General features: G+C 68.6%; 57 protein-coding genes and 4 pseudogenes (1 of these 61 running past the window's edge). 43 read left to right on the top strand and 18 right to left on the bottom strand.

Features of this window, described 5'->3' with window-relative positions:
• A protein-coding gene (locus tag BA062_RS25830) for an alpha/beta hydrolase (protein ID WP_146240072.1) crosses the window boundary here: on the bottom strand, positions 1-481 show its 5' end (the start). It extends 680 nt beyond the left edge of the window; 481 of the gene's 1,161 nt are visible here — the first part of the coding sequence; the start codon lies at positions 479-481; its stop codon lies off the left edge, out of view.
• A 228-nt stretch (positions 482-709) separates the two neighbouring features.
• On the opposite strand from BA062_RS25830, the gene BA062_RS25825 reads away from it, so the two are divergent.
• The 9 genes from BA062_RS25825 to BA062_RS25785 are packed head-to-tail and all read left to right on the top strand — an operon-like array spanning position 710 to position 7,476.
• Positions 710-1,627, top strand: coding sequence for a Phenylacetic acid catabolic protein (locus BA062_RS25825; protein WP_168214101.1), 918 nt, complete (start codon positions 710-712; stop codon positions 1,625-1,627).
• Positions 1,624-1,971, top strand: coding sequence for a hypothetical protein (locus tag BA062_RS25820; protein ID WP_110341137.1), 348 nt, complete (start codon positions 1,624-1,626; stop codon positions 1,969-1,971). Before BA062_RS25825 ends, BA062_RS25820 begins: the two co-directional genes overlap by 4 nt.
• A complete protein-coding gene (locus BA062_RS25815) occupies positions 1,968-2,696 on the top strand; it encodes a Phenylacetic acid catabolic protein (protein ID WP_110341135.1) in 729 nt (242 codons plus the stop codon). The genes BA062_RS25820 and BA062_RS25815 overlap by 4 nt, the downstream gene beginning before the upstream one ends.
• Complete coding sequence (locus BA062_RS25810; RefSeq protein WP_110341133.1) at positions 2,693-3,214, top strand: metal-sulfur cluster assembly factor; 522 nt, start codon at positions 2,693-2,695, stop codon at positions 3,212-3,214. The genes BA062_RS25815 and BA062_RS25810 overlap by 4 nt, the downstream gene beginning before the upstream one ends.
• On the top strand, positions 3,211-4,008 hold the full coding sequence (locus BA062_RS25805) for an enoyl-CoA hydratase-related protein (protein ID WP_110341131.1): 798 nt from the start codon (positions 3,211-3,213) through the stop codon (positions 4,006-4,008). The genes BA062_RS25810 and BA062_RS25805 overlap by 4 nt, the downstream gene beginning before the upstream one ends.
• A gap of 1 nt (position 4,009) precedes the next feature.
• A complete protein-coding gene (gene fdxA / locus BA062_RS25800; RefSeq protein WP_110341129.1) occupies positions 4,010-4,369 on the top strand; it encodes a ferredoxin in 360 nt (119 codons plus the stop codon).
• Positions 4,366-5,961: a thiolase C-terminal domain-containing protein gene (locus BA062_RS25795; protein ID WP_110341127.1), complete on the top strand. Its 1,596-nt coding sequence runs from the start codon at positions 4,366-4,368 to the stop codon at positions 5,959-5,961. Before fdxA ends, BA062_RS25795 begins: the two co-directional genes overlap by 4 nt.
• A 43-nt stretch (positions 5,962-6,004) precedes the next feature.
• Entirely contained in the window at positions 6,005-6,445 is a 441-nt protein-coding gene (locus BA062_RS25790; RefSeq protein ID WP_110341125.1) for a MaoC/PaaZ C-terminal domain-containing protein, read from the top strand.
• A 20-nt stretch (positions 6,446-6,465) separates the two neighbouring features.
• Positions 6,466-7,476, top strand: a complete 1,011-nt coding sequence (locus tag BA062_RS25785) for an NAD(P)/FAD-dependent oxidoreductase (protein ID WP_110341123.1) — start codon at positions 6,466-6,468, stop codon at positions 7,474-7,476.
• 15 nt (positions 7,477-7,491) lie between these two features.
• On the opposite strand, the gene BA062_RS25780 is transcribed toward BA062_RS25785, so the two are convergent.
• The 6 genes from BA062_RS25780 to BA062_RS25755 form a co-directional block, all read right to left on the bottom strand.
• Positions 7,492-8,253, bottom strand: coding sequence for an SDR family NAD(P)-dependent oxidoreductase (locus tag BA062_RS25780; protein WP_110341121.1), 762 nt, complete (start codon positions 8,251-8,253; stop codon positions 7,492-7,494).
• Positions 8,250-8,942, bottom strand: a complete 693-nt coding sequence (locus BA062_RS25775; protein WP_168214100.1) for a TetR/AcrR family transcriptional regulator — start codon at positions 8,940-8,942, stop codon at positions 8,250-8,252. The genes BA062_RS25780 and BA062_RS25775 overlap by 4 nt, the downstream gene beginning before the upstream one ends.
• A gap of 104 nt (positions 8,943-9,046) precedes the next feature.
• Positions 9,047-9,478 (bottom strand): acyl-CoA thioesterase, encoded by a 432-nt coding sequence (locus BA062_RS25770; protein WP_110341117.1) that lies wholly within the window; start codon positions 9,476-9,478, stop codon positions 9,047-9,049.
• Positions 9,475-9,897, bottom strand: coding sequence for a MaoC family dehydratase (locus tag BA062_RS25765; protein ID WP_110341115.1), 423 nt, complete (start codon positions 9,895-9,897; stop codon positions 9,475-9,477). The genes BA062_RS25770 and BA062_RS25765 overlap by 4 nt, the downstream gene beginning before the upstream one ends.
• Entirely contained in the window at positions 9,894-10,307 is a 414-nt protein-coding gene (locus tag BA062_RS25760; protein ID WP_110341113.1) for an FAS1-like dehydratase domain-containing protein, read from the bottom strand. The genes BA062_RS25765 and BA062_RS25760 overlap by 4 nt, the downstream gene beginning before the upstream one ends.
• A 113-nt stretch (positions 10,308-10,420) precedes the next feature.
• Positions 10,421-11,797: an aldehyde dehydrogenase family protein gene (locus BA062_RS25755; RefSeq protein WP_110341111.1), complete on the bottom strand. Its 1,377-nt coding sequence runs from the start codon at positions 11,795-11,797 to the stop codon at positions 10,421-10,423.
• Positions 11,798-11,823: 26 nt separating this feature from the next.
• Here BA062_RS25755 and BA062_RS25750 point away from each other — a divergent pair, with 26 nt between their 5' ends.
• The 5 genes and pseudogenes from BA062_RS25750 (at position 11,824) to cas6e (ending at position 15,937) form a co-directional block, all read left to right on the top strand.
• Positions 11,824-12,678, top strand: a complete 855-nt coding sequence (locus BA062_RS25750) for an amidohydrolase family protein (protein ID WP_110341109.1) — start codon at positions 11,824-11,826, stop codon at positions 12,676-12,678.
• 74 nt (positions 12,679-12,752) lie between these two features.
• A protein-coding gene (locus BA062_RS25745; RefSeq protein WP_110341548.1) for an IS3 family transposase occupies positions 12,753-13,942 on the top strand; the annotation gives its coding sequence in 2 pieces (ribosomal slippage) (positions 12,753-13,005 and positions 13,005-13,942; 1,191 coding nt in all).
• Positions 13,943-14,000: 58 nt separating this feature from the next.
• Positions 14,001-14,401 (top strand): annotated as a pseudogene (locus tag BA062_RS40610) (type I-E CRISPR-associated protein Cas7/Cse4/CasC).
• On the top strand, positions 14,401-15,180 hold the full coding sequence (cas5e, locus tag BA062_RS25735) for a type I-E CRISPR-associated protein Cas5/CasD (RefSeq protein WP_110341107.1): 780 nt from the start codon (positions 14,401-14,403) through the stop codon (positions 15,178-15,180). The pseudogene BA062_RS40610 and the gene cas5e overlap by 1 nt, the downstream one beginning before the upstream one ends.
• A 3-nt stretch (positions 15,181-15,183) precedes the next feature.
• Positions 15,184-15,937, top strand: a pseudogene (gene cas6e, locus BA062_RS40280) (type I-E CRISPR-associated protein Cas6/Cse3/CasE).
• Between the two features lie 108 nt (positions 15,938-16,045).
• On the opposite strand, the pseudogene BA062_RS41380 reads toward cas6e, so the two are convergent.
• Positions 16,046-16,252: pseudogene (locus BA062_RS41380) on the bottom strand (hypothetical protein); the annotation flags it as partial.
• A complete protein-coding gene (locus BA062_RS25720) occupies positions 16,165-16,842 on the bottom strand; it encodes a hypothetical protein (protein WP_168214094.1) in 678 nt (225 codons plus the stop codon). The gene BA062_RS25720 and the pseudogene BA062_RS41380, both read right to left, overlap by 88 nt.
• Between BA062_RS25720 and BA062_RS25715 the strand changes: the two genes are divergently transcribed.
• From BA062_RS25715 to BA062_RS25680, 8 genes are all read left to right on the top strand, one after another.
• The gene (locus BA062_RS25715; protein WP_245960007.1) at positions 16,786-17,241 is read left to right on the top strand and encodes a PEP-utilizing enzyme; all 456 of its coding nucleotides are present in this window, start codon (positions 16,786-16,788) and stop codon (positions 17,239-17,241) included. The genes BA062_RS25720 and BA062_RS25715 overlap by 57 nt on opposite strands.
• Positions 17,238-18,299: a PEP/pyruvate-binding domain-containing protein gene (locus BA062_RS25710; RefSeq protein ID WP_245960006.1), complete on the top strand. Its 1,062-nt coding sequence runs from the start codon at positions 17,238-17,240 to the stop codon at positions 18,297-18,299. Before BA062_RS25715 ends, BA062_RS25710 begins: the two co-directional genes overlap by 4 nt.
• Positions 18,300-18,489: 190 nt before the next feature.
• Positions 18,490-19,224, top strand: a complete 735-nt coding sequence (locus BA062_RS25705; protein WP_391353792.1) for a PDR/VanB family oxidoreductase — start codon at positions 18,490-18,492, stop codon at positions 19,222-19,224.
• Between the two features lie 27 nt (positions 19,225-19,251).
• Positions 19,252-20,424, top strand: coding sequence for an IclR family transcriptional regulator (locus BA062_RS25700; protein WP_146240071.1), 1,173 nt, complete (start codon positions 19,252-19,254; stop codon positions 20,422-20,424).
• 419 nt (positions 20,425-20,843) lie between these two features.
• Positions 20,844-22,094 carry a cytochrome P450 gene (locus BA062_RS25695; RefSeq protein ID WP_245960005.1) on the top strand — a complete coding sequence of 417 codons (1,251 nt, stop codon included), beginning with the start codon at positions 20,844-20,846 and terminating at the stop codon, positions 22,092-22,094.
• Positions 22,095-22,113: 19 nt separating this feature from the next.
• Positions 22,114-23,058 (top strand): PDR/VanB family oxidoreductase, encoded by a 945-nt coding sequence (locus tag BA062_RS25690; RefSeq protein ID WP_342768956.1) that lies wholly within the window; start codon positions 22,114-22,116, stop codon positions 23,056-23,058.
• Between the two features lie 128 nt (positions 23,059-23,186).
• A complete protein-coding gene (locus tag BA062_RS25685; protein WP_110341099.1) occupies positions 23,187-24,185 on the top strand; it encodes an AraC family transcriptional regulator in 999 nt (332 codons plus the stop codon).
• A 110-nt stretch (positions 24,186-24,295) separates the two neighbouring features.
• Positions 24,296-24,595 carry an EthD family reductase gene (locus BA062_RS25680; RefSeq protein ID WP_110341097.1) on the top strand — a complete coding sequence of 100 codons (300 nt, stop codon included), beginning with the start codon at positions 24,296-24,298 and terminating at the stop codon, positions 24,593-24,595.
• A gap of 125 nt (positions 24,596-24,720) precedes the next feature.
• On the opposite strand, the pseudogene BA062_RS25675 reads toward BA062_RS25680, so the two are convergent.
• The 9 genes and pseudogenes from BA062_RS25675 to BA062_RS25635 all read right to left on the bottom strand — a co-directional run bounded on the left by BA062_RS25675 (position 24,721) and on the right by BA062_RS25635 (position 35,439).
• A pseudogene (locus tag BA062_RS25675) lies at positions 24,721-25,883 on the bottom strand (acyl-CoA dehydrogenase family protein).
• Between the two features lie 28 nt (positions 25,884-25,911).
• Positions 25,912-26,994 (bottom strand): Zn-dependent alcohol dehydrogenase, encoded by a 1,083-nt coding sequence (locus BA062_RS25670; protein ID WP_110341540.1) that lies wholly within the window; start codon positions 26,992-26,994, stop codon positions 25,912-25,914.
• A gap of 19 nt (positions 26,995-27,013) precedes the next feature.
• A complete protein-coding gene (locus tag BA062_RS25665) occupies positions 27,014-28,420 on the bottom strand; it encodes an aldehyde dehydrogenase family protein (protein WP_110341095.1) in 1,407 nt (468 codons plus the stop codon).
• A complete protein-coding gene (locus BA062_RS25660) occupies positions 28,417-28,926 on the bottom strand; it encodes a flavin reductase family protein (protein ID WP_110341093.1) in 510 nt (169 codons plus the stop codon). Before BA062_RS25660 ends, BA062_RS25665 begins: the two co-directional genes overlap by 4 nt.
• On the bottom strand, positions 28,923-30,188 hold the full coding sequence (locus tag BA062_RS25655) for a bifunctional 3,4-dihydroxy-2-butanone-4-phosphate synthase/GTP cyclohydrolase II (protein ID WP_110341091.1): 1,266 nt from the start codon (positions 30,186-30,188) through the stop codon (positions 28,923-28,925). Before BA062_RS25655 ends, BA062_RS25660 begins: the two co-directional genes overlap by 4 nt.
• 62 nt (positions 30,189-30,250) lie before the next feature.
• A complete protein-coding gene (locus BA062_RS25650; RefSeq protein WP_210406994.1) occupies positions 30,251-32,095 on the bottom strand; it encodes a sigma-54-dependent Fis family transcriptional regulator in 1,845 nt (614 codons plus the stop codon).
• A gap of 168 nt (positions 32,096-32,263) precedes the next feature.
• Positions 32,264-33,448 carry an LLM class flavin-dependent oxidoreductase gene (locus BA062_RS25645; protein WP_110341089.1) on the bottom strand — a complete coding sequence of 395 codons (1,185 nt, stop codon included), beginning with the start codon at positions 33,446-33,448 and terminating at the stop codon, positions 32,264-32,266.
• Between the two features lie 37 nt (positions 33,449-33,485).
• Complete coding sequence (locus BA062_RS25640; protein ID WP_245960004.1) at positions 33,486-33,848, bottom strand: VOC family protein; 363 nt, start codon at positions 33,846-33,848, stop codon at positions 33,486-33,488.
• A 22-nt stretch (positions 33,849-33,870) separates the two neighbouring features.
• Positions 33,871-35,439: a long-chain fatty acid--CoA ligase gene (locus tag BA062_RS25635; protein WP_245960003.1), complete on the bottom strand. Its 1,569-nt coding sequence runs from the start codon at positions 35,437-35,439 to the stop codon at positions 33,871-33,873.
• A 208-nt stretch (positions 35,440-35,647) separates the two neighbouring features.
• On the opposite strand from BA062_RS25635, the gene BA062_RS25630 reads away from it, so the two are divergent.
• The 21 genes from BA062_RS25630 to BA062_RS25530 form a co-directional block, all read left to right on the top strand.
• On the top strand, positions 35,648-36,547 hold the full coding sequence (locus tag BA062_RS25630) for an SMP-30/gluconolactonase/LRE family protein (RefSeq protein ID WP_110341536.1): 900 nt from the start codon (positions 35,648-35,650) through the stop codon (positions 36,545-36,547).
• A 665-nt stretch (positions 36,548-37,212) separates the two neighbouring features.
• Positions 37,213-38,517, top strand: a complete 1,305-nt coding sequence (locus BA062_RS25625) for an aromatic ring-hydroxylating oxygenase subunit alpha (RefSeq protein ID WP_210406993.1) — start codon at positions 37,213-37,215, stop codon at positions 38,515-38,517.
• A complete protein-coding gene (locus tag BA062_RS25620; RefSeq protein ID WP_110341082.1) occupies positions 38,514-39,065 on the top strand; it encodes a 3-phenylpropionate/cinnamic acid dioxygenase subunit beta in 552 nt (183 codons plus the stop codon). Before BA062_RS25625 ends, BA062_RS25620 begins: the two co-directional genes overlap by 4 nt.
• A gap of 70 nt (positions 39,066-39,135) precedes the next feature.
• On the top strand, positions 39,136-40,272 hold the full coding sequence (gene hsaD / locus BA062_RS25615; RefSeq protein ID WP_245960002.1) for a 4,5:9,10-diseco-3-hydroxy-5,9,17-trioxoandrosta-1(10),2-diene-4-oate hydrolase: 1,137 nt from the start codon (positions 39,136-39,138) through the stop codon (positions 40,270-40,272).
• Positions 40,273-40,279: 7 nt separating this feature from the next.
• Positions 40,280-41,149, top strand: coding sequence for a VOC family protein (locus BA062_RS25610; protein WP_146240070.1), 870 nt, complete (start codon positions 40,280-40,282; stop codon positions 41,147-41,149).
• A 96-nt stretch (positions 41,150-41,245) separates the two neighbouring features.
• Positions 41,246-41,617: a bifunctional 3-phenylpropionate/cinnamic acid dioxygenase ferredoxin subunit gene (locus BA062_RS25605; protein WP_110341076.1), complete on the top strand. Its 372-nt coding sequence runs from the start codon at positions 41,246-41,248 to the stop codon at positions 41,615-41,617.
• The gene (locus tag BA062_RS25600; RefSeq protein ID WP_110341074.1) at positions 41,614-42,876 is read left to right on the top strand and encodes an NAD(P)/FAD-dependent oxidoreductase; all 1,263 of its coding nucleotides are present in this window, start codon (positions 41,614-41,616) and stop codon (positions 42,874-42,876) included. Before BA062_RS25605 ends, BA062_RS25600 begins: the two co-directional genes overlap by 4 nt.
• A gap of 45 nt (positions 42,877-42,921) precedes the next feature.
• Entirely contained in the window at positions 42,922-43,734 is an 813-nt protein-coding gene (gene hcaB, locus BA062_RS25595; protein ID WP_110341072.1) for a 3-(cis-5,6-dihydroxycyclohexa-1,3-dien-1-yl)propanoate dehydrogenase, read from the top strand.
• Between the two features lie 41 nt (positions 43,735-43,775).
• Positions 43,776-44,198, top strand: a complete 423-nt coding sequence (locus BA062_RS25590; protein WP_110341070.1) for a hypothetical protein — start codon at positions 43,776-43,778, stop codon at positions 44,196-44,198.
• A gap of 35 nt (positions 44,199-44,233) precedes the next feature.
• Positions 44,234-44,950, top strand: coding sequence for a sigma-70 family RNA polymerase sigma factor (locus tag BA062_RS25585; RefSeq protein ID WP_110341068.1), 717 nt, complete (start codon positions 44,234-44,236; stop codon positions 44,948-44,950).
• A gap of 4 nt (positions 44,951-44,954) precedes the next feature.
• On the top strand, positions 44,955-45,404 hold the full coding sequence (locus tag BA062_RS25580) for a hypothetical protein (protein ID WP_146240069.1): 450 nt from the start codon (positions 44,955-44,957) through the stop codon (positions 45,402-45,404).
• Between the two features lie 70 nt (positions 45,405-45,474).
• Entirely contained in the window at positions 45,475-46,248 is a 774-nt protein-coding gene (locus BA062_RS25575) for an MlaE family ABC transporter permease (RefSeq protein ID WP_245960001.1), read from the top strand.
• Positions 46,249-46,267: 19 nt separating this feature from the next.
• Positions 46,268-47,140, top strand: coding sequence for an ABC transporter permease (locus BA062_RS25570; RefSeq protein ID WP_110341064.1), 873 nt, complete (start codon positions 46,268-46,270; stop codon positions 47,138-47,140).
• 202 nt (positions 47,141-47,342) lie between these two features.
• On the top strand, positions 47,343-48,194 hold the full coding sequence (locus BA062_RS25565) for an ABC transporter ATP-binding protein (protein ID WP_110341532.1): 852 nt from the start codon (positions 47,343-47,345) through the stop codon (positions 48,192-48,194).
• Positions 48,195-48,198: 4 nt separating this feature from the next.
• Positions 48,199-49,428, top strand: coding sequence for an MlaD family protein (locus BA062_RS25560; protein ID WP_110341062.1), 1,230 nt, complete (start codon positions 48,199-48,201; stop codon positions 49,426-49,428).
• Positions 49,425-50,831 (top strand): MlaD family protein, encoded by a 1,407-nt coding sequence (locus BA062_RS25555; RefSeq protein ID WP_110341060.1) that lies wholly within the window; start codon positions 49,425-49,427, stop codon positions 50,829-50,831. The genes BA062_RS25560 and BA062_RS25555 overlap by 4 nt, the downstream gene beginning before the upstream one ends.
• Positions 50,831-52,114: an MlaD family protein gene (locus BA062_RS25550; protein WP_110341058.1), complete on the top strand. Its 1,284-nt coding sequence runs from the start codon at positions 50,831-50,833 to the stop codon at positions 52,112-52,114. Before BA062_RS25555 ends, BA062_RS25550 begins: the two co-directional genes overlap by 1 nt.
• 75 nt (positions 52,115-52,189) lie before the next feature.
• Complete coding sequence (locus BA062_RS25545; RefSeq protein WP_245960000.1) at positions 52,190-53,455, top strand: MlaD family protein; 1,266 nt, start codon at positions 52,190-52,192, stop codon at positions 53,453-53,455.
• On the top strand, positions 53,452-54,717 hold the full coding sequence (locus tag BA062_RS25540) for an MlaD family protein (protein WP_110341054.1): 1,266 nt from the start codon (positions 53,452-53,454) through the stop codon (positions 54,715-54,717). The genes BA062_RS25545 and BA062_RS25540 overlap by 4 nt, the downstream gene beginning before the upstream one ends.
• Positions 54,718-54,722: 5 nt before the next feature.
• On the top strand, positions 54,723-55,175 hold the full coding sequence (locus tag BA062_RS25535) for an MlaD family protein (RefSeq protein ID WP_110341052.1): 453 nt from the start codon (positions 54,723-54,725) through the stop codon (positions 55,173-55,175).
• A gap of 139 nt (positions 55,176-55,314) precedes the next feature.
• The coding region (locus BA062_RS25530; RefSeq protein ID WP_245960024.1) for an IS701 family transposase at positions 55,315-56,585 on the top strand (1,271 nt) is incomplete at its 3' end.

The raw sequence follows: 56,585 nt of genomic DNA, 5'->3' as shown, positions 1-56,585 counted from the left end.
CGAGCGAGTTCGGCCGGTCGCTGTAGCCGTAGCCGAGCCGGTCGAGGGTCAGGGTGACGAAGCCGGCTTCGGTCGCCGCCTTGACATAGGAGTAGTTCTCCGGTTGGAACGGCCAGTCCCAGTAGGTGTGGTTGTAGCTGCCGCCGTGCAGCAGCACCTGGACGGCCCGGTCGGTGAACGACGTCTTGCTGCACAGCCGTCCCCACACCCGGTAGACGGTGGGGTCGCCTTCGGACATGGTCACAGGGAAGTAGTAGTCGCCGCAGGCCGCTCCGCTGCCGGAGAAGTCGGTCGCGACCGAGGTCTGCTCGACCTGTCCGGCCATCCCCGTCACGGCCCGCGGCGCGGGTGCGGTCAGCGCGGGGGTCGCGGGTTGGGCGGTCGCCGCGCCGGCCGGCGCGACCAGTGGCGCCACGGCCACCACGGTTCCGACGGCGAGCGTCTGCATGAGACGCCGCCACGGTCGCCGTTTCACATCCACTTTCCAGCTCCTCTTCGTTGAGAAATCAGACAGGCAGATCGGGGACCGGTAAGCACGGCCACGGGTGCGACCGCGATTGATCGATTGATTGATTGCGGGATCGTGCCATGACGTCCGGGGGTCGTCAAGCCGGGTTCGCCCGGGGTGACCGGCCGCGCTTGACCCGACTCGGGGTGTCTGACTAATCTCTATTGATAGATCAATCGAAACATGTCGAGAGGAGTGGTGATGGCTGACCGTGCGCTGCCTCGAGACGAGCCGGACCCGCGGCTCGCCCGCAAGTTCGAGCTGTGGGACGACCTACCTGATGGGTATCGCGAGGAGGCCGCCCGCGTCTCGTCGTTCCAGGCGCTCGCCGAAATAGTCGGCGTGCTGCCGTTCGCCGAGTGGATTGACCGCGTGCCGGACTACGCGCGCAAGCAGATGCTGATCGCGAAGGTGCAGGACGAGGTCGGGCACGGCCAGGTCACCGCACGGGTCGCCGAGGACCTCGGTGTGAGCCGAGATCGGATCATCCTCGATTTCGTCGAGGGGCGGACCAAGCTGCTCAACGTCTTCCATTTCGGGTTCGACACCTGGGAGGAGGTCGGTCCGGCGGCGCTGCTGATGAACAGCGCCGCGATCGTCCAGTTCCAGGCGCTTGACCAGGGCACCTACCTGCCCTACGCGCGGGCGCTGCGCAAGATCGAGAAGGAGGAGAGCTTCCACTACCACCACGCCCTCGACCACACGCACCAGACGATGACGCTGGGCACCCCCGCGCAGCGTGCCCTGGTGCAGCAGGCCTTCGAGACCTGGCTGCCGCGGATCCTCGCCTACTTCGGCCCACCGGACACCGACACCTACCAGGGCAACCGGATGTACCAGTTCGGCATCAAGGTCTCGTCGAACGACGCGATGCGCCAGGAGTGGCTGGCGAAGATCATCCCGGTTTTCCGGAAGCTCGGGGTGCACGTCGACCCGGCGCTGACCCATGTCGACGAGGAGACCGGCAAGTGGTGGTTCGCCTCCCCGGACTGGGTTGCGGTCAAGAAGATGCTGCGCGAAGGCGGTCCGCGACACGAGGAGTGGCGGGCGAAGATCGCCGACAGCCTCGAACGCAACGCGCTCTACCGGGACGTCGCCCTGATGCGGAGCGCGGCATGAGGCCCGGCACAGAAGAAGACTCCTACGAGGTTTTCGCGCGGTACGGCAAGCAGTCCGAGCCGATCAGGTGGGTCGGCAGCGTCCGCGCCGCGGAACCGACGCTGGCCTGGCACGCGGCCAAGGAGATCTACACCCGGCGCGAGGAGTGCACGGTGCTGTGGATCGCGAAACGCTCGGGCATGGTGTTCAGCACCGCCGACGACCTCGAATCACTGAAGTCCGGCGGCCGGCTCGACTACCGCACCCCCGGCTTTCCCGGCCGCCACCGGCGTGACCGGGAGCGGGCCGCGCAGGGCACCCGGACCGGGCAGCCGTCCACCGAGTCGGCGGGGGCACCGTCATGAACGAACCAGAGATCTTCCTGCGGTACGCCGAGGACCAGTTCCTGCACGGCCACCTGCTGTCGTCGTGGATCGTGGACTACGTCGACCTCGAGGTGTCCCTTGCCGTCGGCTCCATCGCCCAGGAGGAGCTCGCGCACGCCGCGACGCTGCTCGGGCTGGCGGGCCAGGACAGGACCGACCGCGACCGGTTCGTCTACGAGCGCCCGCTGAGCGAGTGGTGGCCGTCCAGGCTCGTCGTGGCAGACGACCGCGACTGGCCGTCGACCGTGCTGCGCGGGTTGCTGGTCGCCTCGGCCGGGATGCTGCTGAGCCGGGGACTGACCGAACACAGCGACGAGCAGGTGCGCCAGGCGACCTCGACCATGCTGGCCGAGCAGGAGCTGCATCGAACGCACTGGACGAGCTGGGTCCGGCTGCTCGGCGGCGACGCCCGTACCCGGGACGACTTCGGCAAGCGGGGCGCCGACCTGCTGCCGCTGGCCGGTGATCTTTTCGGCGCGGCCCCCGGCATGCCGGCCGGGCCGGTGCGCCGGCGCCTGCACGAGTCCTGGCTCGCCGAGCTGGGCCCGCTGCTCGCCGCCGCCGACCTGGACGTCGCGCTGCTCGGTGCGGCGCCGCGACCGCGGGTGGCCGGGAGCGAGCAGGCCCAGCTCGGCCGCACCCTGGGCACCGTCCGGTCGCTGCGGGTCGGCCCGGACGACGGTGTCCGGGCGGTGTACCGATGAGCGCCACTACCGAGCTGGCCGCGGTGCGGGCCGCCATCGGCGAGGTCGAGGACCCGGAGGTCCCGGTGACACTGGTCGACCTGGGGGTGGTGCGGTCGGTGGAGGCCGACGGCGAGCAGATCAGCGTGGTGCTCCGGCCGACCAGGCTCGGCTGCCCGGCCAGGGACGAGATGGCTCGCCGGGTGCGCGAGGCCGCCGCGAGCGCGGCCCCGGGCGTGCCGCTCGACGTGCGCTGGGAGGCGTCGTCGTGGCACACCGGTGACGTGACCCCGCGGGGCAGCAAGGTGCTGGTGCAGATCGGGTATGCCGCGCCGGGAGCCGGTTCGGTGAGCTGCCCGTTCTGTGACTCGGCCGATGTGCGCAGTGCGGGGCCGTTCGGCGGGAGCGTGTGCAAGGTGCCGTTCTCGTGCCGCACCTGCGGCAGCACCTTTGACGCGCTCAAGAGTGGTGGCACCGTGCCCGGCCTCGCCCCGCGGAACCGGGCCGAAGCAGAAGACCGCGTGGAGGGCGGACAGTGACCGGCGAGATTCGCTACGAAGTGGATTCCGGGATCGCCCGGATCACGATCAACCGGCCAGAGCGGCTCAACGCCTTCACCATCGATGGCGCGACGCGGATGCTGGAGTGCTTCCGGTCCGCCGCCGACGACCGCGAGGTCGGTGTCGTCGTGCTGACCGGCGCGGGGGAGCGTGCCTTCTGCACCGGTGGGGACGTCGGCGATTTCGAGGCATTCACCGTCGAGGTGGACCGCGCGATGAACGCGCAGCTACTCCGGCTCGCGCACGAGATGCGCAACGGGGGCAAGCCGGTGATCGCGCGCGTCAACGGCTACTGCATCGGCGCGGGCAACGAGCTGAACATGCTGTGCGACCTGACCGTCGCGGCCGAGCACGCCCGCTTCGGGCACAGCGGCCCGCGCGTCGGCAGCGTGCCGAACTGGTGGGTGACCCAGATGCTGCCGCGATCGGTCGGGGAGAAACGCGCGCGGGAGATCGTCTACCTGTGCGAGCAGTATTCGGCGGCGGAAGCCGCCGAAATGGGCTGGGTCAACCGGGTCGTGCCGGCCGCCGAGCTCGACGCGGCTGTCGAGGAGTGGTGCCGGTCGCTGCTGGCGAAGAGCCCCACCGCGCTGCGCCTGGCGAAGATGGCCATCAACCAGGGCAGCGACCAGCTGACCGGCGCGGTCAGCCAGGGCATGGAGCTCATCACGTTCTTCCATGACACCGACGAATCCCGGGAGGGAATGCGGGCCTTCGTGGAGAAGCGCCCGCCGGCGTTCCGGCCGACCGACCCGGCAGCGGAAGGAGCCTGACTTGCCCTACGTGATCGCCGAAGCCTGCGTCGACATCACGGACATGTCCTGTGTGGAGGAATGCCCGGTCGACTGCATCTACGAGGGCGACCGCAAGCTCTACATCCATCCAGGCGAGTGCATCGACTGCGGTGCCTGCGAAGTGGTGTGCCCGGTCGAGGCCATCTCGATGAAACGAGCGCTTCCGGACGACCAGGCCCACCACGCCGAGGACAACGAGCGGTTCTTCACCCAGCCGCTGCCGGGCCGGGGCGAGCCCATCGGTTCGCCGGGCGGTGCGCGCAAGATCGGGCCGATCGGGGTGGACACCGAGATGGTGCACGGGCTGCCGGCCAGGTCGGCGGACGGTGTGCCGCGATGAGCGTGGACGCGCGACCGGGTACGGCGGATCGGGTGCTCGGCGCCGGTGACTGGTTCGATCCGGCAGACGGCCTGCTCGGCTCGCGATGCCCCGACTGCGGCGGCCACTCCTTCCCGTTCCGCGCCTACTGTGGACGGTGCGGTGCGGAGATGGTGCGCGTCGGCCTGCCGGCAACCGGACGGGTGGTGGCCCGTTCGCGCATCCACGTCTCGCCGCCCGGCTACCCCGACTCCTACCACGTCGGCGTCGTCCAGCTCTATCCCGAGCTACACGTCTTCGCCCGCTTCGCCGATGCCGCGCCGGAGCACGGAGCGCCGGTGCGGGTGGGCTGCGGGGTGGTGCGCGAGGACGACGGCCGGCCGGTCTTCGGGCCGGTGTTCAGCCCTTGTGACGAACTGCCGGCCGAGCGGCCGGGCGGCCCGGTCCCGGCCGAGCCGGAACTGCGGCCGACGCCCGCCCGGCTCGGCCTCACCATCGCCGGCGTGGCCACCACGCAGTTCGGGCGCCCCGACCTGCCGCCCGAGCAGCTCGCCGCGCGGGCGGCCCTCGCCGCGGTCGCCGATGCCGGGCTGCGGCCGGCCGAGGTCGACGCGGTGATCGTCGGCAGCGCCTTCTCGACCGCCGCGCTCGGGCAGCGCATGCTGCGGCACGTCCCGTGGGGTGGGCGCCGGCTCGTGAACGTCGAAAACGCCTGTGCCAGCGGGAGTACCGCGCTCGCCGAGGCCGTCGCGCTGGTGCGTGCGGGACTCGCCGACGCCGTTGTCGCGGTCGGCGCGGACACCCCGGTCCGCTCCGGCGGTGGGCTCATCCAGCTCGACCGGGACGATCCGGTCGCGGGCATCGGGGTGACGCTGCCCTCGCTCTACGCTCTCGTCTGCGACCGCTACCGCGCCCGCTACGACGTCGCCACGGACGCCTTCGCCGAAGTGGTGGTGCGCAGTCGGGCAGCGGCGGCGGCCAACCCCGACGCTTTCCGGCGAACCGCGGTGACCAGGGAGGACGTAGTAGGCTCTCGGCCCATCGCGGAGCCGTTGACGCTGTTCCAGTGCGCCCCGAACGCCGACGGCGCCGCCGCGGTGGTGGTCGTCGCCGACCGGCTGCGGGCGCGGCTGCCGCATCCGCCGGTCGAGCTCGCGGCGATGGGCCTGCATGCGGGGTTCGCGAAAGACCGGTTCTCCGGGGACAGCATCATTCACCGGTTCTCCCAGGCCGTCTACGCCGCCGCCGGGGTCACCCCGGCCGACATCGGGGTGGTCGAGCTGCACGACGCCTTCGCCCCCGGCGCGCTGACCAACCTCGAATACCTTGGCCTCGCCGAGCCCGGCACCGCGGCGGGCAGGCTGCTCGCCGGCGGTTTCCGCGGCGGGGGCGAGCCGGCGCTCAATCCCAGCGGCGGCCTGCTCTCCCGTGGCCACCCGCCGGGTGCGACCGGGCTGGCGCAGGTCGCCGAGCTCGTCCGCCAGCTGCGTGGTGCCGCCGGTGAGCGCCAGCTGTCCGATCCCGGCGTCGCCCTGCTGCACACCATGGGCGGCACGGTGCTGGAGCTGGAGACCAACGCCTGCACCGTCGGTGTACTCCGGCTGGCGATCTGAGGCGCCATCCATCCTTTTTGTCCATCCACAGTGGAGCATCCGGATGTTCTTCGAAGAGTTCGCCGTCGGTCAGGTCTACGAGACGAAATCGCACCTGCTGACCGCCGAGGACGTCACGGCGTTCGCGGCCGCCCACGACCCGCAGCCGATGCATCTCGACTCGGATTGGGCCGCGCGCACCGCGTTCGGCGGCGTGATCGCCTCCGGTTACCAGACCATGGCCATCGCGTGGCGGCTGTGGGTCGAGGCGGTGATGGCCGATCACGGGCGAGCGGGGGTCAGCCTCACCGACGCCCGCTGGCATCAGCCGGTCTACCCGGGGACCGAGATCCGGGCGAAGGTGACGATCGAGGAGACCCGCGTCACCCGGCGCGGCTTCGGCCTGATCACCATGGCGTTCGAGGTGTATGCCGGCGACGCCGACCTCGTGCTCACCTTCCGCACCACCGGCCTGCTGGCCCGCGCCGCCGAGCGGGCCGACTGACTCATCGTTCCATCGGATTCATGGGAGAGCACGTGTCTGCCCCTGCCACCGAAGTGTCCACTGTAGACATACTCATTGTCGGGGCGGGCCCTGCCGGGCTGTATGCCGCCTACTACGCGGGTTTCCGGGGACTGTCGATCGCCGTCGTCGACTCACTGCCGGAGCCGGGCGGGCAGATCAGCGCGCTGTACCCGGAGAAACTGCTCCACGACATCGCCGGGTTCTCTGCTGTCCGTGGCCGTGATCTGGTCGACGCGTTGGTCGGCCAGGCGGCGCAGTTCGCGCCGCGGTACTTCCTCGCCGAGCAGGCGGCCGAGCTCGAACACCTGCCTGCCGGTCTCGCGGTGACGACCGACGCCGGCAGGCGGATCGAGTGCCGTGCGGTGGTGCTCACCGGTGGCATCGGCACCTTCGCACCGCGGCCGCTTCCGGCCGGTGAGGAATTCCTCGGCCGCGGGCTGAGGTACTTCGTGCCGAAGCTGGACAGCCTCGCCGGCCAGGACGTTCTGGTCGTTGGGGGCGGCGACAGCGCCGTCGACTGGGCGCTGTCGCTGGAACCGATCGCCAGCTCGGTGACGCTCGTGCACCGCCGTGCGGCGTTCCGCGCGCATCGGCACTCGGTGGACCGGATGCACGCGTCCGGCGCGCGCGTGCTGACCGACCGGGAAGTGCGCCGGCTGGACGGCCGCGACCGGGTGGAGCGCGCCGAGATCGCGCACCGGGTCACCGGCGAGACGGAGACCGTCGACGTGCAGGCGGTGGTGGCGGCCCTGGGTTTCACCGCGGATCTCGGCCCGATCGCCGAGTGGGGTGTCGAGATCAAGGATCGCCGAATCGTCGTGGACAGTCGCATGTGGACAGGCGTGCCCGGGGTCTACGCCGCGGGAGACATCACCGAATACCCTGGCAAGGTGCGGCTGATCGCGGTCGGCTTCGGCGAATCGGCCACCGCGGTCAACAACGCCGCCATCCACATCGACCCCGGCGCGGACCTGTTCCCGGGCCACTCGACCGACGCACCCGCCGCCTGAGCGGCGGCCGGCGCGTCAGAGCATCGCGTAGCCGCCGTTGACGCTCAACGTCTGCCCGGTCACCCAGCTCGTCTCCGGGCTCGCGAAGTAGGCCACCGCGCCGGCCGCGTCCTCCGGGGTGCCGAGACGGCCGACCGGGTACCGCTTCGGCATTTTCGTGAGCTGGTCCGCGGTGAACGTGTCATGGGCGCCCGGCGTGACGGTGGTGGACAGCGAGATGCAGTTCACCGTGATCCCCTGTCCGGAGACCTCTTTCGCCAGCGAGCGGGAGAACGCCGCCACGCCGGCCTTCGCCGCCGCGTAGACGGCGACGTTCGGCTCGCCGACCCGACTGGAGTCGGAGACGACGTTCACGATCCGGCCGTAGCCACGGCCGAGCATGGCCGGCAGCGCGAGCTGGACCAGGTGCAGCGGGCCGACCAGGTTGATCCCGATGTCGGCATGCCAGCTGTCCACAGTGGAATCGATGAACGGCGAGATGGTCCACTTGCCCGCGTTGTTGACGACGATGTCGAGGCGTCCCCGTTCGGTGACGGCGGTCTCCACCAGTGCGGCGAGTGCCGCGCGGTCGCGGACGTCCCCGGCGACACACGACACGGCGCGGCCGGAGGCTTCCCGGATCTCCTCCGCCACCGTGGCCAGTGCCGCGGCGTCCATGTCGAACAGCACGAGGTCGGCGCCGCCGACGGCGAGGCGGTGCGCGATGGCGGTCCCCACGCCACGCCCGGCACCGGTCACCACGGCGACCTGGCCGTCGAAGGGCGCGATCGGGTTCATCGCCTCTCGCCGAGCCCGATCAGCCGGCAGTAGACGTCGGCGATCTCGGTCGCGGTCATCTGGCCCTCCGGCAGGTACCAGTGGTACATCCAGCTCGGCATGCTCAGGATGGCCCTGGCCATCACGGCCACCGGGCCGGGCGGGAGCACCTTCGACCGCTGCAGGCGGGCGACGATCTTGCCTACCCTGGTGATGAAATCGCGCTGATCTTCCCTGATCCGGTCCTGGATCTCCTGTGGCAGGGAGTGCCCTTCCTGCCAGAACACCGCGAACACGCGCCGGTCGCGGACGACCGCCGCGGTGTACTCCTCGATGATCCCGCGCAGCTGCTCCGCGGGATTGGTGGAGCGGGCGATGCCGGACTCCAGCGCGGCGAACAGGTCGCGGTCGACCTGGAGCGCGATCTCCCGCAGGAGGTCGGACTTCGAACCGACATAGTGATAGATCGCCGGCTGGCTCAGGCCGACTTCGGCCGCGATCTCCTTCGTGGTGCCTGCCACGAAGCCCCGCCGAGCGAATACCGCCGCCGCGCCTTCGAGGATCGCCCGCCGCTTGAGCTCGTGCTCGGTGATGTCCGCGGAAGCCCCGCCGGAATCGCCCGATGATGCTGGCCCCGTCTCGGCGGTGAGGGGACTTTTCCCGCGCTGCTGCTTCGCTGCTGAGGCCGCCCGGCCCGGGTGTGTCGACACAGCCAACCCTCCCTTGCCATTCACCGCAGCATGGTACCCAACGGTGATCGGGCGGAACCGGCGTGTATGGAATTGATCTATCCATCGATGTGACCTGGGTGGCATCAGCCCGACGTCCTCGCTGCCAGGCCGACGCGGCGGGCGTCCGAGTCGGCGGCGGCACGGATCAGGTCGGGCACCTCGACGGTTTCGAGGGTGCCGAGGTCGACGTAGGCGCGCACGATCCGGCCGCGCGCGACGACCAGGTCACCGCGGCGGAACTCGTGCTCGGTCATGACGCTGGACCGCTTGCCGGCCGCCATGACGATCTCGTGCGTCAGCTCGTCGCCGGCGCGTACCGGGGCGAGGTAGTCGCACTCGACGTGGACGGCGGGCCCGGCGAGGCGATCCCGGATCTGGCGGTGGATCGGGCTGCCGATCTCGTCGAAGAGCAGCTGGTCGCCCTCGCTCATGTAGTGGAAGTACGTCGCGAAGTAGATCAGGCCGGAGGCGTCGTCCTCGCCGACCAGGACCTTGCGCTTGCGCAGGACGCTCACGCCGCCGCCGGCTCTCGGAAGGCGGCCGTTCCGCGGGCCACGCGCGTCCCGTCGGCCTTCGTCGCGGACAGCTTCACCGAGACGACGGTGCCGCCGTCACCGGTCTCGACGCCGGTCACCGTCGCCTCGGTGCGCAGCACGTCGCCGGGAAAGACCGGCGCGACCAGGTCGACCCTGAACTGGGTGAGCGCGTCCACCCCGACGGCACGGCTGACCGCGGCGCCGAGATGGGACACCGCGAACGTCCCGTGCGCGATCACGCTCGGCAGGCCGGCCTTGGCGGCGTAGTCGTCCTCCAGATGCACCAGGTTGGGGTCGCGCATGGACACCGTCATGTAGGCGATCCGCATCCGGTCGATGGCCGGCGTGACGATCTCCGGCAGGGTGTCACCGATCTGGTAGCTCATCTGTGTCGTCATCCTCGCTGCACTATGGTGGACCGCTCCCGCACGGCGACCGTGCCGTCGCCGAGGAGGTACTCGGTGGTGACCTCGACGAAGGTCAGCCGCCCGGAGCCGCCGGATTTCTCGGTGATGTCACTGATCCGCGGCCGGACGGTGAGCCGGTCACCGAGGCGAACGGGGGCGAGGAACTCCTCGTCCACCCCGCCGAAAACGGTGCGTAGCAGGTCGAACTCGAGTGCGTCGTGCACCGGGTCCGCGCCGTAGGTCGTGACATACATCAGGAAACCCGGTGGTACCGGTGCGCCAATCTCGGCCCGGTAGCCGGGCTCCGGATCGACGCCGAGCGCGAAGACGAATTCCTCCACGCGAACCGGATCGACGTAGAACTCACGTTCTGGAAACCGGTGGCCGACAACGACCGCCATCCGCTCCTCCTCGCCTGGGGCGTCGCCCCGTTTCACTGAGGACAGGTCCGGTAGACGCTTCCCCAGTATCCATTGGTTCGGTCGATCAATCAAGCGACTGATTGACCGGATGATCAACCCCGGTAGATGAAGGTCCGGTCTTCGAGATAGGAGTCCAGTGCCTCGGTGCCGTGCTCGCGGCCGAAGCCGGAGTCCCGCACGCCGCCGAAGGGCAGCTCGTCGTACACCCGGCCGAGTGCGTTGATCCAGGTGTAGCCGGCCGGAATCCGGCGAGCGAGCCGGAATGCCCGGTCCTGGTCACCGCTCCACACCGACGCGCCGAGTCCGTAACGGGTCTCGTTGGCCACCGCGGCGGCCTCGTCCTCGTCACGGACCCGGATGACGGTCAGCACCGGTCCGAAGGTCTCCTCGGTCCGCACCCGCGCGCCGGCCGGGGGATCGACCACCAGTGCCGGGCGGGCGAACCAGCCGCGCTCGACGTCCTCGCCATCGGGACGTCCGCCGCCGACCAGGGTGGCCCCGCGGTCCGCGGCGTCGGCAACCTGGTCTTCGAGCAGGGTGCGGCCCTGTTCGGTGTGCAGCGGACCCATGGTGGCGGTCTCGGACAGCCCCGGGCCCGGAGTGATGCGCGCGAGCTTGCCGGACAGCAGCTCGATGGCCTCGTCGGCGACCCGCTCCGAGACGATCAGCCGCTTGGGCGCGACACACACCTGGCCGGCGTTGTAGAACCGGGTACCCACCAGCGACCGCACGGCCGCCGGCACATCGGCGTCCTCCAGCAGCACGAACGGGTCGCATCCGCCGAGTTCGAGGCTCACCCGTTTGAGCTCCTTGCCGGCGTGCGCCCCGATCCGGCGGCCGACGGCGGTCGAGCCGGTGAACGCGACCCGAGCGATGTCCGGATGCGCGATGAGCGCCTCCCCGACCTCGGCACCGCCGATCACCACGTCGAGCAGGCCCGTTGGCAGGAACCGCTTGGCGATCTCGGCGAGTTCGAGGGTGATCAGCGGGGTGGTATCCGCGGGTTTGATCAGGAATCCGCAGCCGGCGGCCAGTGCCGGTGCGAGCTTGCTGGCGAACAGCGATGCTGGGAAGTTCCACGGCACGATCGCGGCCACCACGCCGACCGGGACGCGCTCGACGAGCCCTTCGACCTCAGGGGCGAGCCGGGTGTGCCGGCCGCCGATCGCGGTCGCGAGGCCGGCGTACTGCAGGAACGGGCCGGCGTAGCGGTCCAGCTCCATCTTGGCTTCCTTGCGGGTCTTGCCCTGCTCGCGGGACAGCGCGTCGGCCAGTTCCGGGATGCGCTCACGGGTGGCGGCGCCGATGGCCAGCAACGCTTCCGCCCGATGCATCGGGCTGGCGGCCGCCCAGCTTGCCATCGCCTGCGCTGCGGCCGTGACCTTCGCGTCCACGCTCTTCGCGTCGTCAACGGGGGCACGGCCGATCTCCCGCAGATCATCCGGAGCGACGACGATCAGTTCGCTCATCTCACCAGCCTCGGTGTCGGCAACGTTTGATTGATCAGTCGAACGATAATGTACGCTGTCAAACCGTGATCGTCGATTGCCATCTTCACGTCGGCACGCGCGAGCAGTGGATCCCGGAGGGGCTGGCGCTCGCGGCGGACGTGGCCGACCCGGAGACGCTGGAGGTATTGGAGCGCAACGGTTCTGCCGGCCCGTCGATGCTGGACTACCTGCGCGCGCAGGAGGTCGATGTCGCCGTGGCGATTCCCTGCGGCCGCGAGTCCGTGCAGGAGTACACCCTGGACGAGGCGGAACGCAGCGGGGGGAGGCTGCTGCCGTTCGTGCAGTACGACCCGCGGGCCGAGCCGACCGCGTGCCGCCGGTTCGCCGACGCGATCGACCGGGGTGCCCGCGGACTGAAGGTGCACCCGTGCAGCACCCAGCTTCCGGCGAACGATCGTTCGCTGTACCCGCTCTATGCGGTAGCGGAGGAGCGGCGCATCCCGGTCACGATCCACGTCGGCTCGTCCGTCTTTCCCGGCGCCAAGCTGCGTTACTGCGACCCGCTGCTGGTGGACGAGGTGGCCTGTGACTTTCCCGACCTGACGCTGATCTGCGCGCACGCGGGGCGGGGTTTCTGGACCGATCAGGTGTTCAACCTGACCCGCATGCGGCCCACCGTGTGGATGGAGCTCTCCGGCCTGCCGGCCAAGCGCGTTCCGCAGTACTTTCCCGAACTCGACCGGGTCGCCGACCGGGTGCTGTTCGGCAGCGACTGGCCGTCATCGCCGCCGATCTCCCGGCTGGCCAAGGAGTTCCGCGCACTGCCGTACCCGTCGAGCATGATCGAGGACATCCTCTGGCGCAACGCCGCCCGCCTATTCTCCCTACCCACCGCGTGAGGCGGGAGTTGAGGTGCTGTTGATCTTCCGGACAGCGAACCCACTTGGGTTTTCGTCCGGAAGAGAGGGTGTACGTGTCGAAGAATCGTCGGTCGTTTACTCCTGAGTACAAGGAGGAAGCGGCGAAACTGGTAGTCGAGTCGAATCGTCCTGTCGCGTCGGTGGCGCGAGAGTTGCAGTTGAACGAGCAGACTCTCCGTAATTGGGTGAATGGCTACCGGGAACAGCATGCGGCGGACGAGCCGCCGTTGACAGTGTCGGAGCGCGCTCGGCTACGGGAACTGGAGAAAGAGGTCCGCGAGCTTCGGATGGAGAAGGAGTTCCTGGGAAAAGCCGCAGCCTTCTTCGCGAGCGAGTATCGGTGACCGAACTTTACGAGTTCATCGAGGCGAAGAAGAACGCGGTCGACGATTCGGGTGAGAAAATATTCACGATCGCGAAAATGTGCGCGTGGCTGAATGTTTCGAAATCGGGTTTCTACGAGTGGAAGTCCCGCCCAGAATCGGTGACCGCGCAGCGGCGTGCCTATCTCGCGGAGCTGATCACGAAGATCTTTGCGGATTCGGACGAGACCTACGGGCACCGCCGTGTCCACGCGCAGCTGGCGCGGCAGGGCGAGTGCTGCACCCCGGAGTTGGTCCGCAGTGTCATGCGCGAGCTGAGCCTGGAGCCGTGCCAGCCGCGACCCTGGCGGCTGGGGCTGACCGAAGGCTCGGCCAGCCTGCTGCCCGACCTGCTCGGCCGGGACTTCACCGCGACTGCCCCCTGCGAGAAAATGGTCGGTGACATTACCTACGTTCCGACCTGGGAGGGCTGGGTTCATCTCGCCACGGTCATTGATTGTCACACCAGAGTCGTCATCGGGTGGGCTATGGACGACAATTACCAGACCCAACTCATCGAGCAGGCGATCCGGATGGCGGTGCGCAACTATAATATCAAACCCGGTGCAATCTTCCACTCCGATCGTGGCAGTAATTACACTTCGTCCCGGTTTGCGGGCACGCTACGGTCGTTCGGCATTCGGCAATCAGTCGGGCGGACCGGGATTTGTTTCGATAATTCGATGGCTGAATCTTTCTTTGGCATGTTAAAGAACGAGCGAGTCCATCGCGTGATCTATCCCACCCGGAAAGCGGCCATGGCAGATATCGCCACCTACATAGAATTACGCTACAATAGCCAACGTCTCCATTCAGGACTCGGCTACAAGACCCCCAACGAGGTCTACAACGAGTACATGAACCGGCAGCAAGCGGCGTAGGTCAAACCACTAATCAGCTGTCCGGGAAGATCGGGGCCCCTCAGAGAACCTTGGCGAGGTGCGGGCGACCACCGAGGCGATCGAGCTGTTCGTCGACGCGTTCGCGCGCTCGATGCCCACCGGACACCAGAACTCCTTCGCGCACCGCACCTTGCCCTCGGCGGTGGTGGTCGCATTGCGGACCGATCAGCCGTCAATCTCGTCTCCGCGTTCGAGAAGCCGGTTCTGCCCGGTCACAGCGGCATGGTCGAGAAGTCGTTGGTGCGACTGGCCGAGGAGTTCACCACGGTCTCCGAGCTTTGGGGAGCGTCACCAGCGCTCACCGTTGCGGCCTACACCTCCGTCGAAACCGGGGCCGACAAGATAGTCGAAGCGCTGGGGGTCGCCACGACGTTTCCCGGGCTGGTCACGCGTACCCGGGAGGCCGTCGGCGGGTGGCTGAGCGGTGGGGAAGTGTGATGACCGACGATCCGGCCGTCCTGCTCTTGCGGCTGGCAGGCCCGCTGCAGTCGTGGGGCGGCGGAAGCGAGTTCAACCGTCGCGACACCCGCCCCGAACCGACCAAGTCCGGTGTGCTCGGATTGCTCGCCGCGGCTCAGGGCCGGGCGCGCCAGGACGACATCGCGGACCTGCTGCGGCTCCGTTTCGGCGTCCGGGTCGACCAGCCGGGCGTCCTGCTGCGTGACTACCACACGGTCAGCGACTACCGGGGCAGGTCGCTGCCCTCCGCCGCGGTGAACGCGAAAGGCGTGCAGAAACCCGCGAACAAGCGCACGCACATCACCCACCGGTTCTACCTGCAGGACGCCGTGTTCGTCGCCGGGGTCGAAGGGCCAGCGCCGATCATCGAAACCCTTCGTGATGCCGTGCGTGGCCCGGCCTTTCCGCTCGCGCTGGGGCGGCGATCCTGTGTGCCGGCCGGTCGCCTGGTCATCGGCTTCGACGGTCCTCGACTCGATGATGCGCTGCGCACGTTGCCGTGGCAGGCATCCGATCGTGGCAGGGACCTGTACGTGAGGCGAGTTGGAGCACGTCCGCGCGCCATCGACCTGCCGATCACCGTCGATGACGTCTCTGGCCCGGATACCGTGCTCGACGTACCGATGTCATTTGATCCGCTGGCCAGGGGCTTCACCGGGCGGACGGTCCGGCACGACTGGGTAACCGTCCCGACCGGGATCGAGAACCCGGACGAAGGTCCGCACGCACACGACCCATTCGCTTTGTTGGGGTGGTAGGACATGCCATTTCTCTCGAAGATCCGCATCAACCCGTTGCGCGAGAAGGGGCGCGCCATGATGTGCGACCCGCAGCTGGTCCATGGGATGGTGGCGCAGGCAATCCCCGGACCCCCGACCGGTGAGCGCACGTTGTGGCGAATGGATATCGCCGATGCCCGCCGGCCCGACCTGCTTGTGCTCACCGAAACCAAGCCCGACTGGTTCCATGTCGTCGAGCAAGCGGGCTGGCCACATGCCGGCGGCGAGCATTTCGTGATTCGTGACTACGGCACGCTCTTTCCTCATCTGGCGATCGGCCGCGAATTCGCGTTCCGGCTCACCGCGCACCCCGTCGAGAACACGATGACACCGAACAAGCTCACCGCCGCTCAGCAAGCGAGGCAGGAAGCGGGAAACCGGCGCGGTTTTCGGCTGAGTCACCGGACCGCGGCTCACCAGCTCGATTGGTTCGTGCGGCGAACGAGCAAGTGGGGTTTCTCGGTTCCCGAGGCGCGACGCGATGTGGCAGCGCCGGGATTCGACGACGGTGGCCAGCCGGCCCTGGACCTGCGGATCGCCGCGCGGAATGTGCAACGTTTCCGTAAGAATCGAGAGGGCCGGGAGGGTTATGCTCACCGCGGTGACATTCGAAGGACGTCTCGCGATCACCGATCCGGAGTTGTTGCGGGAGAAACTGCTTGCCGGCATTGGCCCGTCGAAGGCGTACGGCTGCGGACTGCTGACGCTCGCGCCGGTGGGTGAGCGTGGTGCCTGAACCTTGGTGGAAAGCCATTCCCCAGGTGTCGCGAAGGCGGCGCAGCAGGCCTTCCCGCACCCCCAGCGCGGTCTCCTCGGCCCGGTTGGTCGGCGCGTGCGGCAGCCGCACCACGGTGCCCGGCGTGAGCCCGGCGGCCAGCGCCGGGCCCTTGGCCAGCGCCTGCTCCCGGCCACGCTCGGTCAGGCCACGGTCGGCGGTGTAGGTCTGGGTCTCCCCGTGCCGGATCAGCCGGACGCCGACGAGCTCGGCGGGGTTCCACCGCGACCACAACGAGGGCGAGGGATCCTTGGCTGGAGCGGGATTCCCGGACATGACGCTCCCTTCGGCGGCGGTTGGTACCCGCTGGACGTTCGTGGTCTTCGTCCTTCTGCAGGAACGTCTTGATCATGCCGAGGGGCCGGCGTGGGGTCCTCCATCCAGGACGGCAGCGCGATGTCGCACGAGCCCTCCGTGCGCCAGCCGTAGACCTGCAGGAAGTCATCGAACTTGGTCAGCCATGCTGAGGCGGCGCCGCCCTGCGCGGCGACGGCGGACCGCACCTGGCCGGCGTCGTTGGCGGCGAACACCCCTTCGAGCCCGGCGAGGCGGGCCTGCCGGCTCAGCTCGCCGAGCGCCCGGTCGGTCTCCATGATCTTGGTGTCGTGCCCCCGGCGCTCGTACCAGTGGTCGAAGTACTGCCGCCTTGCCTCGACGATGCCGCGGAACTCGTCGTACTTGCGCTCGCCCTCGGCCACCTGGAGCAGCTCCGGCCAGAACAGGAAGATCGTGTCGTCGGCGGCGTCCGCGCCGACCGCCTCGGAGATCTGCTTGCAGGCCCAGCGAGCATGCCCAAGGTGCTCGGCACCGTGCCGGAGGCGGTCACCGACCCGATCCTGATCGAGATCTTCGGCCTCAACCAGCACTTCCTGCGTGCCGTGCAGGCCGCCGGCTCCGATGGCGAGGTGACCACGCTGACCGGGGTGCCCGCCGCGAAGGGCGTCGCGCGGGGCATCGCCCGCGTGCTGTCCAACGCCGACGAGCTGCACCGGGTCCAGCCGGGCGAGGTGCTGGTCTGCGAGTCGACATCACCGAACTGGACGCCGGCCTTCGCGAAGATCGCGGCCTGCGTGTGCGGCGGCGGCACGCTGTCCCACGCCGCGATCGTCGGCCGCGAGTACGGTGTGCCGACGGTGACCGCCGTCGGGCTGGCCACGGTCGCCATCTCCGACGGCGACGAGATCGAGGTCGACGGCACCAACGGCACCGTCACGGTGTTCCGGAAGGCGGACGCGCAGGCCAAGCCCGCGGAGGTGGGATCGTGACGAACTCCGTCGTGGCGCTGACCGAGCTCACCTCGACGAACGCACTGGCGGTCGGCGGTTCGAAGATCGGCCGGCTGGTGGAGATGCTGGCGGCCGGGGTCGCGGTGCCGCGCGGTTTCGTGCTCGGCGTGCAGGCCTACCGCGAGCACTGCGCGGAGTCCGGCCTCGACGTGGTCGTCGACGGTGTGCTCAACGAGCTGCCGGCGGCACCGTCGGAGGCCGAGGTCGAGACGGCCTCGGCGGAGATCCGCCGCGCCTTCGAGAGCGCGCCGATGACGCCGGCACTGGCCGCGGCGGTCACCGCGGCCTACGAGGACCTGTGCGCGCAGTGCGCGGACGTGAACGCGCCGGTGGCGGTGCGCAGCTCGGCCACCGGTGAGGACGGTTCGCAGGCGAGCTTCGCCGGCATCTTCGACACCTACCTCGGCATCTCCGGGGCGCAGCGGGTGCTCGACGCGGTCCGGCAGTGCTGGGGCAGCCTGTTCACCGCTCGGGCCCTGCGGTACCGGCACGAGAAGGGCATCTCGCACCACGACATGCCGATGGCCGTCGGGGTACTGGAGCTGATCCAGGCGCGCGCGTCCGGCGTCGCGTTCTCCGTGCACCCGGTCTCCGGCAAGGCCGACCGCGTCGTGATCGAGGGCTCGTGGGGGTGGGGCGAGGCCATCGTGCAGGGCCTGGTCACCCCGGACCGCGCCGAGGTGGGCAAGGCCGACCTGCGGGTGCTGCGTTACGACATCGGCAGCAAGAACGTGGTGTCGGCCTTCGACTTCGAGGTCGGCCGGGTGGTGGAGACCGAGATGCCGGAGCGGCTGCGGGAGGCGCGGGTCCTGGACGAGGAGGAGGTCACGGCGATCGCCGAGGCGGTGTGCCGCATCGAGCGGCAGTACGGGTACCCGGTCGACGTGGAGTGGGTCATCCACCGGCACCGTCGCGCCGGGGACCCGGTGTGCATCGTGCAGTCCCGCCCGGTCACCGTGCGGGTGAAGGAGCAGGCACCGGCCGGCTGGAACCCGGCTGCGTTCGCCAGTAAGTACGCGTTCCAGGGCAAACGATGAGCCGACTGCTCGTGCACACGATGACCTGGGAGGCCGAGGGGGTGCTGTCGATCGTCCTGCGGCACCCGCGGGTGAGCAGCTGCCGCCCTGGGAACCGGGCGCCCACCTGGACCTGGAGTTCGCCGACGGCCTGGTTCGCCAGTATTCGCTGTGCGGTGACCCGGCCGACCGCGCGAGCTATCGCGTCGCGGTGCTGCGGGAACCGCGGAGCCGGGGCGGCTCGGAGTATGTGCACGAGACGCTTCGTCCGGGGCAGCTCGTGGAGGTGCGCGGCCCGCGCAACCATTTCCGGCTGGAGCCGGCGGCCGGGTACCTGTTCATCGCGGGCGGCATCGGGGTCACCCCGATCGTCCCGATGGTTGCGGCCGCCGAACGGGCCGGGGCGCGGTGGCGGCTGCTCTACGGCGGCCGCCACCGCGCCAGCATGGCGTTCACCGCCGACCTGCGGCGTTACGGCGAGTGCGTCACGCTCGCGCCGCAGGACGAGTGCGGGTTGCTCGACCTGGACGCCGCGCTCGGAGCGGCCGGCGAGGACACCCTGGTCTACTGCTGCGGCCCGGCGCCGCTGATCGACGCGGTGCAGCAGCGCTGCCCGGCGGAGCGGCTGCGGGTGGAGCGGTTCGCCGCGCCGGAGCAGGCGGCCGAGGCGCCGCCCGGCGGGGTCATCGAGGTCGAGCTGGCGCGCAGCGGCAGGACCGTCCGGGTCGCGCCGGACCGTTCGATCCTGGAAGCGCTGCTCGACGAGGGCGTCGACGTGCCGAACGACTGCCGGGACGGGATCTGCGGCAGCTGCGAGACTGAGGTGCTCGACGGCGAGGCCGAGCACCGGGACTACGTGCTCACCGAGAAGGAACGCAGGGAGGGCGGCACGATGATGGTCTGCGTTTCGCGTGCCCGCGGCCAGCGGCTCGTGCTGGACCGCTAACCGGATTGCGTAAATAATGTCCGGATTGTGATCGCGGGACTGGACACCGGCCGGGCCGGCGGCTGTACTCGTCGCGTGGAACAGCATCGCCGAGCGGTCGTGAACGGGCAGGCACCGGCGCCGCCCGAACGGCCCTGTGGGGCGGACGGGCCGCTGCGGTCGGTCTCCATCGCCATGGACGTCCTGGAGTGCTTCACCAGCGTCAGCGAGAACGGGGCCTCGGAGATCGCGCGGCAGCTGGGCATCGCCAAGAGCACGGCGAGCCGGATGCTGGCCACGCTCGCGTCCGGCGGGCTGCTGGAGCGGCGGACGAACGGGCGGTACCGGCTCGGCCTGCGCCTGTTCGAGTACGGCCAGCTCGCCGCGGATCGCTTGCTGCTCAAGGAAATGGCGCTGCCGATCCTGGCGGACCTTCGGGACAGGGTCAGCGAGACGGTCCAGCTCCGTATCCCGCTCGGGGCCGAGGTGCTCTACGTCGACCGGCTAGAGGGCACCCACGGCCTGCGCTTCCACACCGAGACCTACCGCCGCGTGCCGGGGCACTCGTCGAGCTCCGGCAAGGCGATCGCCGCGTTCAACCCGTTCGTCGCCCAGGCCGTGCTCAACGCCGGCCTCGAACGGCGAACGCCCTACACGATCGTCGACCCGGCCAGGTACGTACCGCGCGACGCTCGGCGAGGTCAGGGAACGCGGCTGGTCCTGCTCGGAGGAGGAGTTCGAGGTCGGGCTGTCCTCGGTGGCCGCGCCGGTGCTGGTGCCAGCGCCGCACGACGATGCAGTCCGTCGCGGCGATCTCCATCGCCGGGCCCACCCAGCGCGTCCTCGCCGGGCGCCGGGACGCCGTGGTCGCCAACGTGCTCAAGGCGAGCCGGAAACTGTCCGCCGCGCTCTCCCGCGTCCGCTCGGAATCCTGACGTGCACGTGTTCGCGTCCTGCGCGCGCGTGCCCGCGTTTCGTGCACGTGTCCGCGTTCTGCGACCGTGCGTCAGCGTTCTGTGCGCGCATGTCCGCGTTCTGCGACCGCGTTCCGGCGCGTCCCGTGGCCGACGGCCGCGGCTTCGCACAGCGCTAGCCCAACGTCGCCGGTCGGTCTTCGTCACGAGTTCGGACTCGGCCACGTCATCGACGACCCGCTCGGCCACTCCCTCGCCCACAATTTGCCCGTACCAGAGCGTGAACGCCGTACCGGGTGTGGCGTAGATCGTCGCTTCGCCCGCCGGAAAACGAAGGCGGACCAGCGTCTCGGGGAGACCGGGCCCGCGCGCCTCACGCCGAGCACCGCTCCGACCGGCACCGGTTCGTCGTCATGCTCGACCCACGGCAAGCACAGCAGCGGCGAGCGCGTTCCCGTCGGCATCGGGTTTCTCCAGCACGCCGGAGCGCGGCCTCCCCTGGCGTCGACACCCGGAGCATCACCGAACGCGGCAAGAACCCCTATGACCGGGCTGAACAGCCGGAACCGCGGTGGCGAACCTGCCGCCACCTCCCCGCCGACGAGGCGGGGGAAATCCGTCGCGTAATGCGGATACCGGGCGCGCGGCGCGGATCGACCGATGTGTTCGCGGACACATAGCGTTGTCCACATCAGACGCACGCGATTGGTCAAGGAGGACCAGAAAGTGGACGTCCACGAGAGCACGGCAACCGCGACCGCGGGCGGGGCGCCCGACTTCAACCCGATGACCTCGCCGCACCGGGAGGACCCGCACCTGTTCTACGAATGGGCGCGCGCGGAACAACCGGTGTGCTACAGCGAGACCCTCGGCGCGTGGATGGTCACCCGGTACGACGATCTGATGACCATGGTGCACGATCCGGACACGTATTCGTCGAAGAACGCGCTGCCCTCGATCTGGGACAACCCGCCAGAGGTGGTGCGCGAGCTGGCGGGCTGCGTCGCCGAGGGATCGACCATCGTCAACGAGGACGAGCCGAAGCACCTGCCGTTGCGCAAGGTCCTCGACCACGCGTTCTCCGGCCGGCGCATCCGCGCCGTGTTGCCGCTGATGACCAAGCGCGCCAACGAACTCATCGATGCCTTCGAGCCGGACCGCAGCGCCGACCTGCTGGCGCAGTACAGCGACCCGTTCGTGCAGGCCATCGTCAGCGCTGTGTTCGGCATCCCGGACGAGGACGTCGCGAAGGTGCAGAGCTGGACCAACGACTACGTGCTCCTGTGGAACCCGCTCGCCCCGACGCCGGGGAAGATCGAGGCCGCGCGCAGGCTGGTCGAGTACGAGAAGTACATCGCCGAACTCATCGAGGACCGCAAGAAGCACCCGCGTGAGGACTTCATCTCCGACATGGTGCACGGCAACGGGGATGCGTTCCCGCCGATGAGCTACGCGGACATCCAGTACGTCTTCCGCGGTCTGCGGGTGGCCGGGTACGACACCACCAGGGACACCGTCACCAGCGCGATCCTGCTCATGCTGCAGCACCGCGAGCACTGGGACCGGGCCTGCCAGGACCCGAAGGCCATCCCGCGCCTGGTCGAGGAGACGCTGCGCCGCGACGCGCCGCACCGGGGCCTGATGCGGGTCACTACGAGGGAGACCGAGCTGGGCGGGGTGACGCTGCCCGCCGGATCGGCGCTGCTGCTGCTGTTCGGATCGGGCAACCGGGACGAGCGCAAGTTCCCCGATCCGGACGCGGTCGACCCGGATCGCGCCAACGTGCGGGAACACCTGGCGTTCGGCAACGGCATCCACCAGTGTCCCGGTAACAACCTGGCCAGGACGGAGGTTCGCGTCGCGCTGGAGACGCTGACGCGGCGGCTGCCCCAGATCGACCTGGCTCCGGACTACCGGCCGACCTACATCGCCAGCTACTTCTTCCGTGGCCTGGAATCGCTTCGCGTTGTCTGGTGATGACGGCAGGGAACGGATCGTGAACAGCATCGAACGCACGATGCGGGTGAGCGCGGTGACCGCCGTGGCCGATGGCGTCATCGCGCTCACCCTCGTCGACCCCGATGGCGGCCTCCTGCCGGAATGGCAGCCGGGGGCCCATCTCGACGTCGTCCTGCCGGGGCCGCTCGTCCGGCAGTACTCGCTGTGTGGCGCGACCAGTGACCGCACCCGCTACCGCATCGCGGTGTTGTTCGAGCGGGACGGGCGGGGCGGCTCCCGCTACCTGCACGAGCGGGTTCATGCCGGTGACGAGCTGAGAATTCGCGGGCCGCGTAACAACTTCCGGCTGGAGGAGGCCGAGTTCTACCAGTTCGTGGCCGGCGGCATCGGGATCACGCCGATCCTGCCGATGATCGCCGAGGTGCAGCGCGCCGGCCTCAGCTGGGCGCTGCTCTACGGCGGTCGCAGCCTGGACTCGATGGCGTTCCTCGACGAGCTCGAGGCCTATCCGGGCCAGGTGACCGTGGTACCGCAGGATCGGCTGGGACTGCCTGACCTCGATGCCCTGCTGGGTGACCTCAAACCCGGCACGAAGGTGTACTGCTGCGGGCCGGGGGGTCTCATCGATGCGGTGCGTGCGCGCTGCGACGAGGAAGTCCTCCGGTACGAGCTGTTCAGAGCGCCCGAGACCGATGACGTTGACTCCGCCGGCGACCACCCGTTCGAGGTGGTCCTCGCCTCGACCGGGAAGACCGTGCTCGTCCAGCCAGGTGAAAGTGTGCTGGCGAAGGTGCTCGACGCGGGGGCCGACGTGCTGCACGACTGCCGGGACGGCATCTGCGGCAGTTGCGAGACGGCCATCCTGGAAGGCGAGGCCGACCACCGCGACCATGTGCTCACCGCCGCAGAACAGCGGGAGAACTCGTGCATGATGATCTGCGTATCGAGGTGCCGCGGCGAAAGGTTGGTGCTCGATCTGTAGTCGCCGTTCGTTCGGCGGTGCCGAACGGCAGGCGTGCGCCGGCGCCTGGCCCGATCTACGCTGGACCGTCACGAAAAGGAACTTCCCCAGGTTCCCGGTCGGTCGACGTCCTGTCGGTGGTGAGCGAAATGCCCGGTCCCGCAAGCGGTTCGCCGATCCACCCGGCCGAGACCGTGCTGCGGACGACCAGCTGGGACGAGGCGTGCGCGGCGGCCAGCGCCGCGTACTTCCCGCACCGACTCAGCGGGCTACCCGGCGCGCGGTCGCTGGACATGGACATCCGCACCGTCACCATGGGTCCGCTCACCATCGGGCGCCTGCGCTACGGCGCGGACGTGCGCCTGGAGTGCGGCGAGCTCGGCATCGGCTACGAGGTGAACATCCCGACGTCCGGCCAGGTCGAGTCCGTCTGCGGGCGGGAGGAGGTCGCCTCCGGACCCGGCCGCGCGACGGTGTACCTGCCGGTGGGACGAACCTCGATCACCAGGTGGAGCGCGGACTGCGCGCAGTTCGGCATCAAGTTCGAGCGGACCTATCTGGAGACCGAGCTGGAACGTCTGCTGCAGCATCCCGCCCGGCTGCCGCTGCGGCTGGCGCCGAGCCTGGATGTCAGCCGCGGCACCGGGCTGAGCTGGCTCCGCCTGGTCCGCGCCCTCGTCGCGCAACTCGGGGACACCGACGCGCTGCTGCGCCACCGGCTGGTTGCCGGCCAGCTGTGCAGCGCGCTCACCGCCGGTTTCCTGCTGGCGACCAGCCACGACTACCACGCCGAGCTGGCCGCGGCGCCGCCGCCGGCTCGACCGAAAGCGGTCCGGCGTGCCATCGACGTGCTGGAGAGCCGGCCGGACGAGCCGTGGTCGGTGATCGACCTGGCCGCGACCGTTGGCAGCAGCGTGCGGCGGCTGCAGGAGGGTTTCCGGCAGTACGTCGGTATGTCGCCGATGACGTACCTGCGTGAGGTGCGGCTGCGGCGCGCCCACGAGGACCTCGGCCGGGCGGCGGAGGAGGGCCGCACGGTCGCCGATGTCGCGCACCGGTGGGGGTTCACCCACCTCGGCCGGTTCGCGGCCGCCTACCGGAAGAAGTACGGGGTGGCGCCCTCGCACACGCTGTCCCTCGATGGTTGAGCTGGAAATGGCCGCGTTTTCGGCACAACCGGCGCGCGATCCGGATCGGCCGGCGGGGTGAATTCGGTTAGCGTCAGATGATTCCGTCGCAGCTCAGCGAAAGGTCACCCATGTACCGGCTCACCATCTGTTATGGACACCCGGCCGACCCCACCGCCTTCGACGAGTACTACCGCACGGTGCATCGGGGTCTGGCGGAGCGGGTGCCCGGCATCCAGAAGTTCGTGGTCGGCCGGTGCGACTCGCTCGACAGGACCCCGCCGCCGTACTACCTCGTCGCGGAGCTCTCCTTTGCCACCAAGGAGGTCATGCAGGCCGCGCTGGCCTCGCCGGAGGGCGAGGCGGCGGCCGCCGACCTGGCGAACTTCGCCACCGGCGGCGCCACCCTGTTCGGCCAGGAGGACTGGTGACCCGCACCCGTGTCCGCGCCCGGTGACCGCGTGTCGGCGTTCTGCGCGCACGTGTCCGCGTTTCGGGTACGGGTGGGGGTGCTGGGCGAGCTGATCGTCCGTGGCCGAGCGGCGCCGACGCGGGCTCAGCGGAAGGCGGACAGGCCGGTGACCGCCTGGCCGATGGAGAGCGCGTGCATCTCCTCGGTGCCCTCGTAGGTCAGCACCGTCTCCAGGTTCGCCATGTGCCGCATCACCGGGTACTCCAGCGAGATGCCGTTGGCACCGAGCATCGAGCGGGCGGTCCGCGCCACATCCAGGGCCGCCCGCACGTTGGCGAGCTTGCCGAAGCTCACCTGTTGTGGTGCAGCTTCCCGGCGTCCTTGAGCCGGCCGATGCGCAGCGCGACCAGCCCGGCCCGGTTGACCTCGACCACCAGGTCGGCGAGCTTGCGCTGAGTGAGCTGGAAACCGGCGAGGGACTTGCCGAACTGTTCGCGGTTCAGCGTTGCCTGGTAGCAGGAGCGGGCCGCGCCGACCACGCCGAACAGGATCCCGTAGCGCGCCTCGTTCAGGCAGGACAGCGGGCCGCGCAGGCCGCGGACCTCGGGGAACGCGGCGTCGGCCGGGAGCCGGACACCGTCGAGCACCAGCTCCGCGGTCAGCGACGCGCGCAGCGAGAGCTTGTGCTTGACCTCGTTGGCGGTGAACCCTGGCGTGTCGGTGGGCACCACGAACCCGCGGATGCCCTCGTCGGTGCGTGCCCACACTACGGCCACGTCCGCGACGGTGCCGTTGGTGATCCACATCTTGGTGCCGTTGAGCACCCAGTCCGCGCCGTCGCGCACCGCGTGCGTGCGCATGCTGCCCGGGTCGCTGCCGGCGTCGGGCTCGGTCAGCCCGAAGCAGCCCAGCGCCTGCCCGGCCGCCATCCTCGGCAGCCACTCCCGGCGCTGCTCCTCCGACCCCCACCGGTGGATCGCGAACATCGCGAGCGAACCCTGCACCGACACGAAGCTGCGCAGCCCGGAGTCGACCGCCTCCAGCTCGCGGCACGCGATGCCGTAGGCCACCGCGCTGGTGCCCGCGCAGCCGTAGCCCTCCAGGTGCATGCCGAGCAGCCCCAGGCCACCGAAGCCCTTGGCGAGCTCGGCGGCCGGCAGCGACCCCGTCTCGTACCAGTCGGCCACGTACGGGGTCAGCTGCTCGGCCGCGAACGCGCGCACGGCGTCGCGGATGTCGCGTTCCTCGCCGCTGAGCTCGTCGTCGAGGTCGAGGAAGTCGTGGGGGTTCGGGGTGCTTGCGCTCATTCGGTCGCTCCTGCAGTGATGGGTTCGGTCAGTCGAAGAGAACCAGGGATCGTGCGCCCTCGCCACGACGCATCCGGTCGAAGGCCGCGGGCACGTCCGCCAGCGAGATCCGGTGGGTCACCAGCGCGCCAAGGTCGAGCGAGCCGTCCAGCGCGGCGGCGGCGATCAGCGGCACATCGCGGTCGGGGTCGGCCGAGCCGTAGACCGAGGAGGTCAGGGTCCGGGCGAAGTGGAAGATTTCCAGCGCGGAGAAGGACACCGCGTCGTCCCTGGCACCCATCCCGACCACGATGCAGTTGCCGCCGCGACGGGTGCTCTGCCAGGCCGCCCGGATGGTGGCGGCCCGACCGACGCATTCGAAGGCGTGGTCGGCCCCCCGGCCCCCGGTCAGCGACCTGATCGCCTTCGGCAGGGCCTTGTCGGAGAGCAGGAATTCGGTGGCGCCGGCGGCGCGCGCCAGCTCCTCCTTCTCCGGCGACAGGTCCACGGCGATGATCGGGTCGGCGCCGGCCAGCCGCGCGCCGGCCACCGTGGACAGCCCGACCCCGCCGAGGCCGAGCACCGCAACCGACTCGCCGGGCCGCACGCCGGCGGTGTTGCGCACCGCGCCGACCCCGGTGAGCACGGCGCAGCCGATCAGCGCGGCCTCGGCCACCGGGAGCCGCGGGGGCAGCGTGATCACCGCCTGCTCGCCGACCACGATCTCCTCGGCCAGCGCGCCGACGCCTAGCGTGACGTTGGCCTGGGTACCGTCGGCGAGGGTGCCCCGTGGCCGGCAGGCCACGCCCTCCGCGGTCACACACAGCCACGGCTCGCCGGCCTGGCAGAACCAGCACTGCCGGCAGGCAGGCGACCAGTTGACCACCACGTGGTCGCCATTGGCGACCCGGGTCACGCCCGGTCCGGTCGCGCTGACCACGCCGGCCGCCTCGTGCCCGAGGATCAGGGGGAACTCGGGTGTCACCGTCCCGTTGATCATCGACAGGTCCGAGTGGCAGACGCCCGCGGCGCGCACCTTGACCCGGACCTCGCCCGGCCCCGGCTCGGGCAGCTCGACGTCCTCGACCGCCAGGTCGGTGCCGGCCCCGCGGGCCACCAATGCCTTCACCATCACCACGTCACTCCCGTGCTCATCGCTGGATCGCCTTGGTCTGCAAGAACTCTTCGAGGCCGTAACGCCCGAGTTCGCGCCCGATACCGGACTGCTTGTAGCCCCCGAACGGCGCCTGGGGGTTGAACGCGGCGCCGTTGATGTCCACCGAACCGGTCTGCAACCGGTGGGCCACCGCCAGCGCGCGTTCCTCGTCGCCGGACCACACCGCCCCGGACAGCCCGTAGCGCGAGTTGTTCGCGATGCTCACCGCCTCATCGTCGTCGCCGAACGGGATGACCGCGAGCACCGGGCCGAAGATCTCCTCCTGCGCCACCACGTCGTCGGGTTTGACGTCGGCCAGCACCGTGGCGGGGACGTAGTGGCCGTGCGGCGGCACCTCGTCGCCGCCGGCGACCAGCCGTGCCCCCTGGGACAGGCCGGTTTCGATATGCGCGAGGACCGAGGAGCGCTGGCGCGCCGAGGACAGCGGCCCCAGCCGCGTGCCCTCCAGCATCGGGTTGCCGACGGGGTACTTTCCGGCCGCCGCGGCGGCCAGCTCTAGTGCCTGCTCGTACCGGCTGTGCGGCACCAGCATCCTGGTCCAGGCCATGCAGGTCTGCCCGGCGTTGAGCAGGGCGTTGCCAACCCCGACCTTCACCGCCGCGGTGAGGTCGGCGTCGTCGAGGATCACGTTGGCGGACTTGCCGCCGAGTTCGAGCGCGACCTTCTTGACGTTCTCGGCGGCCAGCACGGAGATCCGCTTGCCGACCTCGGTGGACCCGGTGAACGACACCATGTCGACACCGGGGTGCACGGCCAGCGCGGCACCGGCCACCGGTCCGGGCCCGCAGACCAGGTTGAACACGCCGGCCGGGAGCTCCGCCTCGTGCACGGCGTCGGCCAGCAGGTAGGCGACGAACGGGGTGAGCTCGGCGGGCTTGAGCACCACGGTGCAGCCGGCCAGCAGCGCCGGCGCCACCTTGGCGATCATCTGGTGCAGCGGGTAGTTCCACGGGGTGATCGCGGCGACCACCCCGATGGGTTCCTTGAGGATCAGGGAGTGGCCGATCCGCTCGGTGAACTCGTAGCTCTCCGCGAGGTCCGCGTAGCCCCGCAGCACGGTCAGCGGCAGCCCGGCCTGGATCGCGGTGGCGACCTTCAGCGGCGTGCCGAGCTCCATGGTGATGGTGCGCGCGATGTCGTCGCGGCGCCGGTGCAGGCCTTGCCAGAGCCGGTCGAGGTACTCGGCGCGCTGCCGGGGTGACATCCCGCTCCAGGCGGGGAAGGCGTCCCTGGCGGCGTGCACGGCGCGGTCGACGTCGGCGGCGCCCGCCGCGGGCACCACCCCGATGATCTGCTCGGTTGCCGGGTTTTCCACTTCGAGGACGTCGGAGCCGGTTGGCTGGACCCACTCGCCGCCGAGGTAGAGCTTCGTGCGTTTCATCGCCCTGCTTTCCGTTCGTGCCAGTCGGAATGGAAGCCGCGCCGGAAGTACAGCGCGGGTGGTTCCGCGCCGAGCTCCACGTCGCGTACCCGCCCGACGAGGATGGTGTGGTCGCCCCCGTCGTAGCGGGCGTACTCGGAACATTCCAGCAGCACCGGCACGCCGGGCAGCACCGGCAGGCCACTGGGGTTGGTGACGAACTCGCCGCCGCCGAACTTGTCCGCGCCCCTGGTGGCGAACCGGGTGGCCAGTTCGGTGTGGCCGGGGTGGATCACGTGGATCGCCCAGGACCTGGCCCGTTCGAACGGCGGGTGGCACTGCGCGGTCCTGGCCAGGCAGACCAGCACCAGTGGGGGATCGGCGGAGACGGAGCAGAACGCGGTGGCCGTGAAGCCCCACGGTGTGCCGTCCTCGGCCGTGGTTGTCACGATCGTCACACCGCTGGGGAACGAGGCCATCGCCTCGCGGAAACGCGCCGGCAGGTCCTGTGTCACCCCGGCGGTCATGACGCGTCCCGCTGCAGCGGTGCCGGTGCGTGCAGGGCCTGCGCCTCGTCCGCATGGCCGACGTCGAGCAGGTGGTGCAGCCGGTGCGCCTTGGTCCTCAGGTACGCGCGGTTGTGCTCGTTCGGCGGCACCCTGATCCCGACCCGCTCGGTGATCGTGATGCCGTACCCGAGCAATCCCTGGTACTTAGCCGGATTGTTCGTCATCAGCCGGATCGAGGTGACGCCGAGGTCGGCCAGGATCTGCGCGCCGATGCCGTACTCGCGGGTGTCTACCGGCAGGCCGAGCGCCAGGTTCGCGTCGACGGTGTCCAGGCCCTCGTCCTGGAGCTGGTACGCGCGGAGCTTGTGGCTCAGCCCGATCCCGCGGCCCTCGTGGCCGCGCAGATACACGATCACCCCACGCCCGGCGGCGGCGAGCTCGGCCATCGCGGCCCGCAGCTGCTCGCCACAGTCGCACCGCCGGGAGCCGAACACATCGCCGGTCAGGCATTCGGAGTGCACCCGAACCAGCACATCGTCCACATCGGACACATCGCCGAGTACGATCGCGACATGCTCGACGGGATCTGAATCGTCCACAGTGGACATATAGGTGATCGCGGTGAACTCGCCGTGCTCGGTGGGCACCCGGCCGGCCGCGACCCGCCGCACGAGCGACTCCGTGCGCAGCCGGTACCGCACGATGTCCGCGACGGTGATCATGGTGATGCCGTGCCGCCCGGCGAATTCGGTCAGGCTCGGCAGGCGGGCCATGGTGCCGTCGTCGTTGGTCACCTCGGCCAGCGCGCCGGCCGGCCGCAGCCCCGCCAGCCGACAGAGGTCCAACGCCGACTCGGTGTGCCCGGCCCGCTTGAGCACCCCGCCAGGTCGGGCCCGCAACGGGAAGATGTGCCCCGGCCTGGAAAACGCCGAAGCGGGCACGGTGCGGTCCGCGAGCGCCCGCACGGTCAGCGCGCGATCGGCCGCCGAGATCCCGGTCGAGGTGCCCTCCTTGAGGTCGACCGACACGGTGAACGCGGTGCCGCGCGGATCGTCGGCGGCGGCCACCATGGGTGGCAGACGCAGCTCGTCGAGCCGCTCGGCGTCCATGCCAACACAGATCAGGCCGCTGGTGTGCCGGATCATGAACGCCATCGCCTCGGACGTGACGTGTTCCGCGGCGATGATCAGATCGCCTTCGTTCTCCCGGTTCTCGTCATCGACGACGAGCACGAAGAGCCCGTTGCGTAACTCGCTGAGTGCTTTCTCCACGTTCCGCATGCTGTGAAACGTAAAGAGTTCCGCACCCGCGGAGCTGTCCTACTTCGCTACAGCGGAGGAGGTCAGCCGCTGAAGCGGTTGTCGTCGATACCGAGCGCGCGCAGCTTGCGGTACAGGGTCGAGCGCGCGATACCGAGCCGTTCCGCCGCGGCGAGCTTGTTGCCGCCGGTGTCGGCAAGCGCCTGCAGGATGGTGTCGCGCTCGGCCCGTTCCAGCGAGGCGAGCCGGTGCCGCGTCGGCGAGGAGCGGTACTCCGGCGGCAGGTGCGCCTGGGCGATGTCCGAGCCCATCGAGCGCAGCACCGCCGAGGTGAGCACCGTCTCCAGCTCGCGGATGTTGCCCGGCCAGTCCAGCGCGGTCAGCGTCTGCAGGGTGGCCGGCTGCAGCCGCGGGGCGGGCGAGCGCGGGGTGCGCCGCTTGATGATCACCGGGGCGATGTCGGCGATGTCCTCCACCCGGTAACGCAGCGGTGGTACGACCAGCGAGGCGGGGAAGTGGTCGAGCACCCGCGCGGCCGGGCCGGGCGCGCCGCGGGCCTGCGCGGTGGCCACCAGGTGGGCGCGGCCGGTCTCGGTGCTCTCCAGGCGGCCGAGCACGCGCGGGCACAGCTCGGGCGGCAGGTCGTCCAGGTGCCGCAGCACCAGGGTGCCCGGTGTGGTGCTGCGCGCGGTGAACCGTTCCAGCCACGCGTCCGGGTCCTGGCGGGCGACCCGCCCGTCCAGCACGGTGCACGGTTCGGCCGGGGCCCACCGCTTATGCAGGTGGTGCGCGACGAACAGCTTCCCGGCCCCCGGCTCGCCGCAGAGCAGCACCGGCAGGTCGGACTCGACGACGGCGTCGATCTCCCGGCGCAGCCGCTCGCTGGCCACGCTACGGCCGGGCAGCACGTCCCCGACCGGCGTCGTGGGGCGGCCGGGCCGCCGGGGAGCGGCGGGCGTCGCGGCCCGTGGCCGGGTCGTCTTGCCGGGCGGGCGGACCCGCATCTCGACCAGCACGCCGGCCAGCTGGCTGCCGTCGCCGACCTTCGACGCCCTGGCCTGCACCACGATGTCCTGGGCGAGGCGCACCTCCCCGGTGCACTCCTCGCGGCCGGCCAGCATCCGGGAGGTCCAGTCCCACAGCAGCGCCTGGTCGGAGGGGTCGAGCAGTTTCGACGCCGCGGTGTTGGTGATGATGAAGTCCTGGTTGAGCGACACCACGGCCGACGTCGTCTTGCGGGAGACCCGCAGGAAGTGCTCCAGCAGCATTCGTTCCCGCAGCGACGCGTCGGCGTACATGCGGGATTCGATCTCGCGGACCGCGGAGAGCACCAGCGGCTTCATCAGCACGTTGCTGTCGTCGAAGCGGCAGGTCACGTCCAGCACGCCCTCGACGGCGCCGGTGATGGGATGCATCAGCGGCGACCCGATGCAGGCGAACTCCTGCAGGTTCTCCCGGAAGTGCTCGCCGCCCTGGACCAGGAACGGCTTGCGTTCCTCCAGCGCGCTGCCGATGCCGTTGGTGCCGGTGTACTCCTCGGCGTAGCGGAAACCGGGCGCCACCATGGCCTTGTCCAGCGCCTTGGACAGCTCCCGGCCACCGGCCCGCCGGTCCAGGATCTGCGCCTCGGAATCGGCCAGGATGATCGTGGCCGGACCGCCCATCAGCTGCTCCGCGAGCCGGTCGATCACCGGCGCCGCGGCCCGCAGCAGGCGGCTCGGGCGGTCGAACTCGGGGTTGTAGGGGACATCGTCGCTGCTGGCCGCGACGCCGATCAGCTGGCAGCGGCGCCACGAGGAAGCGATGTCCGCGCGCACGCCGAGGTCGGGCGGCTGTTCATCGGGTTCCGTCGTCAGGCTGGCCGCGTCGCTGAGCACTCGCTCCCGCGCGCGGCGCAGGGTCGCAGCCGGCTCGCTGATTCGTCCCACAGGTCACCTCGCCATTGATCGCGCCCTACAGGTGAACGGAATGTAACGGTGTCGTTGCCGACCGACTGTCCCAATATAGGACACGTGGGGTCGATCACCCTCTGGATACAAGCGAACGCGGCCGGGACCATGAGTGATCTCCGGCCGCGTTCGCGCAGGTCAGCGGGCCTACAACCAGTTCGGGGCGATCTCGGTCTGCCACAGCTCCATGCTGCGCATCTGGACGTCGTTGGGCACCGGGCCGGAGTACTGCCACTGCAGCAGGTACTCGGGGTCGTGCTGCTCCACCAGCTTCTCCACCTGGCGGTTCACCTGGTCCGGGGTGCCGACGAACTCGAAGCCGCGCTCGTTGAGCGTCTCGTAGTCGGGCGAGATGGTGCCCTGCTCACCCTTGCGGCGCAGCACCTCACCGAAGCCCATCGGGCCGAACCATTTGGGGAACACGAACCCGTTGCCACGCCGCGCCCAGTAGTGCGCCTCGTCGGCGTCGCGCGAGACGAGCACGTCGCGGAAGATGCCGACTCGCTGCCCGCGCTTCAGCTGGCCGTGCCCGGAGGCCTCCGCCTCCTCCTGGTACACGTCGAGCAGGTTGGCGATCACCTCGTCGTCGGTGTTCATCACGATCGGCACGATGCCCTCGCGGGCGGCGAACCGGAACGAGTCCTCGCTGAAGCTGAACGGCTGGAACACCTGCGGGTAGGGCTTCTGCAACGGCTTGGGTGCGATGCCGATCTCGGTGATGACGCCGTTCTCGTCCTGCCCCCGCCCGTACTCGCGCACCGCGTCGTGGTGGAACTCGATCCCGGCCGGCGGCACCTCCCAGTGCTCGGTGCGGGTGTTCACGGTGTCCGAGGTCCACAGCTTTTTCAGCAGCTCCCAGTGCTCGTTGAACCGCTGCCGGTTGGCGTTGTCGCGTGCGGACTTGTCCGAGAAGGTGGCGCCGACGTGGTAGGTCTGGCCGAGCACGTCGGCCCACCGCTTCTGGTAGCCGCGGGCGATACCTACGAACGCGCGCCCGCGGGACATGTGGTCCAGCATGGCGATGTCCTCGGCCAGCCGGATCGGGTTCTGGAACGGCAGCACGTTCGCCATCTGGCCGACCTTGATGTTCTTGGTCTGCATGGCGACGTAGAGGTCGAGCAGGATCGGGTTGTTGGATTCCTCGAAGCCCTCGATGTGGAAGTGGTGCTCGGTGAACGCCACGCCCCAGTACCCGAGGTCGTCGGCCAGCTGCGACTGCTTGGTCAGCTGGTAGAGCATGTTCTGGTAGTTCTGGTCGTTGATACCGGCCATGCCCTTGGTCATCTGGGAGTAGCTGCCAACGGCTGGCAGGTAGAACAAGATCGACTTCATTACTGCAACCTCCTGGATCTCTTTCGGGAGTTGGGTTTCAGCGACCGCCGGCGGGCGGCCCGTACACGGAGACCGGATTGCCGGCCGGGTCGCGCAGCAGCGCCCGCACCTCGTGCGGCCCCTCGCGTGGCGGGTCGAGCACCTCGGCGCCGCGCGCCGCCAGGTCGCGCACCGCGGCCGACACGTCGTCGGTCTTGAATGCAGGCACCACACCGTGTTCCGGGGCGGGATGGTCCGCCGCGGTGACCAGCGCGAGGGTGCAGCCACCGGCATCGAGCGCGGCGTACCGGTTTCCGTCGCGGAACTTCACCGGTAGGCCAAGGGTTTCGGTGTAGAACTTCAGCGCGGCGTCGAGCTCGGTTACCGCGACGAGCAGGGTGCGCAGCGAGAGTGTGGTCAAGGTGATCACTTCCGTTGGTACGTCAGAGGGAACGGACGCCGTCGAGGCCGTCGGCGAGGTAGCACGCGCGCAACCGCTTCTTGTCGAACTTGCCGACGGATGTCTTGGGAATGCGCCGGACGAAGACGATGTGGTCGGGCACCCAGTACCTGGCGAACCTGATCCGCAGGTGGTTCCGCAGTTCCTCGGCGGTGACCGTGCCCTGCGCCTCGACACAGGCGAGGGGGCGTTCGAGCCAGGTGTCGTCCGGGATCGCGATCACCACCGCCTCGCGGACCATCGGGTGCGCCATCAGCGCGTTCTCCAGGTCCACCGAGGAGATCCACTCACCGCCGCTCTTGATCAGGTCCTTCGACCGGTCCTTGAGCTGCATCGAGCCGTCCGGTGCGAACACGCTCACGTCGCCGGTGCGCAGCCAGCCGTCCCGGAAGCTGTCCACGGTGCGCGGGTCGTCGTAGTACTCCCTGGCGACCCAGGGGGAGCGCACTTCGAGCTCGCCGACGGTCTCGCCGTCCCACGGCAGCTCGCGGCCGTCTTCGCCGGTGATGCGCATTTCCACCAGTGGCAAAGGTTTTCCTTGGGTAAGCGTGTTCTCGGCGAAGGTGGCGATGGGGGAGGTCTCGGTCATTCCCCAGCCGTTGACCACCACTGTGTCGTTGTTCCGCCGCCACCATTCGGTCAGCGCGGCCGGTGGTGCCTGGCCGCCGAGCCAGAGCCGGCGCAGCGAGTCGAGCCGGTAGCGCCGGCCCGTCCTTTCGTGCGCGTCCTTGAGCATCGTGCCGACGGTGACCGCCGCGACCACGGTGCTGGGCCTGCGGTCGTGGATGGTGCGCAGGAGATCCTCGGGGCTCGGATGGATCCCCGGCAGCACCAGGGTCGCGCCCTGCAGGGTGCACGCGTACGGGGTGCCCCAGGCGTTCACATGGGACATCGGGGTGACCACCAGGTAGGTGTCCTCCTCGGCGATCTCCGCCGATCCCCTGGCGCACAACGCCAACGCGTGCAGGACCATGCTGCGGTGGCTGTACACCACACCCTTCGGGTCACCGGTGGTGCCCGAGGTGTAGCACAGCGAGGCCGCGGTGTTCTCGTCGAACTCGGGCAGCCCCACCGGGGCGGCCTCGGCCAGCAGGTCCTCATAGGAGAACGCCGGGGTCAAGGTGGTGTCCTCGGGAACCGGGCCGAGCACCACGTAGCACCGCACCGAGGGCAGGCGGTCCGCGATGGATTCGAGTAGCGGCACCAGATCGGGGTCGACGAACACGGCCCGGTCACCCGCATGGTCGATGGTGTAGGCGAGCTGGTCCTCGGACAGCCGGTGGTTGGCGGTGTGCAGCACCGCGCCCATACCGGGGACCGCGAAGTAGCACTCCAGGTGCCGATGGGTGTTCCAGGCCAGGGTCGCCACCCGGTCACCCGGCGCGATCCCCAGAGCCTGCAACGCCCCGGCCAGCCGCCTGACCCGGTGACCGAACTCGGTGTAGGTGTACTCGTGATAGCCGGACGCCGTGCGGGACACCACCCGCTTGTCGCCGAAAATCCTTTCGCCGCGCCAAAGCAGCCGCTTGATCAACAGCTGCCGATCCATCATCAGACCGTCCATCGCCCGCTACCGCCTCCCTTCCGCACTCCGGCGGTGAGAGGACGATGCCATGGTGATGGCAGACACAACCGTCCCAATACGAGACAGCGGTTGGCAGCCGGGGTCGATGTCGCGTATTCGGACAGTTCCCGTGCGCCGCGCGGCTGGATACTCTCGCCACCTGTCGTCCGAACGAGCGCGGAAGGGCGTGACCGAGATGACGCAACGGACTCTCAGCACCGTGGTGGAGGGCTACTCCTACCTGGAAGGGCCGCGATGGCACGACGGGAAGCTGTGGGTGTCGGACTTCTATACCCACAAGGTGTTCACGGTGACACCGGACGGGACGACCGAGGACGTCGCCACCGTGCCACAGCAGCCGTCGGGGCTCGGCTGGCTACCGGACGGCCGGCTGCTCATCGTGTCCATGAAGGACCGCAAGCTGTTGCGGCGTGAGCATTCCGGGGAGCTGGTCGAGCACGCCGACCTCTCGCACCTGGTCACCGGGCACATCAACGACATGGTGGTGGACGCGCAGGGGCGGGCCTACGTTGGCAACTTCGGCTTCGACCTGATGGGCGGCGCGGCGTTCAAGGCGGCCACCCTGGTCAAGGTGGACCCGGACGGCGCCGCGTCGGTGGTCGCCGACGGCCTGAAGTTCCCGAACGGCTCGGTCATCACCCCGGACGGCGGCACGCTGATCGTGGACGAGACCTTCGGCAACCGCGTGTCGGCGTTCGACATCCGCCCAGACGGCACGCTCGGCCCGCGCCGCGACTGGGCCGACTTCGGGCCACTACCCGACACCGACGTCGTCGCCGACCTCGTCGGGGCCTCCGCGATCGGCCCCGACGGCAACTCGCTCGACGCCGAGGGCGCACTCTGGGTCGCCGACGCCATCCATCACCGGGTGGTGCGGGTGGCCGAGGGCGGTGCCGTGCTCGAAGAGATCAGCACCGGGGAGGACGGCGTGTTCGCCTGTGCGCTCGGCGGGGCGGACGGCCGCACGCTCTTCCTGTGCGTGGCACCGAATTTCGATGAGACCGAACGCAAGTCGAGCCGGCTCGGCCGGCTGCTGTCGACCAGGGTCGACGTCCCGCACGCCGGGCTGCCGTAACTCCGCGCCGCGATCCGAACCGGGACGGGCGCGGCGGCCGGCGCCGTCCGAGCCCCGCCGCGTGCCGTGATCACGAGGGTGAGGCCGCTGCGGGCGGGGACCGTCAACACGTCGGTCCCCGCCCGCAGTTCGTTTTCCGCGCCACGACCGTCGAGCGGGTGGACCTGGCTCGGTCCGAGGTGCGGGCCTGGGCGGAACTTCGCACGCCACACCACTCGGTAGCCGGGCGCGGCGCCACGGTGCCCACCATGGTCGCGCCGCTGCCGATCGCGGTCCGTCGCCGTCGGTTACCCTGTGTGGCTGCCGTCCGTCGAACGTCCTCTTCGCCGGGACCGTCGTCGAGCCCTTCCGGCACCGTGTGCCCCGGTGATGTCGTGCGGGGTTGCCGTGCACGTCACGACCTGTGATGGGTCCACTGCGGCCGGACAGTGGTGAAAGATTCAACGAACCTCCGGTCGTCTCCGCGTGGGTTTCCGTACTATTCACGGATGCCCGGAGTTGTGTCCGAGTCCACACTGGCTGAACCAACGCGACGGCAAGGCGCGGGAAGCAGCTGACAGGGCTCCCTCGTCCGGCCGTTCCGTCGCTGGCAACGAGGCGAACGGCGTGAGGCCAAGGGCACGGCTCGAAGGAGGCCTAAATTGGTAGTGGATATCCGAGGTTTGGTGGATGCCAAACAGGGAACGGTGGATCCGCGAATCTATCACGACGAAGAGATTTATCAGCAGGAGCTGAAGAATGTCTTCGCGCGGTGCTGGCTATTCCTCGCACACGACAGCCAGATTCCGAATCCCGGCGACTATGTGACCACGTACATGGGTGAGGACCCGGTGCTGGTGGTGCGTAAGCGGGACGGTTCGGTCGGGGTCTTCATGAATCAGTGCCGGCACCGCGGTATGCGGCTGTGCCGGGCGGATGCGGGTTCTGCCAAGAGCTTTTCCTGCAGCTACCACGGGTGGACCTACGACCTCAGCGGCAATCTCGTCGGCGTTCCGAGCGAGGACGACGCCTACCGCAACGAAATCAACAAAGCCGAATGGGGCGCCGTCAAGGTGCCCCAGGTGGACAATTACCGGGGGTTCATCTTTGGCACCTGGGACCCCAGCGCGCCGCCGTTGCTCGATTACATCGGCGATTTCCGTTTTTACTTTGACGCATTCGCCGACCGGACCGAGGCCGGTACCGAACTCATCGGCGGTGCGCACCGGTGGGTGTTCCCGGCGAACTGGAAGTTCGCGGCGGAGCAGTTCTGCAGCGACATGTACCACGCGCCGATCAGTCACGCCTCCGCGGTGCTCGCACTGACCCCGGACGACCAGGACGTCGACGAAGAAGTCTTCCCGATGGACGGCACGAAGGGCCGTCAGTTCAGCTCAGAACTGGGGCACGGTACCGGATTCTTCGTGGAGTCCGGCGATGTGCTGGCGAACATCGTCGGGCAGAAGCCGGCGGACTGGTTCCAGGGCGGTAACCCGGAGGCGATCGGGCGGCTCGGCGACGCGCGGGCCGAGCGCATGCGTGGCGCGCACGCGACCCTGTTCCCGAACTTCTCCTTCCTGCCGGGAATCAACACGCTGCGGATCTGGCACCCCAAGGGCCCGAACGAGATGGAGGTCTGGGCCTGGACGCTGGTGGACAAGAACGCTCCGGCCGACGTGCGCGAGGCACAGCGCATCGGTACCGGTCGCACGTTCAGCGTGGCCGGGCTCTTCGAGCAGGACGACGGCGAGAACTGGAGCGAGATCCAGCGCGTGCTGCGTGGTCACATCGCCAGGCGGAGCAGCTTCAACGTGCAGATGGGTCTCGGCCACGAATGGGATGACGACCCCGACTTCCCGGGAAAGGTGAACCGGGTCTACTGCGAAATGGCCGCTCGCGGTTTCTACAAGCGGTGGGCCGATATGGCCAGCGGCATGTCCTGGGACGAACTGATGGCATCGGTGCGAAAAGCCGTGGAGGTTTCCGGATGACTGCGCAACTCGAGAGTTCCCCCGTAACGTCGGTCGACGTCGAACTGCAGCACCAGATCGAACAGTTCCTCTACCTGGAGGCACGGTTCCTCGACGAGCGGCGGTTCGAGGAATGGCTCGACCTGTTCAGCGACGACGTGCATTACTGGATGCCGACCAGGACGGTTCGCTACGAGCGCGAACTCGACAAGGAATTCTCGGCATCGAACGAGGTCGCGCATTTCGACGAGAACAAGCGGGCACTGGAGGAGCGGGTCACCAGGATCCGGTCGGGTATGGCCTGGGCGGAGGAGCCCCCTTCGCGAACCAGGCACATGGTGCACAACGTGATCATCGAACTCGGGGATTCCCCCTCCGAGCTCCTTGTGCGCAGCAACATTCTGCTCTATCGGGGCCGTCTCGACCGCGACGTCGACTTCTTCGTCGGATTCCGGGAGGACGTGCTGCGGCAAAGCGAGGACGCGGACTACGGCTGGTTGATCGCGCGCCGCTCGATCTTCCTCGACCAGACCCTGATTCTCGCCAAGAACATGAGCATCTTCCTCTAACACCGAGTTGGCCGGTTCCGTCACCGAGTTGGCTAGTTCTGTCACCGAGTTGGCCGGTTCTGTTGGCGAGTTGGCCGGTTCCGTGCGCGAATTCGCCAGTGCCGGACCGGGATCGTTCACCGGTGCCGGTCGGAACCGGCCGACTCGCCCCTGGAAACCCGAATTCGCCGCCGGTAACGGCCAACTCGGTTCCAGTAACGCAAATTCGCTGCCGGAATCGGCCAAATGGACGCCGCGCAAGGCCAACTCGCCGCCGGTAACGGCCAACTCGACGCCGGGAAACCACTACCTCGGATGCACTACGGAGGCATTCAGTATGACGCGCACGAGCGGTAACCTCACCGCCGACGAAACCTCGCGTTTCGCCGACCTCGAGGACCTTCGCATTCACTATCACGACACGGGTGCGCGTACGGCCGCGGCCGCGGCGCGACCACCGCTCGTGCTGTTGCACGGTGGTGGCCCCGGCGCCTCGGGCTGGAGCAACTTCTCGCAGAACGTGGCCGGGCTCGCCCAGTACTTCCGGGTACTCGTCGTCGACCAACCCGGCTACGGCAAATCCGACAAGCCGGTGGTCAAGGACGGGGTCTGGACTTTCAACGCCAGGGTGCTCGACGCGCTGCTGGAGTCGCTCGACATTCCGCAGGTGCACCTGGTCGGCAACTCGCTCGGCGGCGGCACCTCGCTGAAACTAGCGCTGGACTTCCCCGATCGGGTCGACCGGCTGGTGCTGATGGGCCCCGCGGGCGGAGCGCTGAACCTCTTCTCCGCGGACCCCTCGGAAGGGCTCAAGGTCCTCTTCTCGTTCTACGCCCCACCGGGCCCCAGCATCGACCGGATGAAGAACCTCATCGAGGTCATGACCTACGAGTCGAAGACGGTGCCGCCGGAGGTGCTCGAAGACCGGTTTGCGGCCGCGACGACCGCGGAGGCGATGGACTATGCCACCCGCCTCTACCAGGCGTTCGGCCCGGACGGCGACGGGTTGCCGGAGGAACTGTGGCGGGACGTCGACCGGATCCAGCACAAGACCCTGCTGGTGTGGGGTCGCGACGACCGGGTGCTCCCGCTGGACGGCGCCTTCTTCCTGTTGAAGCGCATGCCGGATGCGCGGCTGCACGTGTTCCCGAGGTGCGGGCACTGGGCCCAGCTGGAGCACCGCGACGAGTTCAACCGGCTGACGGTCAACTTCTTGGCTTCTTCGTGAAACGATCTTGGAGGAAAACGTGTCAGTGAATGCGCTAGGTCATCTCTCGATCTCAACGTCCAAAAAGGACGAATGGCTCAAGTTCGCCGGGAATGTGCTCGGCATGCAGATCTGTCAGAGCAACCCCGACGGCGTCACCAGGGTTCGCCTCGACGACCGGAGTTACCGCCTGGAGTTCGAAGAGGGTGCCGATGAGGAACTGACCAGGATCGGCTGGGAAGTACCGGACGCCGCCGGCCTCGAAGACGTCATCGCACGATTGGAAGGGGACGGCCTGACGGTGACCCGGTGCGGCGCCGACGAAGCCGCCGCGCGCGACGTCCAGGGGTTGGCCAAGACGGTCGACGGCTCCGGGTTCACTCTCGAATTCTTCTACGGCCAGCGCAAGTCGGTCGAACCGTTCATCTCCCCTCGATCAGCGAATTTCGTCACCGGCGGCCTCGGCCTCGGGCACGTCGTGCTGATGACCCCGGTCTTCGACGATGCCGTGCGCTTCTACACCGACGTGCTCGGATTCCGGCTCAGTGACACGCTTCGCCTCGGTCCGGCCAGGGTCGCCTTCCTGCGCTGCAACCCGCGTCACCACAGTGTCGCGCTGATCGAGGCCGAGGCCAAGGGAATCCACCATTTCATGGTCGAGGTCACGGATGTGGACATGGTCGGGCGCGCACACGACGCCTGCCGCGACGGCGGTGCCGGAATCATGATGGACCTCGGTCGCCATTCGAACGACGAGATGTTCTCGTTCTACGCCAGGACACCTTCGGGTTTCGGGTTGGAATACGGCCACGGTGGCGTGCTCGTCGACGATTCGACCTGGACGGTGACCGAGATCGCCGGACCCAGCCTCTGGGGCCACCGCGGCTCCATGGTCTGACCGCGGGAAAAGCACCCGCGCATTACGACGTTCCTCCCGGCAGCGATGCGGCGCTCATCCGCTCGATGACAGCTGCGCTACGTGAAAGGTGTGCTCATGAGCTCGTCCGTCCCCTCCGGTTCGGAAACCCTTGTGGTGTGCAAGGTGGAAGAGCTGCCTCCTGGGCAAGTACGGAAGATCGACGCGGAGCGTCCGATCGCGGTGTTCAATGTGGACGGGGTTTTCTACGCGATCGACGACACATGCTCGCACGCGGACGCTTCGCTGAGTGAAGGTGATCTCGACGGGCACCTGGTCGAGTGTCCGTGGCATATCTCCCGCTTCGATCTCCGCACCGGCAGGCCCTGCTCGCTGCCGGCCAGCAAGCCGGTGCGCACGCACGCCGTGGAGATCCGGGACGACACCGTGGTCGTCCTGGTGGGAACCACGCCGGAGTGGGCGGACGGCGGGGCGAGGAACGCGTCATGACCGCATCGTTCGACTCGGTCGCCGTCATCGGCGCCGGCCTGGCCGGGGCGAGCGCGGCGGTTGCCCTTCGCGAGCGAGGGTTCTCCGGGCGGATTCGGTTGATCGGCGCGGAATCGCACCTGCCGTACGAGCGCCCGCCGCTGTCCAAGGAGTTCCTCGGCGGTGACCTGCCTGCGGAGCGGCTGGCGGTTCATCCCGCCGATGCGTACGCGGAGTGGGAAATCGAACTGGTGCTCGGGCGGCCGGCGACCCGGCTCCGCCCGGCCGAGCGCGCGGTCGAGCTGGCCGGTGGTACGCGGATCGGCGCGGACCGCGTGCTGTTGGGTACCGGCGTGCGCCCCCGCTCGGCCGGGGTGCCAGGTGAGTGGCTGAGCGGGGTCCACCACCTGCGGGACCTTGAGCACGCGCAGGCCCTGCGGGAAGTGATCGAGCGTGGCGTGCCCTTGGTCGTGGTCGGAGAGGGCTTCATCGGCTCGGAGCTGGCATCGACCCTGGCCGAGCAGGGTGCCGACGTGACCCTGCTGATGGCCGGTGACCTGCCGATGCGGCACGCGCTCGGGGAGGAGGCCGCGCGCTGGTTGCTCGGCCGGCACCGCGAGAACGGGGTACGGGTCCTGGCGCGGTCACCGCTGAAGTCGATCAACGGGTTCGACCGGGTGGAGTCGGTCGAAGTCGGGGACGGGACGGTGCTGCCGGCCGGCGCGGTGGTGATCGGCATCGGTTCGGAGCCGGTGGTCGACCTGGCGGTCGGCGCCGGGCTCGCGGTCGATAACGGTGTGGTCGTCGACTCGTCGAGCCGCACCTCGATTCCGGAGATCTATGCGGCGGGTGACTTGGCACGGTTCCCCAGCCGGGCCTTCAACCGCAGGCTTCGCGTCGAGCACTGGCAGAACGCGCAGAACCAGGCCGCGAACGCGGTCGAGTCGATGCTCGGTCATGACGAGCCCTACGACGACATTCCCTGGGCGTGGACCGAGCAGCACGGTCGGCGCTGGGAGATCGCCGGGCTGCCGATGCTCGGCACGGACGTGGTTCGCCGGGGGGACCCGGACAGCGCCGAAGGCGCGCTGTGGGTCTTCTCCGAGCAGGGACGCGTGCAGGGCGCGGTGGCGGTGAACCGGCGCCGGGAGCTGCGGGCGGTGCGCCGCGCGTTGGCGCGGGAAGCGCTCGTCGACGTCGACGCCGTGCGGGACGAGTCGGTCGACATCCGGACCGCGATCAGGAGCGCGGACACCGCGGTGCGAGCGGCAGAAGCGTGACAGGTCAGCAGTGTGACAGCTCAGACAAGCGATAAGAGGTCAGACATGGGTTGGTTGCAGGGCAACGTTGCTGTTGTCACCGGCGGTGGTTCCGGCCTCGGCCGGGCCGTGGTGGAGCGATTCCTGGCAGAAGGCGCGCAGGTCGGTGTCCTGGAGCGGTCGGCGGAAAAACTCGCCAAGCTCGAAGCCGATCTCGGCGACGCCGTTGTCGGCGTCCACGGTGATGTGACCAGTTATCAGGACAATGTCCGGGTCGTCGGCGAAACCGTGGCGCGATTCGGCCGGCTCGATACCTTTGTCGCCAACGCGGCGATCTGGGACTTCTCCACCAAGTTGGTCGACATGCCGGAGGACAGCCTGGACAAGCTGTTCGACGAGATGTTCCACATCAATGTCAAGGGCTATCTGCTCGGTGCCAAGGCCGCCGTTCGGGAATTGGCCGCTACCGGCGGATCGATCATTTTGACGGTGTCCAACGCCGGGTTCTATCCCGGTGGCGGCGGCCCGCTGTACACCGCGTCCAAGCACGCGGTGGTCGGGCTGATCAAGGAACTGGCCTTCGAACTGGCACCCAAGATCCGGGTGAACGGGGTCGCACCCGGCGGCATGCTCACCGACCTGAGGGGGCCGGGTGCACTCGGCCTCGGCGAGACCAATATTTCTTCGGTTCCCCTTGCCGATCTGGTCAAGCAGTGCACGGTATTGCAACAGCTGCCGGAAGCCGCCGACTACGCCGGGAATTACGTATTGCTGGCGTCGAAGAGCAATTCGTCTGCGTCGACCGGCGCGATCATCAACTGTGACGGCGGGATGGGTGTTCGCGGCCTCGCCGAGGTCGCCGGCGGAAACGATCTGTAGGACGAGGTAAGTCCCGGCTCTGAAAGGGAAAGGAAAAATCAATGACCAGCAGGCCCACTTTCGGAACTCGTGAGCTCTACGACGCGCTCGCGGAAACGCTCAATGGTGATCCGGTCTGGCGCAAGAAGGCCGGGAAGATGACGTTCGGGATGACCCATGTCTACACCGGAGAACTTCCGCTCGTCGTCCGGATGAACTTCACCGAGGGCGTGATGTCCGATGTCACCGTGTTCGACGATGTCGCGGACGTGCCGAGCAGTGAATTCGTGCTCTCCGGGGACAGCAAGAACTGGGAGCGGATGCTGATGACCGGCGAGCTGAGCGTGAACATCGCGCTGGTCAGCAAGCAGATCTCGGTCAAGGGAAAGATGGGCCCCTTGATGAAGAACATCCCGCAGTTCAACTACATCATCGCCAAGCTCATCGAACTGGAGCCGCGCGTACTCGACGACGAGCGAGCCTGACGCACAGGTCGCGGTGGAAAGCGGGACGGATCTCAATGGTGAGACTCACCAATCTCGGTAACAGTGCGGGCTCCACCGTGGTGGAAAAGTACCAGGAGACCACCGCCGGCGAGTCGGTCGCGGTCGCGGTACTGCGGTCGCGAAACGACGACTGGAAGCTGGTGAAGCAGGCACAAAGCGGCGACGTCGACGCTTTCGGCCGGCTGTACGACAACAATTACCGTTTGGTGTACGCCTATGTCCTGCAGCGCACGAGAAATGCGTCGCTGGCCGAAGACCTGACCAGTGAGACGTTCATGCGTGCTTTCCGCCGGATCGAGTCGGTGGAGTTTCGTGGCCGTGCGGTGCGGGCCTGGATCATCACCATCGCGCGCAACGTGATGATCGATCACCAGCGGTCGGCCTACTCGCGGTACGAGCTGGCCAGCGATGACCTGGAACCGGCGAACGTCCTGGCCGACAGTGCGGAACAGGCGGTGCTGTCGCGGGTGGCCGGCTCGGAGCTGCGCGCGGGCATCGAGCAGCTCACCGGCGCACAGCGGCAGTGCATCGTCCTGCGGTTCTACGAGGACCGCTCGGTGGCGGAAACCGCCGCGATCATGCGGCGCAATGTCGGCTCGATCCGGGCGTTGCAGCACCGGGCGGTCCGCAGGCTGGCGGAGCTTATCGACCAGCCTCGGCCGCCCGCTCGTGACCGGGTGCCGGTGGGTGAGCGGGCCACGAACCACCTCTTCGCGAAAGGGATCAGGTGAGGGTATGCGACTTTCTCAGATTTCTCAGCTTTCCCGGCACAGGTTTTCCGCCGGACGGGATTCGCGCGACCTGGCGGGTTGGCTGGACAAGTTCGATCCGGTGGCCGTGGTGCGCGGCGCATGGCGTGGTTTCGCGGTGTTGCTGATCGGCGGCCTGCTCGCGCCGGCGGCGGCGCGGTACCTGCCGGTGGTGGGTTCGTTCTGGCTGGTGCTCACCGCGGTCGCCGCCTTCGTGGTGGCCGCGTGGAAGCCGGGAATGTCGGCCGATTTTCGTTGGTTCGGGTTGGTTTCCGCGGTGGGTGCGTACCTGCTCATACTGCCCTTGGTGCTGCTGCAGCCCGCCGGCCGTTCGCCGGTGCAGATCGTGTCCACGGTCGCGGTTGCGGCGCTTGTCGGTGCCCTCACGGGTTTCGTCCGCGGCCGCCGATCCGGGGCGGGTGAGTCGGATGAGTAGCGCGGTGCAGTCACCTCCGCCGGCAGCGCACCGGAACTCGTCGAAGGCGACGTCGAAGCAACTGGCCATCGTGGCAAGCCCGTTCCGGCAGGCCGGCGAGATGACCCAGCTCGGTGGCCGGGTTGTGATGATGGCGCTGCGCCGGCCGGTCGGCTACTGGGGTGAGGTGCGAGACCAGATGGTCCAGATCCTCAAGCTCTGCTGGCTGCCGATGATGGTGGCCACCATCGCGTTCGGGTTCGGCGCGCCCGGCCTGCAGGGCGGGAACATCATCAACCTCTTCGGCGTGCCGGAACGGCTCGGCTCGTTCTTCATCATGGCCAGCGTCCGGGAGTTCGCCCCGTGGATCAACGCGATGGTGATCGCCGGCGTGGTCGGCACCGCGATGACCGCGGACCTCGGCGCCAGGCGGATCCGCGAGGAGATCGACGCGATGGAGGTGCTCGGCGTCGACCCGGTGCGCACGCTGATCCTGCCCCGGGTGATCGCGGTGACCATCATGACCGGCCTGATGGACCTGGTCGCCCTGGTCTTCGGCGTGATCGGCGGCTTCATCGCGGCGGTGTTCGTGTTCGACGCGAGTGCCGCGGCGTTCGTGAACAGCTTCTTCGACAACGCCACCACCACCGATATCTGGGGCAGCGTCGTGAAAACGACGGTCTTCGGGTTGATCATCGGTGTGGTGTGCAGCTACAAGGGTTTCCGTGCCGAGGGCGGGCCGAGCGGCGTCGGCCGCGCGGTCAACCAGGCCGTGGTGATCTCGTTCGCCGCGATCTGGGTCTTCAACTGGGTGTTCACCACGATCCTGCTCGGTTTGAACCCCGATATGCACGTCTACAAGTGATCCTGGAAGGCAGGCGCAGATGACTGGCGTTCTCCGCCCGGAGCAAGGGCGGGATTCGAAGGGTAGCGGCGCCCCGAAGCCGAGGGATCTGGTCATCACCCCGGGCGTGATCGGCACGAAGATCCATCAGAGTTTCGCCACCGGCGGCGAGATCGCGCAGTTCTCCGCCAGAACGGTGCGCGGGATTCCCGATGTGCGGCACTACGTCGGTGAAGTGCTTCGCCAGTCCGCCACTCTGATCATTTCGAGTGGCTTGATCATCTGGGCGATGCAGTTCGTCATGGGGTCGGTATGCGCGGTCGAGGCGAGCTACACGTTGAAGCAGATCGGCGCACCGCTGTACTCCGGAATCTTCAACGTATACTGCGGTTTCCGGGAAATGTCTCCGTACATGTGGGGCTACATTCTCGCCGCGAAGGTCGGCTGCGGGTTGGTCGCGGAAATCGGGTCGATGCGCATCACCGATGAGATCGACGCGATGGAGGTGATGGGCGTCAACTCGCGTAGTTACCTGGTCGGCACTCGCATCCTCGCCACCTGGATCGCCATGCCTTTCCTGTACACGATCGGGCTCGGCATGCTGTACATCTCCGAATATCTCGTCACCGTGCTGCAGCTGCGTGTCGTGTCGCCAGGCGGGTACAACTACATTTTCTGGCTGTACCAGAGCCCGGTCGACTTCCTGATGGTGCTCGCGAAAGTGATGGCCATGGGAACGGTGATCATTTTTGTCAGCTGTTATTACGGGTACAACTCGAGAGGCGGTCCGGTCGGCGTCGGTACCAATACCGCGAAGTCGATGATGGTGAACATGGTGATGATCCACGTCGTGAGCACCCTGTTCACGCAATTGTTCTGGGGTCTCGATCCCAACGCCCCGATCGCGAACTAGTGCCGCGGCAAGCAATGGTGGTGCGTTATTCCCGCCGTCCGATCGGGAATGCCGGACACGCGATCACCAAGTGCGGACACGCGGTCGGGCGCGTGTGTGGCGGCAGCGCATAGACGAGGTTCGGAATAGCCAGGCAGGGCAGCGCACCAGCCCCCTTCGGCAATCTTGAGGAAGCAGACCAGAGAGCGGTACGAGCATGAAGATGACCACGAGTTCGGATCAGGAATACGGTGAGCCCACCGCGCAGTTGGCCAGCGTGGGCCGGCTGCCGGTGGACTCTGGCGCCGCATCGAACGGGGCTCCCCACTCGATGCAGGTGCGCGGTGTGCACAAGGCATTCGGTGATTTCCAGGTGCTCCGGGGAATGAACCTGGACTTCGCGGACAACGCCATCACGACGGTCCTTGGTCCATCGGGTACCGGGAAAAGCGTGCTGATCAAGCATCTTGTTGGCCTGCTTGAACCGGACGCGGGCGAGGTGCTGGTCTTCGGCAAGGACATCTGGCGGGTCAGCGAGCAGGAGCGGTACGAGCTGCGCAAGCGGTTCGGGGTGCTGTTCCAGGACGGCGCGCTGTTCGGGTCGATGAACCTGTTCGACAACGTCGCCTTCCCGCTGCGCAAGCACACCAACCTGTCCGAGGCCGAGATCGCCGAGATCGTGATGAGCCGGCTGATCGAGGTGGGTTTGGAGAGATCCCTCACCAAGTCGCCTTCGGAGATTTCCGGTGGTATGCGCAAGCGCGCGGGGTTCGCTCGTGCGCTGGTGATGAACCCGGACATCGTGCTGTTCGACGAACCGGACTCCGGTCTCGACCCGGTGCGCACCAGCCTGCTCTGCGACCTGATCCTGGAGATGCACGCCAGGCACAAGGGCACCTACCTGGTGGTGACGCACGACATCCGCAGCGCGCGCAAGGTCAGCGACTACGTGGGCGTGATCTGGCAGGGCAAGGTCGTGCACTACGGCGAGGCGGAAGAGGCGTTCGCCTCGGAAGACCCGTTCGTCCGCCAGTTTCTCTCCGGCGAGTCGGCCGGACCACTAGGGATGGACTGACCGGATGCGACGTTTGATGGTCATCGCGCTGGCAGCGGTCGCCGTGTTCGGCGTCGGTGCCTGGTCGCTGAGTACGGACGATTATCGCGTCAGCGTGCTGCTGCCGTCGGCGACGAACGTGGTCGAGGGCAGCCCGGTGCTGATGAACGGTTTCGAAGCCGGTGAGGTCGCCTCGATCAGGGTGCAGGACGGGAAGGCGCGGGTCGAGTTGGCGATAGACGCCGACCATTCGCCGCTGCACGACGGCGCCAAGGTGGAGGTGGAGTGGCGGGCGTTGCTCAGCGAGCGCCACATCACGGTCACCGACGGCCCCGCGGGCAATGCGGCGATCCCGGACGGCGGGATGCTCAAGGGCGACATGCCGGCGCCGATGGAGCTGGACCAGGTGCTGGCCGCGCTCGACCCGGAGACCAGGACGCGGTTGGCCTCGCTCGTGCGGCGGTTGGACGGCACGGTCACCGGGCATGAGCAGGATCTGCGGTCGACGCTGAAAACCAGCGGGCCCGCGGTGGCCGCGCTCGGCGACGTGCTGCGTGGTCTCGGCACGGACGGCCCGGCGATCAAGCAGATGGTGGGCAGGGTCAACGCGATGGTGCAGACGCTGACCGCGCGGGACGGCGATCTGCGCACCATCGTCAGCAGCCTGTCCACCCTTTCCGCGGAAACCGCCGGGCAGCGGCAGCGGCTGTCGGACACGCTGGCCGCGCTGCCGGGCACGCTGGACACCGCGAACCGGACGCTGGGCAACGTGCCGGGCGTGGCGGACAAGGTCGTCCCGCTACTGGACGGCCTTCGCCCGGCAACCGAGCGGCTGCCCGGCGTCGCCGGCAACCTCGCTCCGGTACTGCGCGACCTGCGGCCGCTGGTCGGCGAGCTGCGGCCGACGCTGGCCGCGGCGGATGTGTTGCTGGACAACACGCCCGGCCTGCTTGACAGTGCGCACCCGGCGGTGACCGGCCTGAATTCCGCGGTGGGTGCGCTGCTGCCCGCGGTGCAGTTCCTTCGCCCGTACACCCCGGAGCTGGCCGCGCACTTCTCGACCTGGGGCAGCGCGATGGCCAACTACGACCAGAACAGCCATTACGCACGGCTGCACATCTCGGTGAGCCCGGAAACCGTCAACCTGAATCCCGGCGTGATGCTTCCGCCCGATTTCACCTACCGGCCCTACCCCTTCCCGGGTGAAGCCGGGCGGCAGCCATGGACCGACGCCTTCGGGAGTGGAGTGCGATGACAGCGAACACCGCCACAGTGCGGGAGCTCCCTGCAAAGAAACCGATCTTCTCGAAAGCACGCGTCATCGCCGCGGTGATCTTCATCGGCGTGACGGCCATCGCGAGCTGGGGGATACACCAGAGTTCCGAACCGGGCGGCACCCTGGTGGTCGCCGAGTTCGCCGACGCCAGCCCGCTGCTCGTGCGCAACGACGTCAAGGTGGACGGCGTCAAGGTCGGCGAGATCGCGGAGATCAAGGCCAGGGACGGGAAAGCGGCCGTCACGATGGAACTTGACCCGGAGGCGTTGCCGCTGCACGACGACGCCAAGGTGACGATCCGCCCGGTCAGCCTGCTCGGCGAGCGCTACCTGGAGCTCGACCGGGGCACGCCCTCGGCGCCGGTGATGGCGCCAGGCGCCACGATCCCGCTGGAGCGGACCGGCCGCAACACCGATCTGGACGAGGTGCTCAACACCGTCGACGACCCCACCGGGCAGTCGCTGGCCGCGCTGGTCACCATGCTCGGCGAGGGGGCTCGCGGAAACGGCGCCAACATCCAGGCGACGATCAAGGCGCTGGGTCCGGCGATGCGGGACACCGACGGCCTGGTCAGAATCCTCAACGAGCAGAACCAGTTGCTCAACAGCGTCGTCGACAACGTGGCACCGGTCGCCGGTGCGCTCGCCCGAGACGAGGGCAGGACGCTGGACGGACTGGTGGGCTCGGCGCACCAGCTGCTCGGCACGACTTCGGCGCAGCAGCAGGCATTCGAGTCGACGCTGGCGGAACTTCCTTCGACGCTGAACGAAGCGCGGTCGACGCTGGCCGAGGTGGTCGGTACCGCGAATTCGACGACGCCGATGCTCGCGGCGCTGCGCCCGACAACGGACAACCTTGCCGAGATCAGCGAGGAGCTGAAGAGGTTCGCCGACTCGGCCGACCCGGCGCTGGCCTCCGCGGAACCGGTGCTCGCCAAGGCGCAGGGCATGCTCGACCAGGCGCAACCGGTGGCGGCCGAGCTGCGCAAGGCGGGCCCGGACCTGGCGGCGAGCATCCAGTCGGCGGACCCGCTGGTGTCCCAGCTGACCCAGAACATCGCGGGCGTGATGGCGTTCATCAGGAACTGGGCGCTGTGCACCACCGGGCACGACGGGGTGTCGCACTACTTCCGTGGCCGCGTCATCGCGACTCCCTTCACCGTGACCGGCACCGTTCCCGGCCTCAAGGGTGACCTGGGTGTCGGCAAGCTGCTCACCACCGGGGTCCAGCAACCCCAGTCCGAGCAGGCGCAGCCTGGTCCGCTCGGCCCGCTGCCCCCGCTCGGCCTGCTCAGCCAGCAACCGCAGCCGGACGGCGGCGTCACCGGCCTGAGCAAGCAACAAGAATCCGGCGTCCTCGGCTTCCTCCTTGGAGGGTTGTAATGGCAGCGATACGCAGGGCGCGACCGAGTCGCGCGGTGCTCATCGGCATCGGGGTGCTGTCCGTGTTCGTGGCCTCCCTGCTGCTGGCGGTGAACGCGACCTACGGCGTGCCGTGGCAGACGGGCACCCAGCTGAAGGTCGCCTTCAACAACGTCGGTGCCTTGCAGACCGGCGACGACGTCCGGATCGCGAACGTGCGGGTCGGCCACGTCAAGGAGATCGACCTGGTCGACGGCCGGCCGCTTGTCGTGCTCACCTTCGACGACGACCGCAAGATCTACCGCAACGCCACCGCGGTGGTGGACGAGCGTTCCGCGCTGGGGCAGAAGTTCATCGACGTCGACCCTGGTGACGCCAGTGCCGGCCAGCTCGGCCCGAACGACACCCTGCCGGCCGTGAAGACCACGGACGCGAACGAGTTGTCCGATGTGCTCAGGGTGCTCGACGAGCCGACCCGCAAGGGGCTCGGCACCGCCGTCCGGGAACTCGGCGGTGGCGCCGGTGGGCACAGCCAGGACGTCCGCGACGTGCTTGCTGCGGCTCCGCAGATGCTGCCGGACCTCGGCACGGTCGCGCGGGCACTTAGCGCGGACAACGGGGCCGACCTCCGCGCGGTGCTGGCCACCGCGAACAGCCTGGCCAGCCGGTTCGCCGGCCGCCAGCAGCAGCTCGGTGAGCTGCTCGGGCAGCTGGACACCACCATGCGTGCGGTGTCGGTGGACAACGGTAAGCCGCTGTCGGAAGCGTTGCAGCGGGCGCCGGAGACGCTTCGTGATGTCCGTGGCGCGCTGCAGACCCTGCGCGGTCCGCTGGCGCAGACCGCGTCCGCGGCACGGCAGCTCGAACCGGGCGCGGTGTCGTTGGGGCAGGCGACCCCGGATGTCCGGGGCGTGCTGCGCGAGGCGGTCGGCCCGCTGAACAAGGTCCCCGGCGTGGCCGGCAGTGCCGAACCCGCGGTCTCCGACCTCGAACAGACCTTCGCCGAGACGCGGCCACTGGCGCCCGTACTGACCAAGGCGTTCGGCGACCTGCAGGTCCCGCTCGCCGTGCTCAAGCCGTACGCACCGGAGATCGCTTCGTTCTTCAACAACGCTTCGAGCGCGCTCAGCAACGGCGATGCCGCCGGGCACTGGCTGCGCATCTACCTCAACGTCGGCGCCGAGTCGGTGCTCGGCACCCTGCCGATCGCGGACCCGACCGCGTCGCGTGATGCGTATCCGGCACCGGGTCAGGCGGCCAAGGACCGGGAGAACGGCCCCTTCGGTACCCGAGCGGGAAAGTGAGTCGGCATGCGAATGTTCGGTAGGAAAGGCGCCGGCGGCCGGCGGAAAATGGCGCCGGCGAAAATCGGTGTCCTGATGGCGGTGGTGACCGTGGCGATCGGGGTCGCCCTGTTCAACAAGGACCGCATCGCCACCATGCTGAGCCCCGGCGACGTGATGCGCATCAACTTCGCGCAGGACTACAAGCTGCGGGAGAACCTCACCGACGTGAAGGTCGCCGGTGTGCCGGTCGGCCGGGTCAGCTCGGTCGAGGAGAACGGCGACGGCACCGCCATGGTCGAGGTGAAGATCGACGACGGGGTGCGGGGGAAGCTCGGCAAGAGCCCGTCCGCGGCGATCCGCCCGGTGACGCTGCTCGGCGGCAAGTACTACGTCGACCTGGTTCCCGGCGGAGACAAGGGAACTCCGGACGGGGACATCCCGGTCGCGCGCACCACGGTCCCGGTGGAGCTGGACAAGGTGGCCAGGGCGTTGCAGCCGTCGGCGTTGGACGGTGCGCGCTCGACCATCGCGCAGCTGGACAAGACACTCGACAACGGCGGGACGGCCGCCATCGACGAGTTGCTTGCCGACGCCCCGCCCGTGCTGGTGCCGGCCGGCCAGGTGCTGACCGCGGCCCAGGGCACGAATCCGCGCACGGATCTGCCGAACCTGGTGCATAACCTGGAATCCACCGGCCGGGTTCTCACTGAGCAGGACGGCAGGCTCGACTCCATCGTGCGGGATCTCTCGTCCACCAGTTCGGTGCTCGGCAACCGGGCACGAGACATCGCGTCCGCGATCGAGACGCTGCCGGACACGTTGCACAGCGCGAACTCCGGTCTGTCCCGATTGGACACCACGCTCGGCAAGCTGCGGGACACCGCGGATTCGGCGCGGCCGGTCGCCAGGGAGCTGAACAAGACACTGGAACACGCCGATCCGGTACTGGTGAAGGCAAGGCCACTGGTCAGCGACGTCAAGAACCTGCTGGTGGACGCCCGCCCGCTGGTGCAGGACCTGGTGCCGGCCAGCCAGCGGACCACCGACGTGCTGCGCGGGCTGAACGGCCCGGTGCTCGACCGCGTCAACGGTCCGATCAACAAGTTCGTGCTCTCACCGTGGAACGGCACCGGGCCCTACACGGGTTCGGGTTCCGATCGGCCGTTCTACCAGGAAGTCGCCTTCCTCGCGGCGAATCTCGTGCGGGAAGCGGTGGTCTCCGATCGCAACGGACACGTCATCATGGCGCACGCCGGGGTCGGGCCTGGCTCGGTCGGCGGGCTGCCCATCAGCTTCGAGCAACTGGTCTCTCAGCTGATCCAGATGCAGGTGCAGAAGCCGGAAGGTGGTCCCCGATGAGCACGCAGCGCAAGCCCCGCCGCCTGTTCCGGGCGTGGGAGCGGATGAAGAACGAGCCGGGGCTCGGCCGCAATGTCGCGGTCACCGTTGCGCTCTTCGTACTGGCCGGCGTTGCCGGTGGCATCATCCTGACCAACCAGCGGTTCAACTGGCCGTGGGAGGACGAATTCACCTTCTACGTGACCCTGCAGAGCAGCCCGGGGGTGAGCCCGGGCAACGGGCAGGAGGTGCGCATCGCGGGGGTCCAGGTCGGCGACATCAGGTCGGTCGAGGTGGACGACCACGGCGACGCCAAGCTGGGACTGGCGATCGACCCGCAGTACCACGTCTACGACAACGCGAAGGTCGTGCTGCGCCCGAAGAGCCCGGTGAACGAGATGTACATGGAGCTCAACCCCGGCGGCCCGCCCGGCAAGGAGCTCAAGGATGACGACGTGCTCCCGGTGGCCAACTCGGCGCGGCCGATTCAGGTCGACGAGGTGCTCGGGCACCTCGACGTCAACACCCGGGAGGCGTTGACCAGCCTGCTGTCCGAGTCCGATGTGGCGCTCGCCAAGGCGCCGGAACAGCTGCCGGCGGGGGTGGACGCGACCGACCAGGTCGTCAGGAACCTGCGCCCGGTCACGGAAGCGTTGCAGACCAGGAAGGACACGCTGGCCAAGCTGGTCACCTCGCTCCAGCAGATCGCCAGCAGCGTCGGCGGTGACGATGTGCGGCTTTCCGAGCTGGCCACGGCCCTGCAGCGAACGCTGGACACAGTAGGCAGGCGCAATGATTCGCTCGACGCGACCCTGGCCACGCTGCCGGAGGTGACCAGCCAGCTCAAGCAGGCGACCGACGCCGTGCAGGGACTGAGCGACCAGCTCGACCCGACGCTGGACAACCTGCACAAGGCCACCGGCACGCTGCCGGATTCGTTGTCCCGCTTGACGAGCACCGTCGACCGGGTCGGCAGCACGGTGGACGCGGCGGCACCCGTGGTGGCCAAGGCCCGCCCGGTGGTCGCCGACCTGCGCCCGTTCGTCGGGAAGCTGAACGAAGCACTGCCGGCGCTCGGCTCGATCACGAAGAACCTGGATCCGGTGACCGGAAATCTGGTGTCCTATTTGAACGATCTGGGCGCGTTCGTCGTGCAGACCCGTTCGGTCACCAGCCTCACCGACAGCAATGCCGGCGTGCTGCGTGCCCAGGTCGGCATCGCGCCGTCCTCGATTCCGACCGATCTGTTGAACTTCCTGTCCACACCGAAACCGGGTAGGTGAAGCAAATGCGCATAGCTCATGGCGCGCTACCGGCCATCCGCCTGGTGGTGCTCTGCCTGTTCGTCGCGGTGTGCTCGGTCATTTTCGGTTACCTGTGGCTGAACTCGGGCGGCAAGCTCCCGCTGCTGAGCAAGTCCGGCTACCAGGTTTCCTTCATCGCACCGAAAACGGCGAACCTGGTGTACAACGGCGACGTGATGATCGCCGGCGTCCCGGTCGGCGACGTCGAGAAGATCGAGGTGCACGGCGGCGAGGCCGAGGTCACCGTCCAGCTGAACGAGGAGCACCCGCTGCACGAGGGTGTCACCTTCCAACTGCGGAACAAGACCCTCGTCGAAGAGACCTTCGTCGAGATCGTCGACGGTCACGGGGCGGCGATTCCCAGCGGCACCAAGCTTCCTGCCGAGTCGGTGAAACCGGCCGTCAAACTCAACGATGTGCTAATACTCCAGCTGTAGTTCGTGATCTTGCTGGAGGGGCCGGTGAGATGGGCGCGGCCACCACGTGATCATGGTGTTTGTGAAGACAACTCAAGATCATGTGGTGGCCGCGGCTGCCAGCGTAGACCCTGCGGGGTGGCAGTCGCTGCTGGGTGAGATGTTCGTGCGGATGGGGCACCGGTTCGCGCGGGTGGAGTCGCGTCGCCGCGCGGGGCGGTTCGTGCAGGGGCTGCTGGCCGGGCTGGTTCGGGTGAACTGCTGGACCATCGCCGAGGCTGTCGGGGACAAGACCCCGCATGGGATGCAGAACCTGCTCTCGCGCGCGAGCTGGGACGCGGACGGGGTTCGTGACGACCTGCGCGAGGTCGTGGTCGAGCAGCTGGGTGATCAGGATGCGATGCTGGTCATCGACGAGACCGGCGACCTGAAGAAGGGCACCGAGTCGGTCGGAGTCCAGCGGCAGTACACGGGCACGGCGGGCCGGATCGAGAACTCACAGATGTCGGTGTTCCTGACGTATTCCACCCCGGCCGGGCATACGTTCATCGACCGCGAGCTCTATTTGCCTGAAAGCTGGGCCGAGGACCCCCGGCGCCGGGACCGGGCCGGAGTGCCCGCCGCGACCCGCTTCACCACGAAATCCCGGCTCGCGTTGGCCATGATCACCCGGGCGTTGGACGCGGGCGTGCGGGTGGGGTGGGTGACCGGGGACGAGGCCTACGGCAAAGACGCTGCCGGCCTGCGCGATCCGCTCGAACAACGCGGACAGGCCTATGTGCTGGCCGTGGCCTGCGACCATCGCATTCCCGGGCCCGGCAGGCAGAGCGTGCGAGCTGATGAGCGGGCGGCCGCGCTACCGAAACGGGCCTGGCAGAAGCTCTCCGCCGGAGCGGGCGCGAAAGGCCGGCGCTACTACCTGTGGGCCCGCATCCGGCTGCACCCCGCGGGCACCACCGGTTATCACTGGATCCTGATGCGCCGCAACCGGCGCACCGGGGAGACTGCGTTCTACCGCTGTTACAGCCCCCGCCGGGTCTCACTGGCCAAGCTGGCCCGCGTTGCCGGGCGTCGCTGGACGATCGAGGAAACGTTCCAGACCGGCAAAGAACTCACCGGCCTGGACGAGCACCAGGTCCGCACCTGGACCTCCTGGTATCGCTGGACCACGCTGGTCATGCTGGCCCACGCCTTCCTCGCCATCGCCGCCGCCCATGCCCGCCACACACCACCGCACGAGGGCCTGATCCCGTTGACACGCAACGAGATCAGGCACCTCTACGCCCAGCTCATCCTCAAGCCGGCCCGCCGCGTCGCCGACATCCTGGCCTGGTCCACCTGGCGCCGACGACACCAACATCACGCCCGGCAAAGCCACTACCAGCGACGACACGAAAACCCAGCACCCGATCACGAACTACAGCTGGAGTA

This window comes from Prauserella flavalba (genome assembly GCF_003202235.1).
Taxonomy (GTDB): Bacteria; Actinomycetota; Actinomycetes; order Mycobacteriales; family Pseudonocardiaceae; genus Prauserella_A; species Prauserella_A flavalba.
The sequence above is the reverse complement of the archived record's forward strand: the minus strand, read 5'-3'. Positions and strand labels throughout refer to the sequence as shown.

Excerpts from the sequence above, each read along its gene's own strand:
- BA062_RS25825 (WP_168214101.1), top strand. The coding sequence starts at position 710 with ATGGCTGACCGTGCGCTGCCTCGAGACGAGCCGGACCCGCGGCTCGCC.
- BA062_RS25820 (WP_110341137.1), top strand. The coding sequence starts at position 1,624 with ATGAGGCCCGGCACAGAAGAAGACTCCTACGAGGTTTTCGCGCGGTAC.
- BA062_RS25815 (WP_110341135.1), top strand. The coding sequence starts at position 1,968 with ATGAACGAACCAGAGATCTTCCTGCGGTACGCCGAGGACCAGTTCCTG.
- BA062_RS25810 (WP_110341133.1), top strand. The coding sequence starts at position 2,693 with ATGAGCGCCACTACCGAGCTGGCCGCGGTGCGGGCCGCCATCGGCGAG.
- BA062_RS25795 (WP_110341127.1), top strand. The coding sequence starts at position 4,366 with ATGAGCGTGGACGCGCGACCGGGTACGGCGGATCGGGTGCTCGGCGCC.
- BA062_RS25790 (WP_110341125.1), top strand. The coding sequence starts at position 6,005 with ATGTTCTTCGAAGAGTTCGCCGTCGGTCAGGTCTACGAGACGAAATCG.
- BA062_RS25785 (WP_110341123.1), top strand. The coding sequence starts at position 6,466 with ATGGGAGAGCACGTGTCTGCCCCTGCCACCGAAGTGTCCACTGTAGAC.
- BA062_RS25780 (WP_110341121.1), bottom strand. The coding sequence starts at position 8,253 with ATGAACCCGATCGCGCCCTTCGACGGCCAGGTCGCCGTGGTGACCGGT.
- BA062_RS25765 (WP_110341115.1), bottom strand. The coding sequence starts at position 9,897 with ATGACGACACAGATGAGCTACCAGATCGGTGACACCCTGCCGGAGATC.
- BA062_RS25760 (WP_110341113.1), bottom strand. The coding sequence starts at position 10,307 with ATGGCGGTCGTTGTCGGCCACCGGTTTCCAGAACGTGAGTTCTACGTC.
- BA062_RS25755 (WP_110341111.1), bottom strand. The coding sequence starts at position 11,797 with ATGAGCGAACTGATCGTCGTCGCTCCGGATGATCTGCGGGAGATCGGC.
- cas5e (WP_110341107.1), top strand. The coding sequence starts at position 14,401 with ATGACCGACGATCCGGCCGTCCTGCTCTTGCGGCTGGCAGGCCCGCTG.
- BA062_RS25685 (WP_110341099.1), top strand. The coding sequence starts at position 23,187 with ATGCCCGGTCCCGCAAGCGGTTCGCCGATCCACCCGGCCGAGACCGTG.
- BA062_RS25680 (WP_110341097.1), top strand. The coding sequence starts at position 24,296 with ATGTACCGGCTCACCATCTGTTATGGACACCCGGCCGACCCCACCGCC.
- BA062_RS25670 (WP_110341540.1), bottom strand. The coding sequence starts at position 26,994 with ATGGTGAAGGCATTGGTGGCCCGCGGGGCCGGCACCGACCTGGCGGTC.
- BA062_RS25665 (WP_110341095.1), bottom strand. The coding sequence starts at position 28,420 with ATGAAACGCACGAAGCTCTACCTCGGCGGCGAGTGGGTCCAGCCAACC.
- BA062_RS25660 (WP_110341093.1), bottom strand. The coding sequence starts at position 28,926 with ATGACCGCCGGGGTGACACAGGACCTGCCGGCGCGTTTCCGCGAGGCG.
- BA062_RS25655 (WP_110341091.1), bottom strand. The coding sequence starts at position 30,188 with ATGCGGAACGTGGAGAAAGCACTCAGCGAGTTACGCAACGGGCTCTTC.
- BA062_RS25645 (WP_110341089.1), bottom strand. The coding sequence starts at position 33,448 with ATGAAGTCGATCTTGTTCTACCTGCCAGCCGTTGGCAGCTACTCCCAG.
- BA062_RS25635 (WP_245960003.1), bottom strand. The coding sequence starts at position 35,439 with ATGATGGATCGGCAGCTGTTGATCAAGCGGCTGCTTTGGCGCGGCGAA.
- BA062_RS25630 (WP_110341536.1), top strand. The coding sequence starts at position 35,648 with ATGACGCAACGGACTCTCAGCACCGTGGTGGAGGGCTACTCCTACCTG.
- BA062_RS25620 (WP_110341082.1), top strand. The coding sequence starts at position 38,514 with ATGACTGCGCAACTCGAGAGTTCCCCCGTAACGTCGGTCGACGTCGAA.
- BA062_RS25605 (WP_110341076.1), top strand. The coding sequence starts at position 41,246 with ATGAGCTCGTCCGTCCCCTCCGGTTCGGAAACCCTTGTGGTGTGCAAG.
- BA062_RS25600 (WP_110341074.1), top strand. The coding sequence starts at position 41,614 with ATGACCGCATCGTTCGACTCGGTCGCCGTCATCGGCGCCGGCCTGGCC.
- hcaB (WP_110341072.1), top strand. The coding sequence starts at position 42,922 with ATGGGTTGGTTGCAGGGCAACGTTGCTGTTGTCACCGGCGGTGGTTCC.
- BA062_RS25590 (WP_110341070.1), top strand. The coding sequence starts at position 43,776 with ATGACCAGCAGGCCCACTTTCGGAACTCGTGAGCTCTACGACGCGCTC.
- BA062_RS25585 (WP_110341068.1), top strand. The coding sequence starts at position 44,234 with ATGGTGAGACTCACCAATCTCGGTAACAGTGCGGGCTCCACCGTGGTG.
- BA062_RS25580 (WP_146240069.1), top strand. The coding sequence starts at position 44,955 with ATGCGACTTTCTCAGATTTCTCAGCTTTCCCGGCACAGGTTTTCCGCC.
- BA062_RS25570 (WP_110341064.1), top strand. The coding sequence starts at position 46,268 with ATGACTGGCGTTCTCCGCCCGGAGCAAGGGCGGGATTCGAAGGGTAGC.
- BA062_RS25565 (WP_110341532.1), top strand. The coding sequence starts at position 47,343 with ATGACCACGAGTTCGGATCAGGAATACGGTGAGCCCACCGCGCAGTTG.
- BA062_RS25560 (WP_110341062.1), top strand. The coding sequence starts at position 48,199 with ATGCGACGTTTGATGGTCATCGCGCTGGCAGCGGTCGCCGTGTTCGGC.
- BA062_RS25555 (WP_110341060.1), top strand. The coding sequence starts at position 49,425 with ATGACAGCGAACACCGCCACAGTGCGGGAGCTCCCTGCAAAGAAACCG.
- BA062_RS25550 (WP_110341058.1), top strand. The coding sequence starts at position 50,831 with ATGGCAGCGATACGCAGGGCGCGACCGAGTCGCGCGGTGCTCATCGGC.
- BA062_RS25545 (WP_245960000.1), top strand. The coding sequence starts at position 52,190 with ATGGCGGTGGTGACCGTGGCGATCGGGGTCGCCCTGTTCAACAAGGAC.
- BA062_RS25540 (WP_110341054.1), top strand. The coding sequence starts at position 53,452 with ATGAGCACGCAGCGCAAGCCCCGCCGCCTGTTCCGGGCGTGGGAGCGG.
- BA062_RS25535 (WP_110341052.1), top strand. The coding sequence starts at position 54,723 with ATGCGCATAGCTCATGGCGCGCTACCGGCCATCCGCCTGGTGGTGCTC.